Annotated in this window: 51 protein-coding genes, 1 tRNA gene and 1 pseudogene (2 of these 53 only partly in view); 23 read left to right on the forward strand and 30 right to left on the reverse strand. The window is 41.0% G+C overall.

Features of this window, described 5'->3' with window-relative positions; genetic code table 11:
* Positions 1-115, forward strand: partial view of a helicase HerA domain-containing protein gene (locus ACE1CI_RS06080; protein ID WP_413268218.1) — the 3' end only. Its footprint begins 1622 nt before the window's first position; only the last 115 of its 1737 coding nucleotides appear in the window; the start codon falls outside the window, past its left edge; it ends in the stop codon at positions 113-115.
* Positions 116-924: 809 nt separating this feature from the next.
* Positions 925-1908, forward strand: a complete 984-nt coding sequence (locus ACE1CI_RS06085) for an RNA polymerase sigma factor, RpoD/SigA family (protein ID WP_413268219.1) — start codon at positions 925-927, stop codon at positions 1906-1908.
* 435 nt (positions 1909-2343) lie between these two features.
* Here the strand turns inward: ACE1CI_RS06085 and ACE1CI_RS06090 are convergent, their stop codons facing one another.
* From ACE1CI_RS06090 to ACE1CI_RS06110, 5 genes are all read right to left on the reverse strand, one after another.
* On the reverse strand, positions 2344-6684 hold the full coding sequence (locus ACE1CI_RS06090; protein ID WP_496615268.1) for a zinc-ribbon domain-containing protein: 4341 nt from the start codon (positions 6682-6684) through the stop codon (positions 2344-2346).
* A gap of 24 nt (positions 6685-6708) precedes the next feature.
* On the reverse strand, positions 6709-7032 hold the full coding sequence (locus ACE1CI_RS06095; RefSeq protein WP_413268221.1) for a hypothetical protein: 324 nt from the start codon (positions 7030-7032) through the stop codon (positions 6709-6711).
* Between the two features lie 499 nt (positions 7033-7531).
* Complete coding sequence (locus ACE1CI_RS06100) at positions 7532-7738, reverse strand: hypothetical protein (protein WP_496615269.1); 207 nt, start codon at positions 7736-7738, stop codon at positions 7532-7534.
* A 198-nt stretch (positions 7739-7936) separates the two neighbouring features.
* The gene (vapC, locus tag ACE1CI_RS06105) at positions 7937-8344 is read right to left on the reverse strand and encodes a type II toxin-antitoxin system tRNA(fMet)-specific endonuclease VapC (protein WP_413262348.1); all 408 of its coding nucleotides are present in this window, start codon (positions 8342-8344) and stop codon (positions 7937-7939) included.
* Entirely contained in the window at positions 8341-8598 is a 258-nt protein-coding gene (locus tag ACE1CI_RS06110) for a hypothetical protein (RefSeq protein WP_413262347.1), read from the reverse strand. The genes vapC and ACE1CI_RS06110 overlap by 4 nt, the downstream gene beginning before the upstream one ends.
* Positions 8599-8625: 27 nt before the next feature.
* Between ACE1CI_RS06110 and ACE1CI_RS06115 the strand changes: the two genes are divergently transcribed.
* The gene (locus tag ACE1CI_RS06115; RefSeq protein ID WP_496615270.1) at positions 8626-8778 is read left to right on the forward strand and encodes a hypothetical protein; all 153 of its coding nucleotides are present in this window, start codon (positions 8626-8628) and stop codon (positions 8776-8778) included.
* 351 nt (positions 8779-9129) lie between these two features.
* Here the strand turns inward: ACE1CI_RS06115 and ACE1CI_RS06120 are convergent, their stop codons facing one another.
* Positions 9130-9474, reverse strand: coding sequence for a type II toxin-antitoxin system PemK/MazF family toxin (locus ACE1CI_RS06120; RefSeq protein ID WP_413262346.1), 345 nt, complete (start codon positions 9472-9474; stop codon positions 9130-9132).
* Positions 9464-9808 carry a hypothetical protein gene (locus ACE1CI_RS06125; RefSeq protein WP_496615271.1) on the reverse strand — a complete coding sequence of 115 codons (345 nt, stop codon included), beginning with the start codon at positions 9806-9808 and terminating at the stop codon, positions 9464-9466. Before ACE1CI_RS06125 ends, ACE1CI_RS06120 begins: the two co-directional genes overlap by 11 nt.
* A 355-nt stretch (positions 9809-10163) precedes the next feature.
* Between ACE1CI_RS06125 and ACE1CI_RS06130 the strand changes: the two genes are divergently transcribed.
* On the forward strand, positions 10164-10751 hold the full coding sequence (locus ACE1CI_RS06130; protein ID WP_413263729.1) for a hypothetical protein: 588 nt from the start codon (positions 10164-10166) through the stop codon (positions 10749-10751).
* Between the two features lie 21 nt (positions 10752-10772).
* Here the strand turns inward: ACE1CI_RS06130 and cobO are convergent, their stop codons facing one another.
* The gene (gene cobO, locus ACE1CI_RS06135) at positions 10773-11438 is read right to left on the reverse strand and encodes a cob(I)yrinic acid a,c-diamide adenosyltransferase (RefSeq protein WP_413263730.1); all 666 of its coding nucleotides are present in this window, start codon (positions 11436-11438) and stop codon (positions 10773-10775) included.
* A gap of 219 nt (positions 11439-11657) precedes the next feature.
* On the opposite strand from cobO, the gene ACE1CI_RS06140 reads away from it, so the two are divergent.
* From ACE1CI_RS06140 to ACE1CI_RS06150, 3 genes are all read left to right on the forward strand, one after another.
* Entirely contained in the window at positions 11658-12842 is a 1185-nt protein-coding gene (locus ACE1CI_RS06140) for a homospermidine biosynthesis protein (protein WP_496615272.1), read from the forward strand.
* 82 nt (positions 12843-12924) lie between these two features.
* Positions 12925-13131: a type II toxin-antitoxin system HicB family antitoxin gene (locus tag ACE1CI_RS06145; protein WP_413263732.1), complete on the forward strand. Its 207-nt coding sequence runs from the start codon at positions 12925-12927 to the stop codon at positions 13129-13131.
* Entirely contained in the window at positions 13128-13349 is a 222-nt protein-coding gene (locus ACE1CI_RS06150; RefSeq protein ID WP_413263733.1) for a type II toxin-antitoxin system HicA family toxin, read from the forward strand. Before ACE1CI_RS06145 ends, ACE1CI_RS06150 begins: the two co-directional genes overlap by 4 nt.
* 237 nt (positions 13350-13586) lie before the next feature.
* Here the strand turns inward: ACE1CI_RS06150 and ACE1CI_RS06155 are convergent, their stop codons facing one another.
* The 4 genes from ACE1CI_RS06155 to ACE1CI_RS06170 all read right to left on the reverse strand — a co-directional run bounded on the left by ACE1CI_RS06155 (position 13587) and on the right by ACE1CI_RS06170 (position 18799).
* Positions 13587-15254, reverse strand: coding sequence for a substrate-binding domain-containing protein (locus ACE1CI_RS06155; RefSeq protein ID WP_413263734.1), 1668 nt, complete (start codon positions 15252-15254; stop codon positions 13587-13589).
* 181 nt (positions 15255-15435) lie between these two features.
* The gene (locus tag ACE1CI_RS06160) at positions 15436-16746 is read right to left on the reverse strand and encodes a pentapeptide repeat-containing protein (protein WP_413263735.1); all 1311 of its coding nucleotides are present in this window, start codon (positions 16744-16746) and stop codon (positions 15436-15438) included.
* Between the two features lie 61 nt (positions 16747-16807).
* Positions 16808-17923, reverse strand: a complete 1116-nt coding sequence (locus tag ACE1CI_RS06165; protein WP_413263736.1) for an ABC transporter permease — start codon at positions 17921-17923, stop codon at positions 16808-16810.
* Between the two features lie 3 nt (positions 17924-17926).
* Positions 17927-18799 (reverse strand): Npun_R2479 family HD domain-containing metalloprotein, encoded by an 873-nt coding sequence (locus ACE1CI_RS06170; protein WP_413263737.1) that lies wholly within the window; start codon positions 18797-18799, stop codon positions 17927-17929.
* Between the two features lie 234 nt (positions 18800-19033).
* On the opposite strand from ACE1CI_RS06170, the gene ACE1CI_RS06175 reads away from it, so the two are divergent.
* The 3 genes and pseudogenes from ACE1CI_RS06175 (at position 19034) to ACE1CI_RS06185 (ending at position 19916) form a co-directional block, all read left to right on the forward strand.
* Positions 19034-19105: transfer RNA gene (locus tag ACE1CI_RS06175), tRNA-Gly, on the forward strand.
* A gap of 266 nt (positions 19106-19371) precedes the next feature.
* A pseudogene (locus tag ACE1CI_RS06180) lies at positions 19372-19518 on the forward strand (site-specific integrase); the annotation flags it as partial.
* A gap of 197 nt (positions 19519-19715) precedes the next feature.
* On the forward strand, positions 19716-19916 hold the full coding sequence (locus ACE1CI_RS06185) for a chlorophyll a/b-binding protein (protein WP_413263738.1): 201 nt from the start codon (positions 19716-19718) through the stop codon (positions 19914-19916).
* A gap of 325 nt (positions 19917-20241) precedes the next feature.
* Here the strand turns inward: ACE1CI_RS06185 and ACE1CI_RS06190 are convergent, their stop codons facing one another.
* Entirely contained in the window at positions 20242-20922 is a 681-nt protein-coding gene (locus ACE1CI_RS06190) for a uracil-DNA glycosylase family protein (protein WP_459564035.1), read from the reverse strand.
* Between the two features lie 70 nt (positions 20923-20992).
* Here ACE1CI_RS06190 and ACE1CI_RS06195 point away from each other — a divergent pair, with 70 nt between their 5' ends.
* The 3 genes from ACE1CI_RS06195 (at position 20993) to ACE1CI_RS06205 (ending at position 25089) form a co-directional block, all read left to right on the forward strand.
* Entirely contained in the window at positions 20993-22558 is a 1566-nt protein-coding gene (locus tag ACE1CI_RS06195) for a cation:proton antiporter (protein ID WP_413263740.1), read from the forward strand.
* 162 nt (positions 22559-22720) lie between these two features.
* The gene (locus tag ACE1CI_RS06200) at positions 22721-23503 is read left to right on the forward strand and encodes an ABC transporter ATP-binding protein (RefSeq protein WP_413263741.1); all 783 of its coding nucleotides are present in this window, start codon (positions 22721-22723) and stop codon (positions 23501-23503) included.
* 32 nt (positions 23504-23535) lie between these two features.
* Positions 23536-25089 carry an MlaD family protein gene (locus ACE1CI_RS06205; protein WP_413263742.1) on the forward strand — a complete coding sequence of 518 codons (1554 nt, stop codon included), beginning with the start codon at positions 23536-23538 and terminating at the stop codon, positions 25087-25089.
* A gap of 247 nt (positions 25090-25336) precedes the next feature.
* Here the strand turns inward: ACE1CI_RS06205 and ACE1CI_RS06210 are convergent, their stop codons facing one another.
* The 3 genes from ACE1CI_RS06210 to ACE1CI_RS06220 form a co-directional block, all read right to left on the reverse strand.
* Complete coding sequence (locus ACE1CI_RS06210; RefSeq protein ID WP_413263743.1) at positions 25337-30778, reverse strand: trifunctional serine/threonine-protein kinase/ATP-binding protein/sensor histidine kinase; 5442 nt, start codon at positions 30776-30778, stop codon at positions 25337-25339.
* Positions 30779-31060: 282 nt separating this feature from the next.
* Positions 31061-31393, reverse strand: coding sequence for a DUF3288 family protein (locus ACE1CI_RS06215; protein WP_496615275.1), 333 nt, complete (start codon positions 31391-31393; stop codon positions 31061-31063).
* Positions 31393-34011, reverse strand: coding sequence for a tetratricopeptide repeat protein (locus ACE1CI_RS06220; protein ID WP_413263745.1), 2619 nt, complete (start codon positions 34009-34011; stop codon positions 31393-31395). The genes ACE1CI_RS06215 and ACE1CI_RS06220 overlap by 1 nt, the downstream gene beginning before the upstream one ends.
* A gap of 196 nt (positions 34012-34207) precedes the next feature.
* Here ACE1CI_RS06220 and rpiA point away from each other — a divergent pair, with 196 nt between their 5' ends.
* Complete coding sequence (rpiA, locus tag ACE1CI_RS06225; protein WP_413263795.1) at positions 34208-34921, forward strand: ribose-5-phosphate isomerase RpiA; 714 nt, start codon at positions 34208-34210, stop codon at positions 34919-34921.
* A 169-nt stretch (positions 34922-35090) separates the two neighbouring features.
* On the opposite strand, the gene ACE1CI_RS06230 is transcribed toward rpiA, so the two are convergent.
* From ACE1CI_RS06230 to ACE1CI_RS06275, 10 genes are all read right to left on the reverse strand, one after another.
* A complete protein-coding gene (locus ACE1CI_RS06230) occupies positions 35091-36017 on the reverse strand; it encodes an alpha-1,2-fucosyltransferase (protein WP_413263746.1) in 927 nt (308 codons plus the stop codon).
* Between the two features lie 279 nt (positions 36018-36296).
* Positions 36297-37148 carry an MBL fold metallo-hydrolase gene (locus ACE1CI_RS06235; protein WP_413263747.1) on the reverse strand — a complete coding sequence of 284 codons (852 nt, stop codon included), beginning with the start codon at positions 37146-37148 and terminating at the stop codon, positions 36297-36299.
* A 267-nt stretch (positions 37149-37415) separates the two neighbouring features.
* Entirely contained in the window at positions 37416-38219 is an 804-nt protein-coding gene (locus ACE1CI_RS06240; protein ID WP_413263748.1) for an SDR family NAD(P)-dependent oxidoreductase, read from the reverse strand.
* A gap of 143 nt (positions 38220-38362) precedes the next feature.
* Complete coding sequence (locus ACE1CI_RS06245) at positions 38363-38698, reverse strand: DUF5615 family PIN-like protein (protein WP_413263749.1); 336 nt, start codon at positions 38696-38698, stop codon at positions 38363-38365.
* On the reverse strand, positions 38695-38928 hold the full coding sequence (locus ACE1CI_RS06250) for a DUF433 domain-containing protein (RefSeq protein ID WP_413263750.1): 234 nt from the start codon (positions 38926-38928) through the stop codon (positions 38695-38697). Before ACE1CI_RS06250 ends, ACE1CI_RS06245 begins: the two co-directional genes overlap by 4 nt.
* A gap of 129 nt (positions 38929-39057) precedes the next feature.
* Positions 39058-39264, reverse strand: a complete 207-nt coding sequence (locus ACE1CI_RS06255; RefSeq protein WP_413263751.1) for a hypothetical protein — start codon at positions 39262-39264, stop codon at positions 39058-39060.
* 151 nt (positions 39265-39415) lie between these two features.
* Complete coding sequence (locus ACE1CI_RS06260; protein WP_413263752.1) at positions 39416-39544, reverse strand: hypothetical protein; 129 nt, start codon at positions 39542-39544, stop codon at positions 39416-39418.
* Positions 39545-39549: 5 nt separating this feature from the next.
* Positions 39550-39981: a PIN domain-containing protein gene (locus ACE1CI_RS06265; RefSeq protein WP_413263753.1), complete on the reverse strand. Its 432-nt coding sequence runs from the start codon at positions 39979-39981 to the stop codon at positions 39550-39552.
* The gene (locus ACE1CI_RS06270) at positions 39978-40232 is read right to left on the reverse strand and encodes a DUF6364 family protein (RefSeq protein WP_413263754.1); all 255 of its coding nucleotides are present in this window, start codon (positions 40230-40232) and stop codon (positions 39978-39980) included. Before ACE1CI_RS06270 ends, ACE1CI_RS06265 begins: the two co-directional genes overlap by 4 nt.
* 65 nt (positions 40233-40297) lie before the next feature.
* Positions 40298-40501, reverse strand: coding sequence for a hypothetical protein (locus ACE1CI_RS06275; RefSeq protein WP_413263755.1), 204 nt, complete (start codon positions 40499-40501; stop codon positions 40298-40300).
* 119 nt (positions 40502-40620) lie between these two features.
* On the opposite strand from ACE1CI_RS06275, the gene ACE1CI_RS06280 reads away from it, so the two are divergent.
* Positions 40621-40809 (forward strand): hypothetical protein, encoded by a 189-nt coding sequence (locus ACE1CI_RS06280; RefSeq protein WP_413263756.1) that lies wholly within the window; start codon positions 40621-40623, stop codon positions 40807-40809.
* 33 nt (positions 40810-40842) lie between these two features.
* Here ACE1CI_RS06280 and ACE1CI_RS06285 read toward each other — a convergent pair whose 3' ends face one another.
* Positions 40843-41046 carry a type II toxin-antitoxin system prevent-host-death family antitoxin gene (locus ACE1CI_RS06285; RefSeq protein ID WP_459564036.1) on the reverse strand — a complete coding sequence of 68 codons (204 nt, stop codon included), beginning with the start codon at positions 41044-41046 and terminating at the stop codon, positions 40843-40845.
* A 16-nt stretch (positions 41047-41062) separates the two neighbouring features.
* Positions 41063-41311 carry a type II toxin-antitoxin system RelE family toxin gene (locus ACE1CI_RS06290; protein ID WP_413259166.1) on the reverse strand — a complete coding sequence of 83 codons (249 nt, stop codon included), beginning with the start codon at positions 41309-41311 and terminating at the stop codon, positions 41063-41065.
* Positions 41312-41447: 136 nt separating this feature from the next.
* Between ACE1CI_RS06290 and ACE1CI_RS06295 the strand changes: the two genes are divergently transcribed.
* From ACE1CI_RS06295 to ACE1CI_RS06310, 4 genes are all read left to right on the forward strand, one after another.
* Positions 41448-41606 carry a hypothetical protein gene (locus ACE1CI_RS06295; RefSeq protein WP_413263758.1) on the forward strand — a complete coding sequence of 53 codons (159 nt, stop codon included), beginning with the start codon at positions 41448-41450 and terminating at the stop codon, positions 41604-41606.
* A 211-nt stretch (positions 41607-41817) separates the two neighbouring features.
* Entirely contained in the window at positions 41818-42831 is a 1014-nt protein-coding gene (locus tag ACE1CI_RS06300; RefSeq protein ID WP_413263759.1) for a hypothetical protein, read from the forward strand.
* A 15-nt stretch (positions 42832-42846) separates the two neighbouring features.
* Positions 42847-45615, forward strand: a complete 2769-nt coding sequence (locus ACE1CI_RS06305; RefSeq protein ID WP_413263760.1) for a dynamin family protein — start codon at positions 42847-42849, stop codon at positions 45613-45615.
* Between the two features lie 551 nt (positions 45616-46166).
* The gene (locus ACE1CI_RS06310) at positions 46167-51926 is read left to right on the forward strand and encodes an Ig-like domain-containing protein (RefSeq protein WP_496615276.1); all 5760 of its coding nucleotides are present in this window, start codon (positions 46167-46169) and stop codon (positions 51924-51926) included.
* Positions 51927-52070: 144 nt separating this feature from the next.
* Here the strand turns inward: ACE1CI_RS06310 and ACE1CI_RS06315 are convergent, their stop codons facing one another.
* A complete protein-coding gene (locus ACE1CI_RS06315) occupies positions 52071-52805 on the reverse strand; it encodes a Uma2 family endonuclease (protein ID WP_413263762.1) in 735 nt (244 codons plus the stop codon).
* Positions 52806-52857: 52 nt separating this feature from the next.
* Entirely contained in the window at positions 52858-54711 is a 1854-nt protein-coding gene (locus ACE1CI_RS06320) for a serine/threonine-protein phosphatase (RefSeq protein WP_413263763.1), read from the reverse strand.
* 151 nt (positions 54712-54862) lie between these two features.
* Here ACE1CI_RS06320 and ACE1CI_RS06325 point away from each other — a divergent pair, with 151 nt between their 5' ends.
* The 4 genes from ACE1CI_RS06325 to ACE1CI_RS06340 all read left to right on the forward strand — a co-directional run.
* Complete coding sequence (locus ACE1CI_RS06325; RefSeq protein WP_413263764.1) at positions 54863-55429, forward strand: NfeD family protein; 567 nt, start codon at positions 54863-54865, stop codon at positions 55427-55429.
* 36 nt (positions 55430-55465) lie between these two features.
* Positions 55466-56440 (forward strand): SPFH domain-containing protein, encoded by a 975-nt coding sequence (locus ACE1CI_RS06330; RefSeq protein WP_413263765.1) that lies wholly within the window; start codon positions 55466-55468, stop codon positions 56438-56440.
* 139 nt (positions 56441-56579) lie between these two features.
* Positions 56580-57218 (forward strand): Uma2 family endonuclease, encoded by a 639-nt coding sequence (locus tag ACE1CI_RS06335; RefSeq protein WP_413263766.1) that lies wholly within the window; start codon positions 56580-56582, stop codon positions 57216-57218.
* 134 nt (positions 57219-57352) lie between these two features.
* Positions 57353-57671 carry the 5' portion of an McrB family protein gene (locus ACE1CI_RS06340; protein ID WP_413263767.1) on the forward strand. Its footprint extends 1271 nt past the window's final position, so only the first 319 of its 1590 coding nucleotides appear in the window; it begins with the start codon at positions 57353-57355; its stop codon lies beyond the right edge, outside the window.

Raw genomic sequence — 57671 nt, forward strand, 5'->3', positions numbered from 1 at the left:
TCGTCCCTACGACGAAAAATTCTATCAAGAAATTGGCGACACCATCTGGGAAGAAGAGTCAGACGAAGCAGTTTTCGCCGCCGCCGAAGCCGCTAAAGCAGACTTAGGCTTTTAAAGAAAGGCAGAAGGCTCCAAGGCAGAAGATAAAAATTCTCTTTGTCCCCTTGTCCCCTTGTCCCCTTGTCCCCTTGTCCCCTTGTCCCCTTGTCCCCAGTCCCCAGTCCCCAGTCCCCAGTCCCCAAAAACCTCTACACAAAACATTCCGAATTTGCTATGATCGTTTATCTCGCCTAAAAAAGTACGGTTATTCCACACGCCGAAAGCTTTTCTAGGCAAGAATAGTAAGGCATCCTTATATATAGAGCACTAAAGAGAATGCCTAAATTAATTGAAGAGGCATAAAGCAATGATTATCTTTACAACGAAACTTTTGAGGAAAATTGGGGAATATTAAACGTAAGGATGAACCAAAAGTCCCCGATCGCTGTCTAAACTTACATCAAAGCTAGGCTAGAGCGGTTCTATAACGAGTTCAAGTTGAAAAAATTTATAACCTAGAGTCTACAGGAGCAGGTTTCATGATGTATTTCTTGTTCCAACCAAATTACTATCCTTACCCGCTCCCCAAAATCCAGGAGTTGAGGCATCAAGTAAACCCCTAATAAACAGCTTACCTCTTTATTTGCCAAATGTATGGGAGAACATAGCTGGGTCAAAGCTAAAAATTAAAAAATTAGTTATCCCAGATAGCCTGATTCTAATTCTCTGGTATTGAGAGAAAAGATAATAACCCTTACATCTATGGCAAGATGCAGTTTTTTTAACCATCAGACTAAGCTTTTGTTAAGCAAGTTTCCTGGTTCCGCTTCCGCTCCATCCCCAGCCACCAGTTCATTGTTTGTCTAAGAGAGTTCATAAGCACCCATGCCCACTGTAAAGAACGAAAAAACCAATGCCAACCCCAAATTCACAGCCGATATGGTTCGTACCTATCTCCGTGAGATTGGGCGTGTACCTTTGCTCACCCGCGAACAAGAAATCGTCTATGGTAAGCAAGTACAACAAATGATGACCCTGCTGGAAGCGAAGGAAGCCTTGGCGACCAGTTTAAAACGGGAACCTTCTCGCAAGGAATGGGCAGATCATGTCCAAATGAGTGAAGCAGAGGTTTCTGATGCGATTCGGCGGGGACAGAGAGCCAAGCAAAAGATGATTGAAGCTAACTTGCGCTTGGTCGTTGCGATCGCGAAAAAATACCAAAAGCGGAACTTAGAGTTTTTGGATTTGATCCAAGAAGGTACTCTAGGTTTAGAAAGAGGTGTGGAAAAGTTTGACCCCATGCGCGGTTATAAGTTTTCTACTTATGCTTATTGGTGGATCAGACAAGCGATTACGAGAGCGATCGCCCAACAAGGACGCGCCATTCGTCTTCCCATCCACATCACCGAAAAACTGAATAAGATCAAGAAAGTGCAACGGGAACTTTCCCAACAACTTGGTCGCAGCGCCACTCCCGCAGAAATTGCCGCATCTCTGGAACTCGACACCAGCCAGATTCGTGAATATTTGACGATCGCACGTCAGCCAATTTCTTTAGATGTGCGCGTTGGCGATAACCAAGATACCGAACTTTCCGACCTTTTGGAAGATGATGGCCCATCTCCAGAAAACTTCATCACCCAAGAGTCTCTGCGTCAAGACCTCGAAGAACTCTTGGCAGAACTAACACCCCAACAACGGCAAGTTTTAAGCCTGCGTTTTGGATTAGCTGATGGAAATGCTCTATCTTTAGCGAAAGTTGGTGAACAACTCAACCTCAGCCGGGAAAGAGTAAGACAGCTAGAACGTCAAGCTTTAGATCACCTACGCCGTCACCGTGCTAACGTCCGCGAATATCTCGCCAGTTAAGGAAAAGAGTTAGTTACTTAGTTTCATAGGCAAAAATTGAGGGACAGGTAGTGTATTTGCTACCTGTTCCTTAATTTTTGCGGTTCTCTTGTTTTACGGAGATCTTGCACCTGTGCTTTTAGCCCGCCTGCGAATCAATTCGCAGGCTAATAGCTCAAGTCCATTAAAATGGACTGAAAGCATAACAATCCTATTCTTAATCCTCTAAAGAGAATTACCCCTTTGATAATCAACCACTCTAGATACAGAGGGCAAAGGAAAGAGAGAGAAGATATAGGGGGTAACTAACCTAGATTTGATATAAATATTTATAATTCATTTGCTTTCAGTCCACTTAAGTGGACTTGAGCTATTAGCCTGCGAATTGATTCGCAGGCGGGCTGTAAGGGTGTCGTACTAATTGGGCTTATGGGCGACTGGGCGATCGCATTTTCCCTAAAACTTCAATTCCACTCCAGCTTGCGGTTTTCGGTAAGTTTTCCTAGCCGTAATATGGGTAAATTTCCACATATCTTCAACCCTAATAATGGCAAATCCTAAAGCTTCTAAATCAGCGCAGAATTGATCCTTATTACCAAATCTGGAAGTTGCTTCGATAATATGCAACTGACCATCGAGTTTAAGTGTACGACGTGCTTCTCGTAGGTAGTCGGTGAAGTTTGAACCCATCAAAGAAAGGGAGAAAATCGCCACACCAAGTTCTTCATCATTGAGGGGAACGTGAGACATATCGCAGGCAATTACATTATTATTAATGGCGATATGATCGAAGCTGTAAACTGTATGTCTGTCAGAAATTGCTTCGGCAAGTTTGGCTTCTCCACAACCAAAATCACCGATAACGAAACCGCTTTCTTGTTGACACCAACGAATCATTTCTTCGTAGGGAACGATCGCCCAATCTTGGCGAGATTCTTGATATAATGTGTGATATTGTGCCCATTCTTCGGGATTTTCTTGCAGGCGTTGGTGAGTTTTGGCGCTGTGAGTTTGATTCCAGAGGCGGTTCATTTGGGAGAAGTCGCCGTAACGCCGCAATCTTCGCTGCACATCTGCTGGGTCGGTGTCTGGAATTGGGATAATGATTTTCGGGCGGGTGATGATTTGCAGTTCGCCAGATTCGAGGCGTTCTAGCCAAGTTATCACATCTTGGTAGGCTTGGGCGGGGGTGCGTAAATGTCCTTCGGGAACTACGCCGTCAACGGCTGCATCTGCGATCGATTTTTTGAAGCGAAGGCGCTGCATTTTAGATTCGCACCATGACCAATGTTCACCGTTAACTGTGGCGAAAGTCAAGGGAATGACTAATTTTACTCGATCGCTGACTTGTCCTTGGCGGTAGATGCGTCCTTTGAGTTGTTCAAATTCGGCATGAGTCCAGGGTAGGACGTTGATAATTAGCTGGTTGCAGACGTGCTGTAAACCATCTACTCCTGTACCAATGGCGCTGGAACCGATGAGTACGTCAATTTTGCCTTTGAGAAATCCTGGTAAACCGGATTTATCTTCGCCTGTGTAGAAACCGACTCGCCAACCATCTGCTTCTAGGGCGTTTTTGAGTAAGCTGTCGATTCCTTGGATGTAATGGGTGTAAATCAGGGTTTTTGGTTGGATTTGTTGGCGAATTACGGGTAAACGGGCGTGGGTGAGGATTTTTTCTAATTCTAGTGGAGTGCCGTTTTTACCAAGGGCGCGAATTCGATCGATGTAGTCGCCGCAGTCAACTGGGATTTCGATTTGTTCGTATTCCAGGTTATATTCTGGCATCCAGCGAATGCCAAGGGTGACGAGTTGCTGGTGCAGTTTCATGCAGTTGGGTATTGTGGGGCGGATGTCGAGTTCGTTGTGGGCGACTCCTGTCACCATTTCCACTAAACTTTTCCCTTCTTGTAGGTTGTTGATGACTGGGGTGGCGGACATTCCGATAACGTGCAAGTTGGGGTTTTGTTCGTTGGCGCTGGTGATGAGGGCACCGATCAGTTCTTTGCGTCGGGACATATCCTCAAGTTGACGCTGTTTGGTGTAGTGAATTTCGTCGATTACGATGAAGTCGATTTGTTCGCTGTTGATGAGGGTACGCACCCAGTCGGGGGATTCGGGTTGTTGGAATTTTTCGTAGTTGAGGATGAGGTAGCGGGGATGATCCCCCCCAACCCCCCTTACTAAGGGGGGAGTCGTTAGAGTTTTTTCTTGGTTGGGTTGAGTTGTATTAGGGGGAAGATCCCCCCCAACCCCCCTTACTAAGGGGGGAGTGGTTAGAGTTTTTTCCTGGTTGGGTTGAGTTGTATTAGGGGGATGATCCCCCCCAACCCCCCTTACTAAGGGGGGAGTCGTTAGAGTTTTTTCTTGGTTGGGTTGAGTTGTATTAGGGGGAGTGGTTGGAGTTCCCCCCTTGTTAAGGGGGGCTAGGGGGGATCTGTTTTGCCAGTTGGGTGTGAAGGTTTTGGTGGCGATTTGGCTTTCTGGGAATATGTCGAGGATGGCGTTTTTCCAACCTTCGACGACGCTGTTGGGGCAACAGATTAGGGTGAGTTGGGCGTTGATTACCCGACTGGCGAGGACTGCGGAGAGGGTTTTGCCTGCACCTGTTCCTGACCAATTTCCGACTCGTTTGTTGTCGCGGACTCGAACGGCTATGAGTCGTTGCATCAGGTTTGGTTCTGCTAGTTTGCCGTTTATTTGGAAGGTGTATTCTGTGGGAATTTGGAGGTTTTTGGCGCGGTGATATTCGTCTAGAAATTCGCTTTTGACTCGATCGGCGTAGCTGTCGCCTGTGTATGCTTGGGCTTGAGTTATGGCTGTGGTTTCTTCGTGAAAGGTGTGTTTCCAAATTTTGGCTTTTGCGGAGGCGATGAGAAATTCGACGGCTTCTGCATCGGCTGTGGATACGATGTGATGATCTAAGGATTTGAGGACTTCTTTTGTTTGGACGATGGGAAGGTTTAGGTCGTCTTGTTCGTCGGTTGGGTCTATTGTTTCGTCGATTTGGTCTTCTGTGGTTGGTTTTTGGGTTTCTGGGTTGTGGTTATTGTTGTTGGTTTCGAGTGCTTCGAGTGTTAGGTCTTGATCTTGCAGGAAGCGATCGACTATTGATGGTTCACCATTAACGAATTTGTCAATTTCTTCTATTGGAAACCGTCCCGTAGCCAGGGCTTTTACAAAACCTTTTCCTTTGGCTTTGCTTTGAAGTAGTCCACTTTGTTGAAAGAGTAGGTAGAGTTCTGCTGGGGTGAAAGTTGAAAGATGATTGAGTAATGAGCTAACAAATCCCTGGATTGCTTTCACTGTCCACCCTTTATTACAAACAGGGCATCCTCTACCTGCTACTCTACTTTTAATCACTGCTCTCCACTCATGACCATTAGAGCATTTCCACCAAACCTCAGTATGTGAACCCGGAGAAACTTGATCTGGGGTAAGTTCACCGTTTTTTGTTGAATGCCAATCTTTTGCTAAATTTGGGTGAAGACTTAGTAGAGATTTAGTAATCAATAACTTTTTCCCAGAACAAAAGGGACAGCCTTTTCCCTGTGTTCTATTAGCAATTTGAGTTTCCCACTCGTGATCGGGAAATTTGGAACATTGCCACCATACGCTCATATTTGAACATACGGAAACCTGATCGGGAGTTAAATAATTATTTCTAGTTGGATGCCATTGCTCGGCAAGATCAGGACGTAACTTTGATAATGAGTTTAGATCAGAAACCTGATGCCTAGAGCAATAAGAGCATCCACTTCCCTTTACTCTCTGAACAATAGAAGCGTTCCATACGTGATTGGGATCTTTAGAGCATTGCCACCAAGCTTTTTTGTGCGAACCTGCTGGAACTTGATCTGGAGTGAGTTTGCCGTTTTTTACTGGATGCCACTCTTGAGCAATTTCAGGATAAAGATTAGAAAGACAATTAGTGATGGAAGGCTTTTGACCAGCACAAAAAGGACAACCTGAACCGTCGTGAGTTCTATGGTCAATTCTGGCTTTCCATTCGTGATCGGAGCCTTTGGGACACTTCCACCAGGTTTGGTTATGCGATCCTGCTACTACTTTGTCTGGCGTAATATCGCCGTTATTTTTAGGATGCCACTGTGCTGCAAGTTCCGGGTAAAGACTTGCTAAACAGTTCGTAACTGAGGGTTTTCGCCCAGCACAATATGGGCATTCTGAGTCCTGTTTGGTTCTATTACAAATTAAAGTATTCCACTCATGGTCTGGGCCTTTAGTACACTTCCACCAAACTTTTTTTTCTGATCCTGCTGGAACTTGATCTGGAGTGAGTTTCCCATTCTTTGTTGGATGCCATTGTTTAGCAATCTCAGGATAAAGACTTTTTAAAGAGTTAGTTACAGAAGGCTTTTGCCCAGCACAATATGGACATCCCGATCCATTTTTGGTTCTATTAGAAAGTAAAGCATCCCACTCGTGATCTGAGCCCTTGGGACATTTCCACCAAACTTTTTTTTCTGATCCTGCTACTACTTGGTCTGGGGTAAGCGTACCATTTTTGATTGGATGCCATTGTTTAGCTATGTCAGGATAGAGGCTTGCTAAAGAGTTAGTTATAGAAGGTTTTCGACCAGCACAACAAGGGCATCCTTGTCCCTTGGTTCGCCTCACAATAGAAGCATCCCACTCATGATCAGAACCTTTAGGACATTGCCACCAAACTTTTCTACTCGAACCCACTGTTACTTGATCTGGGGTAAGCGTACCATTCTTGGTTGGATGCCATTCTGCTGCTAGATAGGGATAACTAATTGATAGCAAGTCTTTCATCAAATATATCAGCCAAGCTTTTTTCTAGTTACCTATTTTTTCACAAGCTATAATGACAATACCTTCTGGTGGGTAATTTTTCATATAGTCCCACTTTTTTGTTTTGAGGTTGTAAGCCCAAGTAATATCTGAAGTTTCCGTTTGTGCAGATAATAGTTCTAATTTAGGTACTCTCTTATCAATGGGTTTATATTTTTCCCATTCTTGTTGGGTGAAAGCCCAAAGATGACCGTCTATCTCTTCTTCGTCGATTAGCATGACATAATCATCAATAACCGATTCCGAATTATTCCCAGAAGCTTTTGCCCATCTTATAAGATCAGTTACTTTCCAATCTTTTTCAATCATGTTAAATTCTGAAGTTTTGAAAGGTTACATCTTTAAATTTAGCACAGCCAAAACTTGTAAATTAGAAAACCAGATATTTAATAGCTCATTTTCATTCCAACCCAAAAAGCGATCGCTCTCCCTGAAATTCAACTAATTAGAAAAGTGCGATCGCTCTAATCACTCGAAGGCAAAAAGCGATCGCTCCTTCTCAACTTTAGCTAATTTTGGGAGTGCGTTCACGAAGTGTGCTCGTAGCGCGTAGCGCTCTTTTTCACTCGAAGGTAAAAAGCGATCGCTCCTTCTCAACTTTGGCTAATTTTGGGAGTGCGATCGCTCTGTCTGGAATTTAACTAATTAGAAAAGTGTGATCGCTCTAATCACTCTCAGGTAAAAAGCGATCGCTCCTTCTCAACTTTAGCTAGTTTTTGGAGTGCGAGCTTGAATAACCAAAGCCGGACGCTTTTTAAAAGCCTTAAAATCCGAATTAGGAAAACGTACCAGGATAACATCACCACGCTTATAACTCATCGTAAGCTTCCATTCCTGGTGCTTCCCAATCTTCTTTGAAATTTAGCAATCGATAGTAAGTTTCTTTAGTCTCTTCTTCCGACCATCCCAAATTGTCGATTAGTAATTCTTTTTTAGTTGTCTCAACTGTTGGAGCAACTTTTTCTTGATTATTTGCTTGTGTCAAAGCTTTGTTTTCCATGTTCTTGCTTTGCATCGTTTTCGCTTTGTTAATAATATCAAGATAACAGAAAATTGAGTGTTTGAGAGAGGCAGGGTTAGAGTTGATACGCGCTACACCCAGGCTACGCCAACGCTCATTTTAATTCAAAGGCAAAAAGCGATCGCTCCTTCTCAACTTTAGCTAATTTTGGGAATGCGTTCACGAAGTGTGCGCGTAGCGCGTATCGCCTTTTCACTCCGTCAATTCCCAATCTTCAATTTGTAACCCTTCAACTCTACTAAATTCACTTGTATTGTGAGTCACCAAAATTAAATTATTGGCGAGTGCGATTGAGGCAATTTGAAGGTCGTAAGGACCGATCGGAGTTCCTAATGCTTCTAACTGCGATCGAATGCGTCCAAAAATTACTGCTGCATTCCCATCAAACGGTAGACTAACAAACTCACTGAAAAACTCTCTAAATAATGCCAAATTACTTTCTTGCCGAGAGCTTTTGTAAGCACCATAATAGAGTTCTGCTTTCACAACATCGCATAAAACCACATCTTCACGCGCTACTGTAGTTAATTTGTTAACAATAGAAGAATTACGACGAGTAATATATTGGATGCAGGTATTAGTATCCAAAAGGTAAATCATAGCAACTCCCACAAACGCTCTTCAAATTCCCCTTGCTCACCACGTTTGAGAGGTTCACCTTCCCAAGCACCTGCTGTCCTCTCAAAAAAACCTGGAGTCCAACCTAATTCTTCTGGTGTTTTCTTTTGTGGTGGAGTGGCAGATTGAATAGTTATCGTAACTTTTAAATCAGTATCTTTAAATTCTGTTGGGACTTGTAGTTGCAATATGCCGTCTGAGCCAACATGGGAATGTACTAAAATTTTATGTTCCATTATTTTTACCTCCTAAGTTAATTTTAGGTGTACGTTGACGTAGCCTGCGCGTATCGAACCTTCTCAACTTTAGCTAATTTTGGGAGTGCGATCGCTCTCTCTGGAATTCAACTAATTAGAAAAGTGCGATCGCTCATTTTCACTCTCAGGCAAAAAGCGATCGCTCCTTCTCAACTTTAGCTAATTTTGGGAGTGCGATCGCTCTGTCTGGAATTTAACTAATTAGAGAAGTGCGATCGCTCTAATCACTCTCAGGCAAAAAGCGATCGCTCCTTCTCAACTTTAGCTAATTTTGGGAGTGCGATCGCTCTTTCTGGAATTTAACTAATTAGAAAAGTGCGATCGCTCATTTTCACTCTCAGGTAAAAAGCGATCGCTCCTTCTCAACTTTAGCTAATTTTGGGAGTACGATCGCTCTCTCTGGAATTCAACTAATTAGAAAAGTGCGATCGCTCTAATCACTCTCAGGTAAAAAGCGATCGCTCCCTCTCAACTTTAGCTAATTTTGGGAGTGCGATCGCCGATCAATTTTCACAATCCCAAAGCTATCTTTAAAGCAGCATCTACTTGATCCATCACTGGACAAGTACCAATTACTCTATCTACTTCCCGATCCAAAACCGTAGCCAAATTATCAGCTACCACTACCGAATCTGACGCTAATCCCATTTGTTGACCTTCAGAACTATCTTTCAAAATTAAGACTCGCGTCGCTCCTGTTCTATTCAAATTAGAGGTAATAGATGCCACAAGTCTTTGGCGCAGTCCTGTTTCCAAATCATCAGCTTGAACTACCAAAACTGGACGCTTCTTGAAAGTCTTAAAATCCGAATTAGGAAAACGTACCAGGATAACATCACCACGCTTATAACTCATCGTAAGCTTCCATTCCTGGTGCTTCCCAATCTTCTTTGAAATTTAGCAATCGATAGTAAGTTTCTTTAGTCTCTTCTTCCGACCATCCCAAATTGTCGATTAGTAATTCTTTTTTAGTTGTCTCAACTGTTGGAGCAACTTTTTCTTGATTATTTGCTTGTGTCAAAGCTTTGTTTTCCATGTTCTTGCTTTGCATCGTTTTCGCTTTGTTAATAATATCAAGATAACAGAAAATTGAGTGTTTGAGAGAGGCAGAGTCAAAGTTGATACACGCTACACCCAGGCTACGCCAACGCTCATTTTCACTCCAAGGTAAAAAGCGATCGCTTTTCATCCCAATCCCTAGTCCCTAGTCCCCAGTCCCCAAAACCAAAGCCATTTTTACTTTCTGACTATTTTTGTAAAGTTTTGTAAAAAAATCAGAAATCTTTTTTCCTCTCGGTGAATCCCTATATTGGAGATGCCGTGCTGCTATTTCGTTAGATAACAAATAGTAGTAAAGTCAAGACCCTCCACTGGGATATGAGCAATCAACCAGTAGAGTGAAGTGTAAAGTCTGTACTTTCCCTTAAATTGGAATTATCAGGATTTACGCAGATTGAATTTCCAAAAGCTACCTGTAATAGGTGCTGTGTCAGTCCCATATTGGCGAATTCACAAGCAAAATAAGTTCATCAGGGGCAATAACCATGATTAAACATACTATTCATACTTCTTTACAATTAGGTAAAAAATTCAAAGGTCTAGAAGTTTCTTTGGCTGCCTTAATGCTGATGACGGGTTTTAGTACTGGTGAAGTTAACGCTATGCCAAAGAAGGATACACCAACGACAGCCAGAACGCAAGTAGCCCAAACGAGAACTAGCACTGCTGCGTCAACAAATCTAACTAATGGCGTATATCTCTATGGTCAGTCTGCAAAGCCTGAAGAAATTGGCAAAGAGTATGTAGTGTTCGAGGTACGTAATGGACGGGTGATTGGCGCAGTTTATATGCCACGTTCCGAGTTCAACTGTTTTCATGGCACGCTTCAGGCACAGCGCTTAAATGTGACGATGATCGATCCGATGATGGAAACTGCTGACTCGACTCCTCCAGAAAAACAGCCTAGTGCTAGGGTAGCCACTGTAGGTGATTATCGAGGTATTGACCAAGTTTCAGTTCCCTACTCAGTAAAATTGCAAGATTATCGCCAAATTGCTAACGTGAGCGATAATGACAAACGGATTTTAGGGATGTGTAAAGCTGATATTCAGGAACAAGTTTGGGGAAGATAAATCTGCTGAATCTCGGTAAATTTAAAATTCAATTCCTGGTTGCGCTTTGACTCCTTGTTCCCGAAATGGATGCTTAATTAGTGTCATTTCGGTAACTAAATCAGCTTTGTCGATTAATGCTTGGGGTGCGCCTCTACCAGTGAGAATAACGTGAGAATTTTCCGGTTTTTCTGTTAGTCCGGCGAGAATGTTTTCTACTTTTAAATAGCCTAATTTTAGAGCTACGTTTATTTCATCGAGTAAGATTAATTTAAATTCGGGGTTACGGATAAAAGTTAAGGCTTTTTCCCATGCTTGTTCGGCTTTTTGAATATCTCTTTGGCGGTCTTGAGTCTCCCAGGTGAAACCTTCGCCCATTGCATGAAATTGTAGCAGATCGGGCCAGTGACTCAAGACCGCTTTTTCTGCGGGTTCCCAAGCTCCTTTAATAAATTGTACGATCGCCACTCGATAACCATGACCAAGCGATCGCATTACCATGCCTAAAGCAGCAGTGGTTTTTCCTTTACCATTGCCAGTATGAACTATTATTAATCCTTTTTCTAGGTTGCGATCGGCGAGGCGTTGTTCTTGAACTTCTTTGCGCCTTTCCATTTTACGTTTGTATTGTTCTTCGCTTAAAGATGATGAGGTTGCTTCTTCGTTTAAGCGTTCAGCTGTTAAGTCTGGTGCGTTGTTTAGTTCCATTAGGTTTGTTTGTTGGAGAACCTTTCAAATTGTATAGCAGTATTATTTGTTTGGCGCGAGAGGTTTTTTTATTGAACCGCGAAGGACGCAAAGGACGCGAAGGAAAGAAAGAGAGAAAAAGAGAAGAGGTTGGTTATCTTAAGGTTATGAGGGAAGTTGAGCAAATATAGGTAGCATTAATATTGGCGAATTTAGTATTTATTGTTTAGGAGTGCCAAAATGTCGCAAAAGCGTGGTCGGAAAATTACACCTGCACCAATTCCAAAAGATATTAGTGTAGTCGATCTGATCGATAATTACTTTACTGCTTATAACTCTGCTCGGTTGCGGGAAATTTGTCAATTACTGAGTCGGGAGGTGTTGCAGGAGGGGGTAACTGTGGGGGTTAGTCTTTCTGGGGCGATGACTCCTGCGGGAATGGGGGTGGCGGCTTTGTCACCTTTAATTCGCAATGGTTTTATTGATTGGATGATTAGTACTGGTGCTAATCTTTATCACGATATTCACTTTGGTTTGGGTTTTGATTTGTACTCTAGTAGTCCGTTTTTAGATGATGTGAAGTTGCGCGAGGAAGGGACAATTCGCATCTATGATATTACTTTTGGCTACGATGTTTTGTTGGAAACTGATGCTTTTGTAAGGAAGGTTTTGCAAGCTGAACCTTTCCAAAAGCGGATGGGAACGGCTGAGTTTCACTATCTTTTGGGTAAGTATGTGCGGGAAGTGGAAAAGCAAGTTGGTGTGAAAGATTCTTGTTTGTTGGCTACTGCTTATGAGTGTGGTGTTCCGATCTATACTTCTTCGCCTGGGGATAGTTCAATTGGGATGAATGTGGCGGCGATGGTTTTGGAAGGTTCTCAACTGGTGATCGATCCGGCTATAGATGTGAATGAAACGGCGGCGATCGCCTATTGTGCCCGTGAATTTGGTAATTCTCAAACTGAAGGTAAAAGCGCTGCGGTAATTATTGGTGGCGGTAGTCCGAAGAATTTCCTATTACAAACTCAACCCCAATTACATGAGGTTTTAGGTTTAGAAGAACGGGGTCATGATTTCTTTGTGCAAATTACTGATGCACGTCCTGATACTGGTGGTTTGTCTGGTGCAACTCCGGCGGAAGCTGTTAGTTGGGGAAAGGTCGATCCTGAAGAATTACCCGACACAATTGTTTGTTATACCGATAGTACGATCGCAGTTCCCATCATCGCTGCTTACGCGATCAGTCAATGCGAACCTCGACCATTAAAACGATTGTACGATCGTCGAGGTGCAATGATGGAAAGACTAATTACTGATTACAAAAAAGTCAAAACTAATTCACCTGAAGAAGTACCAACAACTATGGCTACTGCGACTCCTGAACAAGAACCAGCAACTTATCCTACTGGTAGATTAATGCCTTAGTACATAATTAATAGTAGTTAGTTGGATTTTCTGCTCGGCAACTAACTACTGATTAATTCATCATAGATTTTCATTTGAAAATATGCGACAAGTACTTATTTACTCTGATGAAGATGGTTACTGGATAGCTGAATGTCCTAGCTTACCTGGTTGCAACAGTCAGGGAAAAACCAAACAAGAGGCAATTGCCAATATTAAAGAAGCGATCGAACTTTATATTGAAGTGTTGCAGGAAAAAGGTCAGCCCGTGCCAGACGATCGCTCTGATATGATCTTGGTGGCAGTATGAGTAGATTACCCCGCATTTCTGGTAGAGAATGTGTTAAAGCCTTAGAAAAAGTAGGATTCTACTTTTTGCGCCAAAAGGGTAGTCACATTTCTTTATATCGGGACGAACCTTTTGCTCAGATTGTTGTACCAGATCATCAAGAAATCGCTAAAGGAACACTTCGAGCAATTATTCGCGATGCTGGATTGAGCGTAGACGAATTTATTGGGCTATTGTAATTTTAGACTATTTATTGAGTAATTGAATCGTCAATCCGCTGAATTTAATCGCAAATTTGGATTAAGAAAACAGCTTGTCTTAGAAAATCTCCCTTCTAAGACAAGCTCTCTCTTTGCGACTCATCTCTTTGCGTTACTTGCGCTCTTAGGGGTTCCAAATTCCTCAAGTTGAAATAAAGCAATTACCTTAAGAAACCTGGAGGTGAGCGTAAATCCTAAAGTAGCAATTTGAGTTAATTAATTGTTGTTTACCACCGACCACTTAACATTGATTTTACCATTATTATCCTTGTAGAAACCTGGTTGATCGTTAATAACAAATGAGAGGGTTTCATGGGGTTGAAGGGTAACTTCATAAGGCCCTTTGCCAGTAGTAACCACTTCACCATTTTTCAGCGCTACTAAGGCTGCTGGTTTTAAGTTTGGGAACCGCAGATCGTTCTCTTGCCATTCTTTCTCTGCCATCTGCTCATTACCATCACCATCTACTTGCAAATCAAACTTATGGTTTGGATCGGGTGCTCCATAATTCCAAGTACCCTTAGTTTCTATTTTTAAGGTAATTGCTTTGTCAGATTTATTACTGTAGCTGGGTAGATTCTGCATTTCATTTGCGTCATTACCCCAAGTTGCATCAACTATTAGTTCGCCACTTTCTGGAAGTACTGGAATTACTGGAATTACTGGAATTACCGGAGGAACTGGTGGAACTGGAACTGGTGGTGGAGCTGGTGGAACTGGAGTTACTGGATCTAATGAAGTTACTGGAGGAGTTGGAGGAGTTGGAGGAGTTGGTGGAACTGGTGGAACTGGTGGAACTGGTGGAACTGGAGTTACTGGATCTAATGAAGTTACTGGAGGAGTTGGAGGAGTTGGAGGAGTTGGTGGAACTGGTGGAACTGGTGGAACTGGAGTTGCTGGCTTATTTTTAGAACCTTTGAGGAGCAACCACAGCAACCCGCCCACAATAGGAATGAGCAACAATAGGAGTAACCACCAAGGGAAACCTTCTTCTGTGGTTGGATCGGTTGGTGTCACAGGTGCTACGGGGTCGATCGCAGGTTGAGCAGGTGGTACGAGAACGAAAGGCGCTCTTTCTTTGTAAACATAACCACGAACTTGAGAGTAGGGATAACGGGGGTCAGTAGGCAGGACTTTGTGCATGGGCACTATCCGAACACTTTTCAAGTTAATCACTTGATCGGCGATCGCATAACTAATCCCATCCTTACCCAGATTTCTTACCACTGTGGCTGTATTATCGCTAGATACCTGAGTTGCAGTTCTCCCGGTTTTAAAGGCAGCTTTCTTGAAGATATCGTATTTGCTCAATGCTAATCTTGTATCGCTATAGGCTGGGCGATCGACAAAGCGAATTTTCCCTTTCGGCCCTCCCACCTGCGACCAATCAGTAATTTGTCCGCGAAATATCTTCGCAAATTGCTCAAAGGTGAGATTTTTTATGAAGCGATTGTTAGCCCCCACAATAATGGCTATTTTCTCTCGTTTTACGGGTACAAAAACTAAATCCTGGCCTTTTTCTTTCTCACTTAAGGGTCGTCCCACAGCTGCTAGGTCGATTTTATCTGCTCGCAATGCCCGCAATGCGTCAGTTGTGGTCGTTGTTGCCAGTTCCACCTGTGAGTCAGGGTACTTTGCTTGCAAGCGTTTTTTGAGAGCTTGATTAGGAACTGCCATGCTGCTAGAACCATAGATTGTCACTTTTTTGTCTTCGGGTAGTGACTTAGGTAAAGCTGAATCAGGTAGTGGAAAATCCTTTGTGTTATTGGAAGATTGGGCAAAAGCTGGAGCGATCGCACCTGAAACTGTCGGAACTGCGGCAGCAACTGTTAAAGTAAACAATAGTCCAGAAATCTGAATTGGGATATTTTTGTAGTTAAACATACTAAATCCCTCTCTTTTTTCCAGAGAACCGAATTTATCTGTGTTAATTAGGATTTTTGACCACATTACCACTTCTTTAACCTTTGAGAACTTTTAAGTTTGCCGCAATAATATCATTCTTCTTGAGCAAATGTAATTCATGGATGACTATGCGATCGCCCGTAATCATTAAGCTCTGAGTCTAACGCCCTAATAAATTGGGAATATTTTCACATCCACCGGGAATAGTAGCTCTAGTTTTTTCTCCTCCCCAAGCGCAGCAATAGTAACGTTGTTCTTCTGATAATCTTTGCACATTGGTAAAGTCTGCATTTTCTACTACCGCCCCAGTATACTCGCCTGTTATAAAGTTAGGAATTAAACTGCGACTGCGAGGAGAAGCTGTTTCTAATTTCCCATAAAAAAACTTAGTTCCTTTCAAATCTGCACCGGAAAGATTAGCTTCAAATAAAATTGTCCGGCTGAAATTTGCATGAACTAAATCGCAACTAATAAGATTAGCTCTAACTAAATTAGCATCACTTAAGTCTGTCCAACGCAGGTCTGTACCGGAAAGGTCTGCTCCTGCTAAGATTACTCCTAAGTCGATTACCCGCAGTCCATTTTCGCGGTCTTCTTCATAACCACCCATCCCATCTAAAATAGGACGACCTAAATGTTGATCTCGGCGGAGTGGGGTAAGTAACCTCGACCTAGATAAAAACCGGAGGACTTTGGCTTTACCTGCACCATCTATACTACTAAGTAGAGCAGCAGTGCGACCTTCGGCGAAGATTCTTTCTTGAGGCCAATCTTCTAATAAGCCTTCTTCTCCTAATGCTAAATCAGAAACTCCTTGAAAGTAAGCGTCTATTGTTTGTTGTTGGGTGATTAAGTTTTGTTGGTTGGTGAGACGGTTTTGTTCTAATGTTAAGTCGCGGGAGATGACGTATTGTTGCCATGCGACGTAAACGGCGAGAACGGCGATCGAAATTTGTCCTAATGCACCACTCCATTCTGCTAATGCACCGGAAGCTTCCCAGTTAATTGTCTTAAACCAAGCGCCAATGTAGCGATAAACTCCCAGGTAATTTAGTAATCCGGCGATCGCTAGTATGCAACAGACTCCCACAAATAATACAATTCTTTCTTGCTGGGGTAGGAATTGATTCAACCAGTTGTTTAAAGGCTTCCACAATACCCGAATTGATAATAGCAAAGCGACTATTGACCCGGAGATTCCCAGCCAGAAGTTGTTAATAATTAATCCGGCGAGCATTAGTGCGATCGCCATCATAATCACTACTAATACTGAGGTTGGTGGAGGAGTCCAACTTGGTTTTTTTTCTGATGTCAAACGTCTTAGATCTGTGTAAGGTCTATACAACAATGAATCTGCTTGCGTATGCGTCTTATCAACTTGAGTAACTTGACTGTGAGTATTACCATTAGGGCTATCTACTGGTGAATTAGAAACTGATTTGTTGTCAAAAGAATCAGGCTGTTTACTCATGCGATTTTAGATTTTATCTTTTCGATTTTCTCTTGACGATCGTCAGTAATCATCAACATTTTTATCGTTGTTGCGTTCGAGGATCTAAAGCATCGCGCAACCCATCTCCTAACAAGTTAAAAGCCAAAACTGTTAACACAATTAGTAACGCTGGCGGCCAAATTAGCCAAGGTTGCAGCACTAGAATAGAAGCATTTGTTGCCAAGGTTAACATATTTCCCCAAGAAGGATCTGGTTGCTGAATTCCTAAACCAATCAAACTCAAAATAGATTCAGCCACAATAAAACCTGGAACTGCTAAAGTAGCTGAAATTATTACGTAAGTTGCGGTTTGGGGCAAGACATGACGAATGATAATATAAATAGGATTACCGCCCATTGTTTTAGCAGCTTGGACAAATTCTCGTTCTTTAAGTGATAACACTTGTCCGCGAATTACTCTAGCTAAACCAGACCAACTAACGAATGAGGTAATCACAACAATTAGTAAAAATCGTTGGGAACTAGTTAAACCTGGTGGTAATACTGCGGCGAGGGCAACTAACAAATAAAGACTAGGAATAGTCATTAAAACTTCTACTACACGCATCAAAATGCTATCTACCCAACCGCCAAAGTAACCGGAAATACCGCCAACTAACATTCCCAAAGGAAAGGAAATCGCAATTCCGATTAAACCGATACTGAGGCTAATTCTGCCACCATAAAGCAAGCGGCTAAATTGATCGCGTCCTTGTTCATCGGTGCCCAAAAGGTTAAATTTGCCTTCTCCAGTTGTGCCAAATAAATGCCAATTTAAAGGAATTCCCGGAAAGATTACGATTTCATCTCTTGGTGGTGGTAAAGGCAGAGTTAGGCGAAATAAGTTATAGGTGGAACCGCGCACAAATAGACGTAATGGCGAGGGTTTTTTCCAGTCTACTGTGAGTTTGCGATCGCCTGTTGCCAATTCCACTGGCCCTTGAGTTGTCGGATAAACGTGGGGCCCAATAAACTCTCCTTGAGGAGTTCTTAAATAAATTTCTGTCGGTGGTAGTAGCGATCCATTAGGCTGAGAAGCATAAGGATCGTAAGGCGCAACAAAATCTGCTGCTATTACTGACAAATAGAATAATAACAGCAACAGTGCGCCACACTTTGCCAGAAAGTTACTTTGTAATTTTTGCCACCAATTCATAGTCTAATTCATCTCTTCTACTAATTGTCTTCTATCTTCTTCTGCCTTTTCATGTTCGACTACAAACACATTGGAGTATAAATTAGCAATTATTTGCTTACCTTGCTGTGTTAATTGTAGATAACGGAGAGCATCTTTGATGAAAGGAAAAACTCCATTCCAGTAAAACTTAGAATAGTTGCGCCGCAAGTCTCCCGGATGACGATAATTGAGGGCTTTATTCACTCCTGTTTCTTCAAATTCATAGTAGAGAGAAGTAATTTTTTTCAGATAGCGAGGATCGCTAAGTTGCCCAATTAAATCAGCTGCTCTGACTAAACCTGCATAATTGACTGTATCCTGATGATCTTCTACTGAAGGTACAGGAAAACGAGTCAGTTCAATGCTACGTTTAATTATTTCTGCGTCTATTAATTTATGTCCGCCAAAGCGCTCGGAGATAAACAATTTTCCTCGATCGACATGATAAGGTGTGAGGCTGGCATCGGAAGCACCTGGAGGTAATTTTACCATTTTGCCATCTTTACCAGTGGCATAAAGTCCTTCTTCTTCTTTGTCTTGACGGCAAACTCCTTTAACATAACCAATATCGTGGCATAGCAAAGAAATGATGTAGTGCAACCAATCTTCACTGGAAACTCCACCTTCCCGGATATGTTTACCACGTAAAATTTCTTGACCGACCAAAGTAACTAAAATTGTATGTTCTACGTTATGATAAAGGGCATCGCTGTTGGCAATATTTTCTAGTGCCATGCTACCAGCCCAGCCGATAATATCTTCGTAGTCATGCTTCAAACCTCCGTAGGTGCGGTGGTATCCTTCTCGCAGTTGTTCTACGAAGGTGTCAATTAGAATTTGTGTGGCATTGAACATTATAGTTTCCCGCTTGTTCTAAGTATTGATGTACAAGTATTTGTTGTTAATTCCGGTTGAGTTGCTAAATAGTTTCATTTGAAATCTAGCCCGTAAGACAGGGATATTTATGGGTTGAATAATATAGTAACGCAACCTAGCTTAGATCAAAGTTAGCTCTTTTACTGCTCTGTGGGTAGATGGCTGAGACTCCCTCGATCGCCAAAGAAAATGCTATTCTATAAAAATCACTCTGCGGGTGTAGTTCAGTGGTAGAACGCTAGCTTCCCAAGCTCGATGTCGTGGGTTCGAGTCCCATCACCCGCTTAGAAGCTAAAACAGTTGAAAATTAAGCAATACAAGGGTTTTAAGCTATTTGTCGTTTCCTATTTAATAGTACCTTTGTTCTAAATATTGGCTAAAGATGGGGTGATATTAGGAGATTGTGGGTGTACAGTTGGTGTACAGAAATTTCTCATAAGGAAGCAAAACACCATGCGCTCAGAATCCAATCATGCAAAGGCTTTTAAGAGTACTGTCCAGGTTATAAATTCACATGGATCGTTACAGTTAAGGTTTTCATTTGGAGGCAAGAGGCCCGTCATACCTTTATTACTCATGCTCTGGAAACAGGCAAACTAGATGCCAAAGATGTAGCTCGGTTGGTAGGTATTTCCCCAGAAATTATCTATCGCCACTATGCAGGTAACAAACGAGAGTTATTCGTTCCCGAATTTTAATCCAAGTTGAAGGGATATGCCAATGGAAAATATGAGTTCTAATGGCAACCAGCTACTTTAATTGCAACTGATAACCTGTCTGTAGGGGGAAATTTGATTTATAGTTGGCAATTCTTTTTACCCTCTCTAGACAGAGGGAACTTGATGGAACCTTGCTTTACATTACTTAACATAACGTAAAGCAGGAACTTTAAATCATGACTAACACACCAAAAACCGCTGAAAACTACGAAGGACAATTCGATCGCAAATACGGCGAGTTCGCTACTAAATTTGAATTTGGTTCTAATCCCAGTGCTGAAATTTGGAATGGTCGTTTGGCAATGGTTGGTTTTCTGATTGCATTGCTGATTGAATTAACAACTGGTGAAAAGTTTATTCACTATTTTGGTCTGTAATTTGTCAAGATGGGGAAATGCTTAACGGGTTTCCCTGGTTTTGTTTAATAGAAAAATTTGTTAGCGATCGCATTTTCATTTCCCTTTGTTTGTTGAAATAATGGGGGATAAGAGTGCGATCGTACTTGTAATACTAACTTAAGTTGCTAGTTATAAGTCTGGCTCTTTCTTAGCCCCCCTTATTAAGGGGGGTTGGGGGGATCTAAACACATATCACAGCCTTTAGATCCCCCCTAACCCCCCTTAATAAGGGGGGAACCGGCCCAAGAAGAGCTATTAACATCAAGGGGGGAACTCCGAAAGAATCAATAACTAGCAACTTGCGCTACCAGCTAAATATTCCTGCCAATCTTTCTTGAAGCAATTGGGGAAACTGGGAATAATATTTTTGATTCAATGGCGAAGGATGGGGTAAGGGCATTAAGTTTATTAATTTTTTGTGCAAATTTCCGGCGTTATCTTTCGCTACCATTTGAATTTCAATAGTTGCAGAATAGCGATCGCTTCTAGCAAAAAACTCTGCTAAAACTCCTTTTTCAGTGTATGGCGTAAACCAATCAAAAGCTTCATTACCTAAAGTAATAATTTTATTTCCTTGCCAATGCAACACTAACAACCGTTCAATAAAAGGGCGAAATCTTTTCTTTACTGCTTGACTATAGGCTTTATTTCCTGGTGGTTTGTAAGGTACAGTATTGGTGAGCAAAACATGATCTAAAACTGCTTGCAAATCAGTAGTTTTTGTTGGTGCTTCCTGTGTCATAGCACGGTATAAACCACTACGCACAAGCTTGCCAGCAGCACCAATCAGTGGTTGATTGGCATGAACTTCATCTTTGCCCAAATCTCTAGCAAAAAAGCATAATTGACTATTGAGATTACCTGCATAGAGAATAGGTTGGGTTGGTTTTAATCCCGCAGCGAGATAAACTGGTTCATCGATGGGAAAGGTAGCACTTTCGGCTTCTTGTTGAATCTCTGATAATAGCTGAGTAATATTGGGCATAGAAGCAGCTTTCTTCTCTTGAATCTGGGTACAACCTTTCAATAGTACACTTTCTATAGGACATTGTTTCATGGCAATAGAAAACGTTGGACAATCAGCTATTGAACAAAATCTGGAACAGTTTCTTTTAGTACTTTCAGTTTCTTTAAGCGTCGCTACATTATCGCGAGTTTTTAGCTGGTTTCGGAAAATTCCCTACACTTTATTGCTAGTGATTGTCGGGTTGGGTTTAGCTTTTGTAAATGTCAGATTAGTCAATCTATCTCCCGGCTTAATTTTAGAAATCTTCTTGCCACCTTTATTATTTGAAGCTGCTTGGAATTTGAAGTGGCGAGACTTGCTGGAAAATTGGGTGCCTGTGGTGCTTTACGCAATTTTTGGCGTAATGATTTCGGTTGTTGGCATTGGTTTGGCACTGAATCAATTTGCCGCAATTCCTTTAGCAACTGCTTTATTGGCAGGGGCAACTTTAGCCGCAACCGATCCGGTTTCTGTAATTGCTTTGTTTAAGGAATTAGGTGCGGGGAAAAAGTTAAGAACTATCATGGAGGGAGAGAGTTTATTTAATGATGGTGTGGCAGTTGTTGCCTTTAGTTTGTTAGTAGGAATTCCTTTGGGAATTGAAGAATTTGATTTACCTGTGAGTGTGGCGCGATTCTTTGTTTTTGTCGGTGTTGGGGTGGGAGTTGGCAGTTTAATTGGGTTTGGAATTTCCTATTTGACTCAAAGGTTTGATTTGCCATTAGTGGAACAATCCCTGACTTTAGTTGCTGCTTATGGAACTTATTTAATTACTGAAGAATTGGGCGGTTCTGGGGTAATTGGAGTTGTGACAACTGCCTTAATTTTGGGAAATTTCGGTTCGCGAATTGGCATGAATCCCCGCACTAGATTGCTAGTAACTGAATTTTGGGATTTTTTGGCTTTTTTTGTCAATTCAATTGTCTTTTTATTGATTGGCGATCAAGTCCGTTATGATAATTTGGCAAAGGATTTTGGGTTGATAATGTTGGCGATCGCAGCAGTATTATTAACTCGAATTGTGGCGATTTTTTTCCTGGGATTTATCAGCAATTTGTTCACTAAAGTCGATCTCAGTTGGCAAGAAATGTTGGTGCTTTGGTGGGGAGGTTTAAGGGGTTCGGTTTCGATTGCTTTGGCTTTGAGTTTACCAGTTGCTTTAGCTGGGAGGCAAGAGATCGCTGATATTGTGTTTGGTGTGGTTTTATTTACTTTATTAGTGCAAGGTTTAACTACTCAGTTTCTTTTGGAAAATTTGGGTTTAATTGGCGATCGCAAATTGCAGCAGGAATATTCTGAAATGGTGGCACGTCGCATTGCTTTAACCAGAGTGATGAAGTTTCTTTGTGAGGAAAAAGATTTCCGCCAAGTCGATCCAGAATTTTATGATTTACAAATGTCATTAGTGGAAGGCGAATTAGAATCTTTGTCAGAAGAGACTTACCAAATGATAGTTAAACACCCGCAATTAAGAGAGCAAGTTAATGAACAAATGCGCGATAAACTGTTAGATATTGAGGCGGATACTTATGCGGAATTGATTCGCACTGGTTGGTTAGATGAACGACTTTCCCCGATGTTACAAGAAGTTTTGGGTAGAGAAGAGGATGTGTAATATCGCTCGCTAAAATGTTTGCTGATGCAAAATTGTAGAGACGTTTCATGGAACGTCTCTACAGTAAATAAATACATGAAACGTCTCTACATTTGGATCGCCAATAAATCCTACTGGTATAACTAGGTATAATATTTACCAGTGGATTAAGTCGGGACTTCTATGACTGAACCGATTATTCAATTAAAAAAAGTTTCTAAAACTTTTGGTGACAATAAAGTTTTAGACGAAGTTGATCTGACGATTTATCAAGGAGAAGCTTTAGGTATTATTGGCCCTTCTGGTACAGGAAAATCAACGATTTTGCGAGTAATTGCTGGATTACTTGCACCTGATGCTGGGGAAATTTATATTCGGGGAAAACGGCGCAAAGGGTTAATTGAAGATGGAGAAAATCCGCTAGGAATTGGTTTAGTTTTTCAGCAAGCTGCTTTATTTGATTCGTTGACAGTAGAAGAAAATGTAGGTTTTTTATTGTATCAACATTCTAAGTTATCACGGCGAAGAATTCGGGAACTTGTGGAGGAGAAATTGGAGATGGTAGGATTGCCTGGAATAGGCGATCGCTATCCCGCAGAATTATCCGGGGGAATGCGAAAACGGGTGAGTTTTGCGCGGGCGATTATGTCTAATCCAGACAATCCAAAAGATAATCCCGAAGTTTTGTTGTACGATGAACCTACAGCAGGTTTAGATCCGATCGCTTCTACTGTGATTGAAGATTTGATTCGAGATTTAAAAGCAAAAACAGGAGGTTGTAACACTTACGCGATCGTCACTCACCAAGATAGTACTATTCGCCGCACTAGTGAACGGATTGTGTTTCTTTATCAAGGTAAAGTTAAATGGGAGGGTGCAGTTGATGATATTGACACTACCGAAGATCCTTTAATGCGGCAATTTTTTAGCGGTAGTGTAGAAGGGCCAATTCAAGTAGTTGGTTGAGAAAAACTTTGCAAGAAAGTGGAAGAGGAAATATGCGATCGCGTACTATGAGAGAAGGTTCGGTTGGCTTATTATTATTATTAGGAATAGGACTATTCGCTGGATTAATTTTGTGGTTGCAAGGTATCTATTTTGGCAGACGTGACTATCAATTTACTGTCAACTTTAAGGATGCTGGAGGAATGCAAATAGGAACACCTGTGCGCTATCGTGGTGTCACCGTTGGTAGAGTTCTCAGAGTCGATCCACAAGTTAATGGTGTCGATGTATTAGTGGAAATTACCGAACCAGATTTAGTCATACCTCGTGATGTTACAATTGAGTCGCAACAGTCAGGTTTAATCGGAGAAAATAGCATTAATATTACTCCTAATAGAGAAGTAGCTACTGATGTAAAAAACCTAGCACCATTCGACCCAAACTGTAATCAAAGACAGCTAATTATTTGTCAAAATGCACGTTTAGAAGGAAAAACAGGCGCTAGTATTGACCAATTAATTAATGCTGCTGTTAGCTTCGCTAATCTTTATACCGATCGGCAATTTTACAACAATATTAATTCAGCTATTACCAATACATCAAGAGCAGCCGAAGGTATAGTTAGTTTAACTCGTGATTTATCGGGGTTATCCCAAGCAGTGAGACAGGATTTAGGAAATATTTCCCAAGCAACTAGTGCTATTGGTCGCACTGTAGATAGATTTGGCGTAACTGCTGATAAACTGAGTGTAACTGCTGATAAATTTAACGTAACTGCTGATAGAATTGGTCGGACTGCTGACCAATTTAACGTAACTGCTGATAGAATTGGTCGGACTGCTGAGCAAGTTTCTAATCAATTTGGCGTGACTGCAAATAGAATTGGTAGAACTGCCGATCAAATTACTGTTACTACTAATCAATTGGGTTCTTCCTTTAACCAAACTGCGGGACGGGTGAATAGAACTTTAGATGAATTTCGATCGACAACTAATCAAGTAAATGGGTTAGTCGGTAATTTAAATAATTTAATTACTAATAATCAAGGGGCGCTAGTTGCCACTTTGAATAATTTGAAAGAAACGAGTGATGATTTGCGGGTTGCTGTGCGGAAATTGAGTCCTTCGATCGATCGCATTTCCCAAGGACAATTAATTCAAAACTTAGAAACCCTTTCTGCTAATGCAGTAGAAGCATCAGCTAATTTACGCAAAGTTTCTAGTTCTTTAAATGACCCCACAGTTATTTTATCATTACAACAAACATTAGATTCCGCCAGAGTAACATTTCAAAATGCCCAAAAAATTACCTCTGATTTAGATGAATTAATCGGCGATCCCAAATTACGCCAAAATCTCCGTATTTTGATTAATGGATTAAGCGGTTTAGTTTCTTCTACCGAACAATTACAACAACAGGTAGAAGTAGCCCAATTTTTACAACCAATGAAAGCAGCAACAAATTTACCAATACCTAATACTATTGGTCACTCTCCCACTGATAATTTACCCACACAAAACAAACCAATTGTTCCCATACCAGAAACAACAGCTAACAGAAAAGATAGAAAACCTTTCGTCCAAAAATCATCTCATGGTGATAATTAACTTTTTTTAATGACGACTAGTAAGTAGGTAGATATAAATAAACTGAAAACTTTGGCGGGCTCTCCTGCCTACCCCACAAGAAAGCTCTAACTCTGGTGGGGCGGGCTCTCCTGCCTACCCCACAAGAAAGCTCTAACTCTGGTGGGGCAGGCTCTCCTGCCCACCCCACAAGAAAGCTCTAACTCTGGTGGGGTGGGCAGGAGAGCCCGCCCTGGTTTTCACTTTATTTACATCTACCTACTTAGTACTAAAATGCTGCTATCGCTATCGGAATCTTAATCACAAATTCTGTTTTGCCGCCGATGGCAGAATTACAGATTAATTGACCCCCATGTTTTTTGACAATAGCATAGCTAACAGATAAACCTAAACCTGTACCACTCCCTACAGGTTTAGTTGTGAAAAATGGCTCAAATAGACGTTTTTGAATATCGGCGGGAATCCCGTTGCCATTATCAGTAATTGTAATTCTTACCCACTCTTTTTCTTCCACTTCTGTCTGAATCTTTATGAAGGGATTTCTATTAGTTTTACTAACTTCTTTGAGAGCATCAAGGGCATTACTAATAATACTCAAAAATACTTGGTTCATTTCACTTGCATAACAAGTAACTAAAGGCAAATCTCCATACTCTTTAATAAGTTGTATCTTTGGTTGATTGTTATTACCCTGGAAACGATTTTGTAAAATTAATAAAGTGCTGTCAATCCCGCTGTGTAAATCTACAGATTTCATTTTCGCTTCATCCAAGCGAGAAAAATTCCGCAAACTCACAATAATTTGCTGGATGCGTTCGCTCCCTGTTTTCATTGAGCGGAATATTTTATTCAAATCTTTTTTAATAAATTCTAGCTCTATCTCCTCAATTTTTGCTTGAATTACTGAGTTTTCTTCCAGATATTCTTGCTGATAAAGTTCTAGCAAACTGAGCAAATTGTTGACATAATTTTCTGTATGCTGAAGATTACCATGAATAAAGTTCACTGGATTATTAATTTCGTGTGCTATACCTGCGACCAATTGACCAAGTGCTGACATTTTCTCGCTTTGAATTAATTGGGTTTGGGTTTGTTGCAAATTTTTCAATGCTTGCTCTAAATCATCAGCTTTTTGCCTTAAATCCTCAGTTTTTCGCTCTACTTCTGCTGCTAAAGTTTGAGAATATTTTTCTAATTTTTGATACAAACGTGCATTTTCAATGGATATAGCAGCTTGAGAAGTAAGAATTTTCAGAGTTTCGATGCGATCGCTAGTGAATGCACCGACTGTGAGGTTATTCTCCAAATATAATATGGCAATTAATTTACCCTGCTTGCTAATTGGAGTACATAAAGCTGATTTAGGTTGGTGCGTAATGATATAGCGATCGCCTGCAAATTGAGCCTCAGCACTTAAGTTATCAAAAACTGCCGTTGTTTGACTTCTAGCTACAGAATAAATCAAATTTTGCGGTAATTCTGAACATTCAGTTAGAGGAATTTGCCAATTTTCTGTATGCTTCTGATTCGCTTTCGCTACCACTAATAATTCTGCTTCTTGATTAATTACTAAAATTCCAGTTTGCGCTCCTGCATTATTAATGGCAATTTGCATTAGAGTAGCTAAAAGTTTCTCTAATTCAATTTCCTCGGAAATAGCTTGTGCTGCTTTCATCACTGCGGGGAAATCTAACCATAAATTCTCATTACTACTGGCGATAGTTACATTTCTAATCGGGGTGGGAGCGATCGTTCCTCCAGTTGAGATCGCAAAGTTAATTGGTTGAAGAATAGCTCCTAATAATTGGGGAAAGTGTTGTTCTAAATAGGCGACTTTTGCTTTAGCACCCCAACGAGCATAACAATAGTATGCTTCTTGCATATACCCAGCAGCAACTTTTTCTTTACCCCAATCAAGATAGAATTTAGCAGCAAGTTCGTTAGCAATTGCTTCTTCTTGGATATATTCGTTTTCTTTAGCTATGGAAATGGCGCGATCGTAAAATTCTATGGCTTCCGTCCGTTGATTAAATACTCGACACCGTTCGGCTTCTACTAAATAGAATTTGTGTAAACAATTAGCAGGAGCATGATTAGCATATATCCTCATTTTTTCTTGGTTTGAAGTAATGCGATCGATAATGTCAGTTTGCTGGGAATTCTCACTTTTAGAGTAAATCGCTAGATGGACTAAAGAAGCATAAAAATAAAAAGTAGGAATAAAAACTGAACCCGCTCCAGCCTGAGCGTATTGCTCAAAAAGATGTACATATTCGATCGCTTGCTCGTATTGAGAGAATAAATAGCACAGAATAAGCTTGTTAATAGATAGAAAAATTAATCCCAGTTGATCGTTCTGGTTTTGATGGAAGGGCAACATTTGTGCTTCATTGTACGCCTCACCCATTAATAATTCTGGCTGATTTGAGTTTCCCAAAAGATTGATGATACTTTGTCTAAAAATATTAGAATAATTCAAAGCAGCCTCTTGATTTATTTGGGAAATTGCCTCAGCAGCAAAGAATATTCTTGAGGATAAACTTGTTAATTCATATCCAGCGAAATAGGCGAAATAAGAGTAACAGTGAATCGACCAAGCTGCATACTCTAAATCTCCTGTTTCTAAACCAATGTAATAGGTATTTAAAAAAGAATCCAAAGTTTCTCTTACCGGAATTTTCCAGTGTTTAATAAAGTAATACACTATAAAAGTGGTGCGAGCATAGATTGCTTTGGCATTAAATTTATCTAACAGCTTTAAGGAAAGTTCCCCCAAATTATATCCTGTGCTAATATCCCCGATCGCAGAACAAATAATCAATCCATACCAAGCATATATAAATCCAGATAGGGGATTATTACCTTGTTCCAGAAAAAGATTAACTCCTTCACTCAGCAGAATAGGCAATAACTCTGGTTTGCCAATGTAGGTTGCTGATAATACTTTTACTAGCAAGCGTGTAGCGATCGAACCTTCAATCGAAGTCATCTCTGGCAAATCATACAGAGATTCAATTGAACATTGATTGAGCTTGAAGGTAGTGTTTTCTAATGCTTGTTGAACTTCTAATTGAGTAGGAGAATTAGGAAAATCAAACCCTAATTTATGCAATATTTCTAATGTGGTTTCTACAGCGTCTATAAAACGATTCTGTACAATGTCTGCCTGAATTTTTGTTTCATAAACATTCACTCTATCTAGCAAGCTATTCGTATTAGATAAAACTTCATTAATAACCTGATTCATCTTGGCAAAATCACCTTGCAAATAGGCAACTTCCGCCAAAGTCTCGCTCAGATTGAGTGCTAAGATATACTGTGTTTGCCACTTATTAGGAGCAAGTAATTGTAAGCCTGTCGAAAAATATTTGATAGCTGCTGTATATGCAGCTGAATTTTTAGCTTTTTGCCCTGCTAGCCAATTGAGATGAGCAAGTTGTTCTTGTCGATCGAGTCGATCGATTAGTTCTAATCCTAAATTTAAATGGTTGACAATTTCAAAAATTTTAGCATCCTGTTCTTCAATAGGAGTATGGTTCAATAATAGTAATCCAATTGTTAAATGAGTATTTTGTTTTTGGTCTGTTGGAATTAGAGAATAAGCTGCTTGTTGGACGCGATCGTGCAAAAATCGATAAGTCGGATTAACAGAAGCTTGCAAAATTTCTTCACTATCAGACTGGGTAAAGAATTTGTAGATTTTAGTAGTAGGAATCACCAAAGTTTCCTGCAATCCTTTCCATAAACTTGTTGCCGTACTTTCCGGTGATTTCTGGTTAACAATTGCTAAAGTATTCAAATCAAACTGTGTTCCAATACAAGCCGCTAATTTTAATACATCCTGAGTTTCTTTCGGCAATTTCTGCAATTGTGATGCCATGAATTCAACAACATCATCAGTAATTGCTAAGGCTTTGACTTGGGCAATATCACACTGCCAATGCTGAATATTCCAATTAAAACTTATTAAATTATCATTATGTAATGCTTTGAGAAACTGCGTAGCAAAAAAAGGATTACCTTCGGTTTTTTGATAGACTAATTGTGTCAAAGGATCGGCTAAGGATAACTCACAATTGAGTGTGTCTGCAACTAGCCGATTCATGTCTGATTGGGTTAAGGGTGGTAAAGTAATAGTATTAACTGTTGCTCCCATTTTGACAATTTCATCCACTGTTAAAACGAAAGGATGAACAGGAGAAACTTCATTATCTCGATAAGCACCTAATATCAATAAATATCTCGTATCTTGCATCAATAATTTCAGCAAATTCAGTGAAGCGGAATCTGCCCATTGTAAGTCATCCAAAAACATCACTAAGGGATGTGCAGCACTAGTGAAAACTTTGACAAATTTTTGTAAAAGCAAATTAAAGCGATTTTGAGCGGCTGTTCCTGATAATTCTATAGCAGGTGGTTGTTTACCAATGATGCTTTCTAACTCAGGAATTACGTCAATTAAGACTTGTCCATTCTCTCCTACTGCGGTGAGAATATTCGTTTTCCAAGTTTGTATTTGAGCCTCAGATTCTGATAGCAATTGCCCCATTAACTCACGGAATGCTTGCACAAATGCGCTAAAAGGAATGTTGCGTTGAAATTGATCGTATTTGCCTTTGATAAAATAACCCCGTTGCTTCACAATGGGTTTATGTACTTCGTTTACTACTGCGGTTTTTCCAATGCCTGAAAATCCCGCAACTAGCATCATTTCTGTTGTACCATTGGCAACGCAAGCGAAGGAATTTAATAGTTGATTGACTTCAGCTTCTCTTCCATAGAGTTTTTCGGGGATAGTAAAGCGATCGCTAAGATCCCGCTTTCTGATTTCAAAATACTCAATCTGCCCCTTTTCTTGTAATTGAGTTAAACATTTTTCTAAATCATGCTTGATTCCTAATGCAGTCTGATAACGTTCTTCAGCATTTTTTGCCATCAATTTACCGACAATTTCTGACAATACTAAAGGAATTTCTGCATTAATTTCATGGATAGGTATTGGCTGTTCAGCCAGATGACCATGTACCAATTCCATCGGATCATCAGATATAAATGGTAACTGTCCTGTTAACAATTCATAAAAGGTGACACCAAGGGCATAGAAATCGGTACGATAATCAATGCCTCGATTCATTCGACCAGTTTGTTCTGGTGATAGATAGGCTAATGTTCCTTCTAAAACATTGGGGTTCTGAATTTCTTGAGTTTCTCTAGGTAGGAGAGAGGCAATACTAAAGTCAATTAATTTGACTTGTTTGCTGTGAGGATGAATCAGAATATTAGCAGGTTTAATATCTTTATGAATAACTCGATTTTGATAGAGATAGTGCAGAGCTTCTGTCAGTTGAATAGCTATTTTAACAAATTCTAATAAAGGTAAATAGTTAGATTTTGGACTGTTATCGTTGGCTAATAAGAGATAATCAGATAAAGAAATTCCGCCAAAATCTTCCATAACTAAGGCATAGCCATTGCGATATACTTCCAGAGTTAAGGCTTTGATAATACGAGGAAAGTCAAGATTTTTGGCAATAGTATATTGGTTGCGTAATTGAACAAGTTCGCTAAAGTTTGGATATTCGTTTCGTAATATTTTAATAGCAACGGGGTGTCGATCGCTGGTACGGATACCTCGATAGACGAGGGTGCGCGTACCTGCGTATAGTTGCTCTGTAATTTGATAACCAGACAAGTTGGCGATCGCACTCATAAGCCTTTAAACTAGTCCTAAATTATTTTGTACTGCTATCCTATCAGCAGCATTTGCTGCATTGAGACATCTATGTAGTGCCAAACAGAAACACTGACTTATTTAGAATTCCCAACTAACCAGCCATAACACCACAGTTTTTATAAATTCTTGCCATATATCTGAGCAAGTTATCTTATCAAACGCTTATAGGTGGCATAGCGACGGTTACATACATAGTATAAGTTTATACCAAATTATGCGATCGTGCTTACAGAAAAGGTATGTTGTTGCGCTTGGGCGCTAAAGAAAGGCGAGTCGAGCGCAACAACGTACCTTTTTATTAACTAAAGCCCAATCTTCACTATCATTATCACGAGTTTTATAAACCATTCCTTGAGCATGAATTTGACGAGTGATTTCAAAAAGTTTTTCTTCATCCATTTGCCATTGTTGCAAAACTTTTTCTAAGTCGTCTTGAATATCTTTCGCACCGGGAAAACCGCGATAGCGAATTTTTAGACGGGCTAATTCTGCCATATCGTAAGCCGTTGGCTCATTTTGTATTTGTAATAGTTTATCTACTATTTCGCGATCGCCCTTATACAAAGGATGTTGTTGTTCTTGGTTTTTCATCACTCATTACCCAATTTTTGGGCCAAAAGTTGCTCAAAAACTTGATACATATCTTGGGCAAACTTTTGTGGATTCCACAAAGGAGAGAGAGTTTCTGGTTGTTTAGATTGTACCAACTTTTCTTTAATCGATCGCCGAAATTCTTGGTCTTTCCCTAACTTAATTCCCGTTTCAATATACTCCTCCCAACTATTAGTAATACATTCGTCCAGAGAGAGAGTTTTTAAGAAAGAGTAACCCATTCTCGAAAGATAAGTTTCGCCGCTTTTGGTAACTACTGGTAGATTAAACCACAAAGCTTCTAAGTTGTGAGTTCCGCCATTGTAAGGATAAGAATCAAGCATAATATCTGCTACTTGATACACTTGGCGATGTTGTTCTTCGCTGGCGCTACGGGAAATAAATTTAATGCGTTGAGCACCTACTCCCTGTGCTTGACATTCTGCTTTATAAGCGGCTTCAATGATTTTGAGATCGCCCGTGTGACCTTTGTAGAATAAAACGCTATCAGGTACTCCTTTGAGAATTTTTACTTGTGCTTGAATCTGTTCTTCGTTCAATTTGTAACCAGGTGCAACGCACAAATAAACGATTTGATCTTCAGCGATTCTTTGGGCTCTTCTTGCAGCTTTCTTATCAACTGGCGCGGATTTAAAACCACCAACAGCAACGAAAGAATCTGGCATCCTTACTAACTGTTCGCGGTTATATTTTTCTCTACCTTCCGGGTGAGTATTCCAGTCACAAAGGAAGTAATTACTTTCCTTGGTAAATGGCGCTTCAAAACCTAACCAAGACAGACAAACTGATGCAGGTTGATGATAGATAACTTCCACTTGGGTGGGAATTGTGGAAGAATCTAATTCAATCAAGATATCTAATTCATCTTGGGCGATATCTTGGACAATTTGGTTAATATCAAATTCGCCGTTTTCGGTAGCTTTGGGGCGATAAAACTTCGCGGCGGCGCTTTCAAAAATTTTGGTGCGATCGTCCGGTTGGCGATCGCCCATAAAATACAAATATAAATTAGGCGTTAATTTCCCTAACTCCGTGATAATATCCGCACTACACCAACCAACAGAATGTCTAGCAAAATAGGAAGACATTACCCCAATTTTTAAATTGCTTGTTGGTAGTTGTTTCTTCTCAGGTTGGCTGATTTTAATTTTTTTGGTGGCAATAATTTGCTCGGCATATTTTTTCCCAACTTCCTGATAAAGTTGAGTGTTTGCTGCTAAATCATCCCGTAAATAGTGGAGATTGAACAGTACATGAGAGTAAACGATGCTTAACTCTGTGTTATTAATTTTTTCCAGTTGATTGTAAATTTCTGGTTCAATTTCCAGAAACTTTTCTTTAGCTAATTGGGCTAATCCTGATTTGATATGAGTACCAATATAGGTAGATGCAGCAATTAAGCGATTTTTATCTTTACTTCTCTCTAAATATATCGCTGATGCTTGTCTTAAAGCGCCAAAATCCGAAGCCCTGACTGGCGAGGTAATTAATTGTGCTAAATAAAGATGGGCAAGTTCCAGATCTGGATTGACTTCTAATGCCTTTAAAAGGCTGTTAATTGCTATGTTAAATAATTCCCCACTAATTTCACCATCCTTTCTAGTTTTGCGATATACGATCGCTCCCAGATTGCTGTAAGCTTCACCTAAATCCGGGTCTAATTCAACCGCCTTTTGTAATTCCTTAATTGCTTCATTACACTTATCTTTCTGCCCTAAAGCTGTCCCTAAATTAAAATGATATTCAGCCGAATCAGGTTTTAGTTTTACTGCTTTCTCGTAATTAGATATTCCTGCATCTATCTGTTTTTCGTCTATTAAAACACTGCCTAAATTGTTATATGCTTCTGGATCGTCTGGTTTTAAAGCAATAGCTTTTTGTAACTCCTCTTTTGCCGCATCTAATTTCCCCAGTTTTCGCAAAGAGACTCCTAAATTGAGATGCGCCAAATGGTAATTTGGTTGTAATTCAATAGCTTTATGATAATAATTAATCGCTGACTCAAAATCACCTAATTTGCCGATCGCAGTTCCCAAATCATTTAAAGTTTCCGCATTTACCAATTTAGGTTCTATTAAAAACGCTTGCTTCCGATACTCAACCACCTTTTCCAAATTGTCTAATTGCAAATAAACATTAGCCAAATTCCAATAAGCTGCCCCGATATTTGGGTTAATGGCAATTGCCTTTTCTAAACTGACAACTGCTTCCTCATTGCGCCCAAGTTTAGAAAGTATACTACCTTGATTAATATAAGCTTCCGCATATTCAGGATTTAATTCTAACGCTTTAGCGTAAGCATCCAACGCCGCTTCTAGGTTGCCCTGAGTTTGGAAAACATTACCTAAAATCTTGTGATTTGGGGCGAAATCTGGTTGCAGTTGGATTGCTTTGTTGCCAGATGCGATCGCCTCTCGTAACTTCCTTTGCCAAAAATAAATTTCAGCCAGCTGGTGATGTACCTCTGCATAGTCTGGTTGCAGTTGCAAAGCTTTTTGATAGCTGGCAATAGCTTCATCGAATCTTTTTTCTGTCTTCAGTTGATTGCCAGTATTGCAGAAATGTTCAGCTATTCGGGAGTTTAATTGCGATTGCATCTGGTGGAAATAGTGAGTAATGACTGAGGATGAGCGACTGGGAATTTAACTTTGTGGGATGAAACACTTAGAGAAATTCCCATTCCCTAGTAAAGTTAACACTAAACAGTCAATAGTCATTTGTCAATTGTCATGAGGATGTTTTTCCAGATGACTAATGACCGATGACCAAGGACTAATTACAGGAGTTTACCGCATGAGTGAGATGGACGCTACTAAAGTGATGAAACAAATGGTCGGCAAAGCAGCAGCCGATCGCGTAAAATCAGGTTCGATTGTCGGTTTGGGAACTGGCTCAACAGCCGCTTTCATGATTGAATATTTGGGAGAACGCCTGAAATCCGGCGAACTCACAGATATTGTTGGCATTACTACCTCGTTTCAGGGAGATGTGTTAGCCAGACAATACGGCATTCCCTTGACAACGCTGGATGCAGTTGACCATATTGATATTGCGATCGATGGTGCTGACGAAGTTGACCCGAATTTAAACTTAATTAAAGGCGGTGGTGCAGCCCATACCCGTGAGAAAATTGTTGATGCTTTAGCAGATCAATTTATCGTAGTTGTGGACAGTTCCAAGTTAGTAGATAAACTTGGTTCCACATTTTTGTTACCAGTAGAAGTGATTCCGATGGCATACTCGCCTGTGATGCGTGCGATCGAAAAACTAGGCGGTAAACCACAATTAAGAATGGGTGTAAAAAAAGCAGGTCCAGTAGTTACCGATCAAGGAAATTTTGTAGTTGATGTCAAATTTGACTCAATAGATAATCCGGCAGAATTAGAAAAAACCTTGAACAATATTCCTGGTGTTTTAGAAAATGGTTTGTTCGTTGGTGTCACTGATTTAGTATTAGTTGGTGAAGTAAAAGACGGACAACCATCAGTTCGAGAAATTAGCAAATAACATTCTCCCGTTAAGCTACGCTGTTTAGGCAAGCTGAGATCTTGCACCTGCGATTGCAAGCCTGCCCGGAAATCAATTTCCGGGCAAATATTAAAAACCCACCTATTCGGTATCATCAAGCGGATTGAGCTTTCAACTAACTAATTATTTGTAATTAATTTAGAGTACTTTACTTTAACCTGACTGCCACCTTGTCCAGAAACTCTTTTGATAAATTACCAGCCTCGTCAGTTTCAACTTCCAGAGAACTATCTTCATAGTAAAGGCGTTGTCGGCACTGATTCTTATGCCAAATCACAGGCATTCTACCCAGATAGGAAGCCCACATAGAGAAAGTAGATCCCGATGTAATCAATACATTTGAATTGGCTAATCCTAGCAGATCTCCAATACTGGAACCAAAATCGATTTTTGTGGTATTAGGTAATGCTAATAGCTCTGCCAGTTCATTAGGCTTGCCATCGGAGAAGACATAGACTGGAACCTCACGTTCCACAAACGATCGGATTTGATTTACTTGTTGAATGTACCAAGTGAGCGGAATCCGGCAATGCCAAGCACCGTTTAAAGCATTGTCATCGCTGGTGGGTTGAGTAAAGTCACCCAATCTCACATGAATAGAAATTGATCCTTTAAAGTTGTGAGTTAGACCTTTTTTATGTTGTTCCAGAGTCATGTCTAATAATTCTTTAAAAACTAATTTATGGTCTGTCAAAATTTCTGAAAAAAAGGCTTCTTCATAGGCACCTGTAAACACAACTAGATAATCATTTTTATCATTGGTATGGGTCTTATCGTAAAATTCTTGCGATGTAATTCTTTTCAATGTGTTCAATAAGTACAATTTTTTGATGCCGGAGATCTGGTCTTGGGGAGTGCAAAACAGGTTGCTGTAAAATCGCTTATCTACTTCCCCACGCAAAAGAGGCCCTAATTTGAGTTGAATCCACGTAGGAGAAATAGGTATTAAGTCATACTTTCGAGTGGCGACAATAAATCTAGCCCAATCAAACAACAAATTACAAAGACCAAATCCTCCAAATAACCGAAAATATCCTAAATCTTTGCCCAGAAATTTGGCGTAAGAGTAGTACATATAAGCTATCTAGTAATGTTGAAGCAAGAATCTCCCGCCACAGCGTAGCGCAGTGCGGTGAGAGTGTCAAATAGAAAACGAAGATTTGACGGTGGGTAGCCCAAGATATCGGCTAAACCCGTCCGTTCAATTTGTATCAACCTTGGGGTTAGATGGTATAAGATGGCACTGCACCTGACCCAGCCGCAATATCAGTTTCCTAGATTAGCGGAATGGTGCGTTACGTTATCACGCTTCGCACCCGAAGGATAGGGGAATGGTGCGTTACGTTATCACGCTTTACACCCGAAGGTTAGAGGCTTTTGGTGAGTCCTGGTCAGCAAACGCTTTGAGCTCAACCGCGTCGTGACTACAAAAAACGCGCACGCCATTGGTCCGATCGCATGATAACCCCCGTAGCCGCTGTTGATTGAACAACCGAGCCTTACGATCTACCTCCATCATCCATTGATAAGCACGCAAACCAGGTGTACAATCTGGTTCAGAATCCATTTCTTGTCGATAAAAGTAGGCATCCCCTGCGTGTAGAAGCCACCCATCCTTTGTGTCGATCGCAATCCCAGCATGACCTCTAGTATGTCCAGCAAGAGGGATGAGCAGAATCTCCGGCGGTAGTCCCTCAAGGTCACGGACTGCCTCAAAGCCAAACCAAGGTTCACCCCCCGGCGAATAAAACTTCCAGCGCTTCACTTCATCCCATTGTTGCGGACGATAACGCCCTTTGGTAATAAAGCCATGTCGGTCTTTAGCCGCTTCCATCTCACTGTGCATTATATGTACAGTTGCCTCTGGGAAATCCTCCAGACCTCCAGCATGATCGAAATCGAGGTGAGTCAGCACGATATGACGCACATCTCGCGGTGAAAAACCCAGCTGCTCAATTTGCGCGATCGCCGTATACTTATGCTCAAACTGGATATTATTGAAATGAATGAAAAATGGGCTGAGTCGGGAATAAGGCGACTTGACATCTTGCAGTCCAAAACCCGTATCAATCAGAACTAATCCCCGGTCTGTCTCAATGAGCAAACAGTGACAGACCAAATGTGCGTTTAGACCGCGACTGAACCCATCAAACAGCGATCCGCCAATCGGACACATACAGCCGCAATTAAGATGATGAATGTGCATAAATCCTCGGTTATTAAGAGAAGGCAGAAGGCTCCAAGGCAGAAGGCTCCAAGGCAGAGGGCAGAAGGTAATAACCCAAGTTGCAGTTACAAATACTAAGGCTTTTGATCCCCCCTAACCCCCCTTAATAAGGGGGGAACCGGATTCAAAGTCCCCCTTATTAAGGGGGATTTAGGGGGATCTCAAAAGGTTAAGCTTATAACTAGCAACTTGCGTTAATAGAACAATTTGTTCCCTGTTCTCTTCCCTCGCCGCAAGAATTTCATATTATTTGTGAGCAGAACCCGGTTCAGTCAGTTGGCGGTGCTGTTCAGCATTGGCGGTATCAGGTAACACCTTGCTGACATTGCCCTGAATTTTTGTTTTCAGCGAACCTGCAATCACCGCATCCTTACCTGCCATCAATGCCTCAAAACCTTGTTTAGCGACCTGTGCTGGGTCATCTTTTTCGTTTGCACCTACCCTGGTGTCATCCATCCCCGCACGGTGGAAAAAGTTGGTATCAGTTGGCCCTGGCATCAGTGAAGTAACGGTTACACCTGTATCTTTTAACTCGTTACGTAGTGCCTCAGAAAAGGAGTGGATGAAAGCTTTGGAAGCTGCGTAGACTGCTTCAAAAGGCCCAGGCATGAGGGCGGCAATGGAGGAGGTGAAGAGAATGCGACCTCGATCGCGATCGACCATATCTTTAACTACCCGTTTGGCAAGATGCACAGCGGACACGACGTTCAGGTTAATTAAATTCAACTCGTCTTTGAGGTCTGTTTCACGGGCAAAGTCGCCGCCTACGCCAACACCTGCATTAATAGCGATCGCATCGACTGGTCTACCTGTAGCTTGAATCTGCTTGTAGAGTTTCTCAACTCCATCATAAGTAGCTAAATCGGCTTCTACTGTTTCAACTTTAGTACCCAATTCTGCCAAAGCGTGCGCTGCTTTATTGATACTATCTCCGGTAGATGTGATCAGCAAATCAAAGCCATTTCGGGCAAACTGTTTAGCAAGTTCGTAGCCGATACCGTTAGAAGCACCTGTAACCACAGCCAGAGGGCGAGTGAACGAATTGTTCATAATTAATCTTGGGGAGTTTCGACTCTTACAATGTTAGGGAGGGGTTTGTGCGATCGCGTCATTCCGCAGATGTATCGCTGTGGTGTGTTTTGTGGTTTACCTGTTGCTTGCATCATGGTTGAATTGCAATTTGATCTAGCAAATTAACTGCTAATCTCGACAATACTCTCGCCTTCTTGCAATAATCTTAAAGCATTAGGAAAAGTTGGGATTAAAATTTGGCGAAGATTTCTATTTGTGACGTTACCACAAGTTACCCAGAGAATTTGCGGTGGAATTCCCAGGCGAGTTACGAGATCAACAAAATCGCTATCTTTAGTCATAATCACAGCATTAGCAGTACGGGCAGCTGCAAAGATTTCTGTATCTTGGGAATCTCGTAAGCCTAAATCTTTGATAGCAATAGCATTTACTCCAAAGGTAGCAGATAACCAAGCTGCTATACTCGGTGGAAGTTGGGCATCAATCCAAATATTCATGCTGTGATTCTAGGAAATTCGGTACGGCGTGCTGCAAACAACAAACAAGCTTGAATATCTTCAGCTTCTAAATCAGGAAAATCTGCTAAAATTTCCTCTTTGCTGACATTATCAGCCAACATTTCTAAAATATCACTAACGCGAATTCGCATTCCTCGAATACAAGGTCTACCCCCACATTGCCCAGGATTTTGCGTGATGCGATTAAGTAAAGGAGAAAGTTGATTCATAGTTAAATTGCAATTTGCTACTACTTCTGAAAAATTTAACTTAATTGAAACGCCTGATTCATAACTGCATTTAATTGCTGCATTTGCTGATTTCCCAACTTACCTAAACGTCTAAGAAGTAATCGAATCTTAGATTGGTTCTCCATCTTCTAAAGTGTAAATATCCGGTTCATCGTTGAGAAAATCAAAGCAACCGCCGCTTTTGGCAAGTTGGATTAATTCAGAATTGGCAGGGTAAGGAATATTTGCAAATAGTTTTTCTTCTAGCAAAGTTCGCTCTTCTTGAGAGAGAGACATGATAACTTGAAATACGGATTCAACTAATTGGGTGTTCATTGCTTATTGTCTTATAACTAATTTTTGATTTCTTCTTTATTATACGAAGTTAATGGCAATCCTTCTAGCCCGCCTGCGATTCAAATCGCTTTTCTTATAGCTAAAGTCCGTTAAAACGTACTGAAATTTTTGTTGTGGTTTTTAGTCGGTTTTAACCGAGTTTCGCTATTAACCCGGAAATTGATTTCCGGGCGGGTATGGGCAATTCCTCGTAAGGGAGAACAACAAATTCTTTCTTGCCGTTTTTAGTTAAATATTCTGGGTGTAATTCGATCGTCATTCTATTCATCCTCCATCCTCTGAAACTGATATAATATTAGAAAATACTTCTGGTAGCATGGCGGGGATACTTCCTAATCGGAAATCTTTAATATTGCGAGTAACGATATACTCTACTCCTACACCCGCCGCCGCCCCATAAGTGACCCCATCTTCAAAATCCTTAAAGCCACTGGAAAAAGCCGATCGAATTACTGCGTCTGTTACACTAGCAGTTACTATTTTGGACATCAAATTCATCAGCACTTCTCGACTTTTCTCGTTTCCCAAATGTCTTCTCAGTAAATAGAAGATATTCGTAATACTATGTCCGGCAATATATCCTTCTACTTTACCTTGTCCAACGGCATCAAGTGCTAAAGCGGAAGCTGCGAAAAAAGGCTGTCTTTCTAATAAAACATCAAGCACGACATCGCTATCAAATAACACTCGTTTCACTGATATTTTTCCTCTAGATAGTCGATATACTCTTCGCGTAAAGCTTCATCATTTGGGATTTCTCCAGTTGATTTAATCACTCCCACTAAGCTTTGAGTCCATGTAGTCAATTGCAAAGGTCGATCTGGTTCTGGTAGATGTTCAAAAAATTCTGCTACCGCTTCAGAAAGGGAAACATTACGCGATTTTGCCCAGTTTTTTGCTTTAGCAATTAAGGTTTCATCTAGGCGTAAGGTGAGTTTTGTTTGCATAGAATAATATTTGACGTATAGCATTTATATTATAGTACGTCATAAGTAGATTGTTGTCTAGGTTCTTAGTCGTTGTAACCTGTTTCTTGGAGAATTTCATCTAAAGTGCCTATATCGGCGGCAGTTACTAAAAAAAGGTGGACTGCTTCATCTAAAGCAATTCTAGCTGCTTCTGGTGTTGGGCCTGAACTCATTACATCTAGCGGCATCGCGTGGGCAACAAATTGCGATCCTTCTTTCCAAATTTGAACGGTGTAATCGATGTGCATTATTGTTAACTTCTATATGAAATATTTTTATATACGTGCTTATCTATATTGACAATAATAGCCCATTAATCTTACTTGTGTTAGAATGTGCAAGTAAAATTCCTAGTAGATTTATACTTATGGAAACTATAAACATTAAAGAAGAAGCCCGCCGTTTGATTGACAAATTACCAGAAAATTGCACTTGGGATGACTTGATTTATGCAATTTATATTAGGCAAGGTGTAGAAACTGGACTTGCTGATGTTAAAGCTGGTAGAATAAGAACGGTGGAGGAAGTGCGAAAAAGACTTGGATTATCAACGTGAATATTTATTGGACAGATAACGCAATAAAAGACCTTAACTCTCAAATCCTAATTGCTTCTTTACCTCGGCTAACGATATTGAAGGTTGATCTGCTTCTTCCTGCTTGGCATTTCGCAAATCAATCAAATCTTCTAAATCTTCTAATAGTTCTTGCAATGCTTGAAATTCCTCGTAAGGGAGGACAACAAATTCTTTCTTGCCGTTTTTGGTTAAATACTCAGGGTGTAATTCAATCATCATTATCTTCCTCTGGTTATGAATAAGCGTCGCTGCGATGTTTAATGCGGTAAACTAAAATTATGTTGTCTTCTATTTCAAATAATACTCGGTAATCTCCCACTCGCAAACGATATTCAGGAGTAAAATTGGTTAATCGCTTTACATCGCCTGCTAGGTCGTTTTTTAATGCTTCGATTTTAGCTAAAATTCGGCTGCTATTCTCAGCACTAAGAGATTTTAAATCTTTGATGGCGCGTGGTTTGAAATCTACTTGGTATTCCACTTGTGCTCACTGATAATGTAACTAAAGTAGCAGATATATCATAAGCAAAATTCTAGAGGAAAAAGAGATATTTCAACCACCAGCGATTCAAATCGCTTTTCTTATAGCTAAAGTCCGTTAAAACGGATTGAAATTTTTGTTGTGGTTTTTAGTCGGTTTTAACCGAGTTTCGCTATTAGCCCGGAAATTGATTTCCGGGCGGGATGCTAAACAGATGTTTGCTCAACGTCTTCAAATACATCGCCTAGCCACCAGTTTTTTACACATAGATATGACGGGCGGGCGGCTACCTTAAAACATCGATTTACCATCGGACATTGTGGTATTTCTGCAATATAGAAGTTGAAGCATGATTAAAAGCGGGTGGGCGGTATATAGCAAAAAAATTTTAAATTTTTCTTCAGGTTGTGTTAGAAACGGAAAGCAAATGGGAATTCTAAGAAATAGATAAATGCCCTGACTTTATTTAAGTCAATGGCACACAAACCTATAACTTTTACTAATTCATGTCAGAAGATACTCAACGTAACTCCGCTGTCAATGCCGCATCTACAACCAATATTCACCACGCCCAATTAAATGATTTATCTTTAAGTGGGTTAAACCGACTAAAAAACGGTGGAGTTCGTTCCGGTGAAGTTCCCAGAACTATGGTTCAAGCTGAAGAAATGTTGGGAAAAATTCCCCCTTCTCAACGCGCAGGAGTTGACGGCAAATCTGCTGGTGCTAATGCCGAAAACTACTTATCTGACAAGCACGCCAGCCATATTAAACCACATAGTAAAGGCGGTTCAAACGACCCAAAAAATATCAAATGGGAGAACGGGAAAGATAACATTGCTCGTGGCAATAAACCCATGACAAAGCAAGAGCAAATAAAGCTCAATGCTCAGTGGCAAATTGATAATCTCACGGGTGCAGTTAAAGCAGGTATCAAAGCGGCACCTTTGGGCGCTGCTATTGGTGCGGCAACAGCAGCACCTTTTTCGATGTTAACTAATGCTTTGCGGGTAGTCAGGGGAGAAATTTCTGCATCTCAAGCAGCTGTAGAAACAGTCAAAGATACAGTGGTTGGTGGTGCAGTGGGAGGGGTAACGGCATTTACTGCTACTACATTAGCAGCTGCTTGTCCACCAATTGCGATCGCCCTAACAGCCGCCTCCCCAGTATTACTAACTGTTGGTGCTGTGGGTATGGTTTACGAATTCTTCCAAATTCTCGATAATCACAAGCAAGAAGTTAGAGCTTTTTACAAATCTTTGACTGAGCAACAGTTAGAACGTTTGCAAGAAATTGAGAACGAACTGATTTATGAACACAATAAAAACTTAGAGTTTTTAGCAGAGGCGAAAGCAGTCAACGACGAAATTAAAAATCGACCTGTTGAGCGGGGAATAGAAGGAGCAATTAACCGCTACATGGAATCTGTCGCTATTGCTAAATCATTGGGGTTAACTTCAGAGGATAGCAAGTTAATTCCTGATGCTAAAAACCGCTCTTTCCTCCCAAATAATCAGTGATTAACCTACAAATTTATGGTTTTTATACTTCCGTTTGTTTTTAGTGCTATTGGTTTAGCAGTCGGTGCAGTTGCAGGTGCTTTTACTGCTCATGCTGTAGGTGAAAAAGATAGACAAGCTGCCAAACATCACAGAACAGTTGCCAACAAATTAGTTGTGGACTATGCAGCTTTAGAAAAGCAATACAACGAACTTGCTGATAGAAGTAAACAGCAAATTCTTGAATTAACTCGTCAGCACGCCTTGGATGAAGTCGAGAAAGATTGTTTACGTTTAGCAGTGAGATTGCAGCAAAATCTCATGTCTCTAATGTTGGATATTGATAGAGAGCCAACAGAAGATGTTTTAAAGAAATTTATGCAAGCAGTTGAGCTAACTAACAATGTTCTCCTTCCACTCAAGGAAGAGTTAATTTTTGTTCCCGGTGATTATTACGCCAGAAATCTCATAACAGCTGAACGCATAAAGATTCTGAATCAAGAAAATCTGGAGGCTGACTGGAATTGGTCTAACTTACCAGATGAAGAAATAGCTTTTGCAGCAACAAACTTAAGTCAAACTACAAACTTTGAGGAAATTTCAATGAATTACCACTATCAACGTATGTCTTCTGAAGAATTCCAAGAAATCCATCACAAAATTCACAATACTGGAAATCTTCTGTTAAAGTACTTGCAAGAACTTCGTACTGGAAGACTCAAAGAAGGAGATGATACTAAGGGATTACAGAGTGTTGAGGATGATATTAATAAAGCTCTTGAAGCGCTGAAAGCACAAAAATATCAGGTAGCTGTAATTGCTGCCATGAAAGCTGGTAAGAGTACATTTCTTAACTCTCTAATTGGCGCAGATGTTTTAGCAAGTGAATCAGAAGCTTGCACAGTTTGCCGTACAGATATTCGACCAATTGATGCTGGACAAACACCCAGACTTTTAGAATTTCGAGAAGGGGAACGGCAGCCTGTAGTTATAGCAGAAGGTGAAGCTGGGGAAATTCGGCATAAATTCTTAGAGCGTACCCATGAGATTCGGGCTACCAACAATCAAGATAATACTACACGCTTTGAGTTAGAACATCCCATTGAAGCCATTAGTGAACTAACTTCTTTAGCTGGCTTTACATTAGTAGATACTCCAGGGCCTAACGAATGGGAAACAGCCAATTTCAATACGGTTACTTTAAAGCAAACTGCCTTAGAAGTAATCCGAACTTGTGATGCAATTCTGTTTATTTTGGATTACACTTCATTCAAAGACAACACTAATGCAGAGTTGCTTAAAGAGTTAATTGAACAGCGCAGTGAATTTTTAGCGAATAGTAAAGCAAAAATCTATTTTATCCTTAACAAGGTAGATAGAAAGTCAGAGAAAGATCGTCCCATTGTAGATGTAATTGAAGATTTGCGACAAGCTTTGATTGGGTTTGGCATTCCAGAACCAATTATTTATCCTGTGAGTGCATGGCAAGGATTGTTAGCCAAACTTATACAAAATAAAGTCGCTACTAAAGAGAATAAAGCCGACTTTAAAAATTTCTTCCTTGCTCGATACATCGAAGAAGATGAAGACGGAGAAGTTTTCGTCCCTAAATTAGCTGACATTACACCAAAAGCTTTCTTAGATAGCGGCATAAAAACAGTAGAAACATCTGTCATTCAAAAAGTTGTTCAAAATTCTGGATGGAACTTATTAAGTGATGTTTTAGCTGAACTAAGTAAAGCGGCTCAAGCCATTGAAGAAACCTTGGTTACAGAAATCAAAGGATGGAAAATGGGACTTGGGGAACTTCAAGAGAAAGTAGATGAGTATAAACGACGTTCTGATTCAGCCAGAAGGAGTGTCGAAATTGTAAAAAAGTCTGTTGAAGCACAAAAGCAAATATTAATTGGCGAGTTTAGTCAAGGATTTAAAAATTTTGCAGAAAAGGCTAAAACTCGCGTTGCGTCAGAAATAGAGAGAGTAGCACAAGACCAATCAAAAAAGGCTTCATCTAGCGATAAAGACCAAAATCTTCTCTCTTATCTTTGGAAGAAATTTGGCTCTTTCTCTAGCTCAGATCCTTATAAAATCAGGTGTAAAGATAAAAATGATGCCTTACGTCTTGGCAAGCTAATCAATGAGTACTGCACACCCGTAATTCATAGTTTTTGGTTAGACACTGAAGATAAATTGGTGAGGGAAGGAACAAAAATTCGTGAAGAATTAGTTGAAAAAATCAAAAAGGAAATTCAAGCGATTTCTGATGAGCTTTCTGAGTTTCTTGGTGAAGCTTTGGAAGTAGAAATAAATAGTAATCCTATTCATTTTCCAAAGTTTGAGTTTTCCGGTATTGACGCTCAAGTTCAACATCAACAACAAGTATTTGCTCGAACTCGCAAGGAAACCCGAACAAAATCTCGCAAATGTAAGTCTGATAAAGTTTATGAGGTAGAAGTTCCTTATCAGGAAACCATTTCCTACTATGAAGTTGATTTGCGGCTAACTTTAAAGGAAATGCACCGAAAGATAGACGAACAAGTGAAGGGAAATTTAGTGTTGTTGCAACGAGTAATTGAAAAACAAGTTTCGGAGGATTTTCTGAAAGGCAAAAAGAAAATCGACGACTACATTAACAGGTTTCAATATGAGTTCGATCAGTTATTGAAACAACGGGCTACCAGGGAAGTTGAAGCGCCTGAAATTGTTGCTAAATTGGAAATTCAAAAAGCCGAAACTATTGAATATCTAATTGAGTTAACTTCTATTCGGGAGTTATTGGATAGTAGAAAACCAATGACAAGATAATTCACATCTTGATATTAGTTAGTTACCCAACTCTGAGCCAGCTTTTTCTGTGAAATGAAAGGGGACAGAGTTGGGTTTTTTCTATCCTTAAAAGGAGGGGGAGAAGTGCGATCGCAACCTCTCCACTTCCCCACTAAAATCTACATCTATATCTGCGTTTATCTGCGTTTATCTGCTTTCATCTGCGTTCTAAAAAAGCTAAAAATTGACATTAGCGCTGAAGCGCAACAACGTACATTTTTAGGTGTTATATTTTCGCTAACCGATTCAAGGTAATCAAACTATGAAATTAGAGTTAGCAAAAAATACTGAGGTTGGGTTACTATCAGTGTTTTTTTCTAGGTAAAATTCCGTAATTTGATAAATTTAATTCTAAATAAAATAGATCGATCGCACTCTTACCAAACACAACAAAAAGAATAATTCTTAACATTTTGAAAATCCGAAATTGCTGCTGCCACTGTGAAGTAATAAGAGTCAGGTGTGTCTACCTGTAATAAATTAAGCAACTTATTTTTCTATTACTACAGGTAAACGCAAGGAGTACAAAAATGGCAGTTTTTAACGGAACATTTGGTAATGATTTTCTAATTGGTTCACTGGACGCAGACAGCATTTTAGGATTCTCAGGTTATGACCAAATCTTTGGTTGGGAAGGTGACGATCTCGTTTTTGGTAACGAAGATTCAGACACCCTTCACGGTAATCAAGGACAAGACACCATATATGGAGGTAAAGGAGATGACCTAATACAGGGAGGTCGAGACAATGACCAACTTTTTGGCGAAATAGGAAATGACACTATTTTTGGCGATAGAGGCAATGACACAGTTTTTGGCGGTGATGGCGACGACCTCTTGTTTGGCGATCGATCGGAATTTGATTTAACCGGAAATGGCGACAATTTATTGTTTGGTGGATCGGGTAACGATACAATTTTTGGTCAAGGTGGCAACGATCGACTTTTCGGTAATCAAGATAACGATATTATTAACGGTAATCAAGGCGAAGATACACTTTATGCTGGTCAAGGCGAAGATACACTTTATGGTGGTCAAGACAACGATCGACTATTTGGCGATCTTGGTAACGATCTCCTTTTTGGTGACTTGGGTGCTGATACCATTACAGGCGGCGATGGCAATGATATCTTTGTGATTGGTAGACGGGATGATGTTCCCGGTTTTCTCACCACTGGCGGGTTAAATATTTCTGATGCTGACTATTTTACAGACTTTAAAAAAGGTGAAGATTTAATTCAATTAATCGGAAATCTCAGCTTTGCAGAATTAAATATTTTTGCAGGCAGCGATATTTATGCAGATCATACAATTATTCAAGACAAAGGTACAGGCGAGTATTTAGCAATCCTCAAAGGTGTTGACAGCAATACCCTAACTAGTCAAGATTTCCTGTTTACTTCATCACCAACACCAGTCAACAAAGCACCCACTGACATAGGTTTGTCTAATAATGGAGTGGCGGAAAACAGCGCTAACAGCGCATTTATCGGCACTTTTTCTGTTACCGATCCAGATGCGGGAGATACCCACACATATTCGCTATTAGATAATGCTGGAGGTCGTTTTGCGATCGATGGCGATCGCTTAATTGTGGCAAATGGATCTTTACTAGATTTTGAGGCAAGTTCTAACCATCAAATCTCTGTGCGCGTTACTGATGCCGGAGGTTTATCATTTGAGAAAGTTTTGGCGATCGCACTTAGCAACGTTAACGAAGTTCCAACTATTAGTGCAATACCCAACCAAACAACCAACGAAAATACAGCAACAAATGCCATAAGTTTCACTATTGGCGACGCAGAAACCGCAGCAGATTCCTTAACAATTACTGCTAGTTCCTCTAATCCCAGTTTAATTCCTGATGGGAATATTGTTTTTGCAGGTAGTGGTGCTAATCGTACCGTAACGATTACTCCAGCAAACAATCAATTTGGTACGGCACAAATTACTCTTAATGTTAGCGACGGAACTAATATCACCAAACAAACATTTGATTTAACGGTAAATTCGGTAAATGCTCCGCCAACTATTAGTGCAATTTCCCCGCAAACAACCAACGAAAATACAGCCACAAATGCCATAAGTTTCACCATTGGTGACGCAGAAACCGCAGCAGATTCCTTAACAATTACTGCTAGTTCCTCAAATCCCAGCTTGATTCCTGATGGCAATATTGTTTTTGCAGGTAGTGGTGCAAATCGTACTGTAACGATTACTCCGGCAAACAATCAATTTGGTACGGCACAAATTACTCTTAATGTTAGCGATGGAACTAATATCACCAAACAAACATTTGATTTAACGGTAAATTCGGTAAATGATGCACCAACTATTAGTGCCATATCCAACCAAACAACCAACGAAAATACAGCAACAAATGCCATAAGTTTCACTATTGGCGACGCAGAAACCGCAGCAGATTCATTAACTCTTACTGCTAATTCTTCTAATCCCAGCTTGATTCCTGACGGTAATATTGTTTTTGCAGGTACTGGTGCTAATCGAACGGTAACAATTACTCCGGCAAACAATCAATTTGGTACGGCACAAATTACTCTTAATGTTAGCGACGGAACTAATATTACCAAACAAACATTTGATTTAACGGTAAATTCGGTAAATGATCCGCCGACAATCAGCGAAATCGCCAATCAAATTACCAAAGGTAGTCAATCGACAGATGCGATCGCCTTTACAATTAGTGACACAGAAACTCCAGCTGGATCTCTCACGCTAACAGGTAGTTCCTCAAATCCCAACTTAGTACCTGATGGAAATATTGTTTTTGGTGGTGCTAATGGCGATCGCACAGTCACCATTACTCCAGCTAAAGGTCAATTTGGCACTACCACAATTACCGTCAACGTCAGCGATGGTACAGCCACCACCAGCGAAACCTTTGATGTGATCGTACCAGGTGCCGACCTGGAACTGACCACAACTGGCAGCAAAACCCCGACTCCCGACGGCAACCAAATTACCTACACCGTCACCTTAGCCAACAATGGCCCTGACGCTGCCAATAACATCCAGGTAAAAGACATCTTTCCCGCAGGTTTCACCCAGGTCAGCATCAATCCTAGTGTAGGCAGCTACGATTCTGGATCGGGAATTTGGAGTTTGCCAAATTTGGGAAGCGGGTCTAACGCCACCCTCACTTTTTCTGGGAAAATCGGTAATCTTCCGCCTGATGCGGTATTAACTAACGCAGCAGAAGTAATTGCCGTCGATGAAGCTGACCCCGATTCTACACCAGGTAATAACGTCCTAACTGAAGACGACCAAGACGAGGTACAACTCACTGTAGAAGCTGACTTAATGCTGAAAACGGAAGTCAGCAAAAATCCCACTCCCGACGGTAACGAGATTACTTACACCGTCACCCTGACCAATGATGGTGCCGATACAGCAACCAACATTGTCATTGGCAATCAGTTGCCACCGGATTTTAATCCTACTGGGAATGCCAGTGTAGGCAACTACGACGCTAACTCTAAATTCTGGAGTTTACCGAGTTTAGCTAAAGGCAATTCTGCCGTTTTAACTCTCACTGGGTTAGTGGGTCAAGTGCCGCCGAATTTCCCCTTAACTTTGCGATCGCAAGTTCAGGAAGCTAGCCAATTCGACCCCGACTCGACTCCCGGCAACGGCAACACCACCGAGGACGACTATAGCGAAGCTACCACTACATTATCTGCTGACTTGGAGTTGGATACTCAAGTCACGAAAACTCCCACACCCTTCAGTAACGACTTAACTTATACCGTCACCCTGACCAATAAAGGTACCGACACCGCTACCAATGTGGTGGTCAAGAACGAATTGCTCTACAATTTCACGGTCAAAACCAATACTACCAGTGTGGGCAGTTTCGATCCCGGTCTAAAACTCTGGGGTTTGCCGAGTTTGGCTCCGGGTAGTTCTGCAACTCTGACTTTTGGCGGCACGGTGGGTGCATTTTTTCCGCCCGGACAACCTTTGCGTCAGATTTCCGAAGTGCGGGAGGTGTGGCAACAAGACCCTGACTCGACACCGAATAACGGTGCCCCTGCTGAGGATGATATCAAGGAAACCATTGTTAACTTGCAAGCTGACTTGGAGTTGGATACTCAAGTCACGAAAACTCCCACACCCTTCAGTAACGACTTAACTTATACCGTCACCCTGACCAATAAAGGTACCGACACCGCTACCAATGTGGTGGTCAAGAACGAATTGCTCTACAATTTCACGGTCAAAACCAATACTACCAGTGTGGGCAGTTTCGATCCCGGTCTAAAACTCTGGGGTTTGCCGAGTTTGGCTCCGGGTAGTTCTGCAACTCTGACTTTTGGCGGCACGGTGGGTGCCTTTGTTCCGCCTGGACAACCTTTGCGTCAGATTTCCGAAGTGCGGGAAGTGTGGCAACAAGACCCTGACTCGACACCGAATAACGGTGCCCCTGCTGAGGATGATATCAAGGAAACCATTGTTAACTTGCAAGCTGACTTGGAGTTGGATACTCAAGTCACGAAAACTCCCACACCCTTCAGTAACGACTTAACTTATACCGTCACCCTGACCAATAAAGGTACCGACACCGCTACCAATGTGGTGGTCAAGAACGAATTGCTCTACAATTTCACGGTCAAAACCAATACTACCAGTGTGGGCAGTTTCGATCCCGGTCTAAAACTCTGGGGTTTGCCGAGTTTGGCTCCGGGTAGTTCTGCAACTCTGACTTTTGGCGGCACGGTGGGTGCCTTTGTTCCGCCTGGACAACCTTTGCGTCAGATTTCCGAAGTGCGGGAAGTGTGGCAACAAGACCCTGACTCGACACCGAATAACGGTGCCCCTGCTGAGGATGATATCAAGGAAACGATCGTTAACTTGCAAGCTGATTTGGCGGTAGATACGATCGCCAATACTACCACTGCTAACGTCGGCGACACCGTAAGTTTTACCGTTACCTTGACTAACAACGGTACTGACACCGCTACTAACATAGCAGTTAATAATGTCATCCCCAGTAACTTAACAGGTGTGACAGTTAATCCCAGTACAGGTACTTACGATAGTGGTTCTAGTGCCTGGAACGTTTCCGCATTAGCTCCAGGGAATAGCGTTACATTAACCTTACAGGGTACGATCGCATCTGCTGCATCAGGTACCACTCTTTCCCACTCGGTAAATGTGACTGCTAGCTCCCAAGCTGACCCACAAACCACTAACAACAGCGATAATGCCACAATTAATGTCACGGCTTTACCCACAGATGCAACTGTTACCCTGTCCGTTAACCCAGCAAAAGCGGTTGAAGGTGGTAGTGACACGCTGGTGTACACCTTTACCCGCGACACTAGCATCAATGCACCTTTGTCCAATGCCTTAACAGTCAATTTTAATGTCGGGGGGGCGGCTGTTGTGAGTGATGATTACACTCAAACTGGTGCATCTTCGTTTTCTGCTACTGCGGGTCAGGTGACGTTCGCCGCAGGTTCTAATACTGCTACGGTAACGCTAACTCCGATTCTTGATGCGATCGCTATAGAAGAAGATGAAACTGTAGATTTGACTGTAGTTGCAGGAACGGGTTATGTTTCCGGTACCCCCGGCGCAATCAGTTCTACCATTGTCAATTCCGGTGATACCTTCACTCAAAATTCGATCGCTTTCCGCGCCGGACTTGAGGTGGACACCGCAACAGTAGCGGGTGGTGCGCCCGGAGATGGGGGATTTGCCATAAACGGTTCTACATTTGGTAATAATGGCACTAACCGGAATAATGCGATTCGCAATCTCCTCTCAAGTGCGGGTTCTGATGCTAGCAGCAGCCTTAATGCTGATGGTTTGACTCGTGGTGGTGTGAAGCTGTCATGGAATGGATTTTACCTTACCGATCGACCCGGTAACGATTTTGTGCTGGCTGAAAATGGTAATTTGGGTAGACCGGAATACTTTGTTGTCCGAGTCAAGCCAGTTGGTGATGTACTGACAAACTTTTTCTACAAACCAGCTACAGAAGCTGTGCAAAACAGTTCGTTTGCTGATTTCTTAACTGCTTTTGACTTATCTGGCGATTTTGGCTTAACTGCGGGTACAAAAGTTGAGTACATTGAAGTTTGGAATCTCATGGAGAGTGATAGATTTGGCTCTAGTGGTACTGGTTTTGTTGGTAGTGGTTCTACTCCAGCAACCCCTGGTTCACTTGACTTCGACGGTACGATCGAGAGTGGGCAAAATGGGCAATACGATGCTGATCTTTCCTATGTTTGGGCTGTTAATCCTAGTAATTTAACGGCAATGTAACTGCTGTTTCAATACTGCTCGGTTAAGTATTTTTGCCTTGTAGGGGCGTTCGCGTAGCGTGCCCCTACCCAAAACCCAAGCAGTATTGACCTCTGTTTTAGTTTCGGCTAGCTACAAAACTTTGATATTTTGTATCTAGATTCTTCAAAACTCTATATTTTCCCCCAACTCTCGCAACCTTTGGGCTAATCTTTCCGCCCGTTGGCGTTCTTGTTGGGCCCGTTGGCGTTCTTGTTGGGCCTGTTCTTGGGACCACAATAGTAACTCACCTTGGGCATTCCACCACCTTAACCAATAACCTGTTCTCCCTTCGTGAGTTCCTTCCCAAACTCCCAAAAATAAGTCTAATCCTGGAATCAAATAACGCCCTGTTTCATCAGGTGTTTGCAAGCGATAAGATTCCGACTCTAACTGATAAACTTCTAACCTTCCTGTATCAGGGCGAAAAATCACGTAGCGGGGAACTTTAATCACCTTTTCATAAAAAAACCATTTTCCCACACCCTCGGTAAACTCCACCGAGTATTCTTCGCCATAAGTTGCGGAAAGAAACTCCATCACTACTTGGGGAACTACGCCTTCTGTGTGCGGAGTGTAGCTGCGGCGAGGTTGAGTTGATTGCCAAGATTGTACCGGACGCACATACATCCAGTCAGGTGCTTTGCAAATTGTTCGTCCTTGAATCGCTGCACATAAGGCAAAATTAGAAACAATTAGTGCGTCTTGCAACAGTTCGGGAACAGCTGTCAAAGGTTGACGTAAAGCAGCAGCTAAAAGAGGTTGGTCTGTATTTTCCACTGGATCGTCGGGTAGAGGAAAATCTTCTGGTAGTTTGGGCCAAGTAATTGATAATTGAGAGGCGGGTATTTGAGTAATCATAATCTAAAGTGAGGATGGGATTCGCACGCTTTCAAATTAACAAACCTCCTATTTATTCGTTAGTATTTGCGGGTGTTTCTTGGGTTGGTGGGGTGTCTTGGGGAGTTAGCGATCGCCAAACTCCAAGCCCAATGAAACCGAACACTACTATAATTCCTAAAGTTGTCAACACTGTTAACCAACTACTCTGTCTCACGGGTTGCACATCAACTATTTCCCCTGCTTCTGGTTGAGTAGCTTGTGAATACAATAATGCTTTAGAAGCTTCGGTTAGTTCCGATTCTACTGGATATGGAGTAGTTGGTGTTTCCGCTTCTAATTTTCTCGGTTCAAATAACACAGGTGGTTCGGGAGAAAGTAAACAACGGGTGAGTACTACTGAAGTGTTATCATGCCCATTTTTTTCATTAGCTAGGTCGATCCAAGATTGCACCGCTGCTTCTAAAGTCATCTTATTTTTTAAGACAGGTTTAGCAAATTCCTGCCAAGATTGTTCTACTGTATTGCGATCGCTCAACCCATCAGAACATAACAATAAAATCCCATCTTCTTCTAAAATAAATCGCCCAATCGACGGGCGCAAAATTTGTGCTTCTCGTGTTCCTAATGCTTGAGTTAAAGCACCGCCATCAACTCGCCGCAATGCTTCCCGGTAAAGACTGCGCCCTAAACGTACTTCCCTAGTTGCGACATCATCATCTATGGTTAATTGCTGACAATAATCAGCAGTAATCCAGTAAACTCGGCTATCTCCAACACTGGCAATATAAAGTTCGTGAGCATTTTCTAAAACAGTGCCATCTGATTGAGTAATCTTTTGCGGTATTTGCAATCCCATGACTAAAGTTGTTCCCATTCTTTGGCGCATTTCTCGCCCTTGGGAATCATTTTGTTTAGCAATTAGGTCATTTACTACGCGAATAATTGCGGTAATTTGTTCGCTGATAATATTCGGGGGAACGATTTCTGTTTGTTGGGCAATTTCAATTAATAATGCTCTAACTTGTAATTTTAGGGTTTGCAATGCCATTAAACTGGCAACTTCGCCACCTTCATGCCCACCAATTCCATCACAAACTAAGGTAAAATTAGGAATTAATAAGTCGTTAGGTGATTCAGTCATTGATTGCAAATCTGCTTGTGTCGGATAACAAGAATCTTCGTTGCTAGAACGCATTGGCCCTTGGTCTGTACCACCAGCTACTTGTAATCTTAGGGGAAGTTCGGCGGCTTTTTCTAACAATAACTGATTTAATTCTAAAGAAATTTCATCTAAAGATTTCTGCCCTTCGCCAAGTTGTTGCCAAATTTGTTGCAGGCGGTCTAAAACTGAAGGATGAGCGCCAGCAATCCATTCTAACCAACAATCAGAAAAAGCTGCTAAACTTGGTTGTGCATTGCTGGGATCTGTGCGATCGCTAAACAGTTGCAACAGTCTAACTCGCCAGCCTTGGACTCGGATATTTTCAGGAATTAATAAACTTGATGCTACTCCCAATTCTGCTAGTGGTGCCCACAGTTGGAGAATTTGCCACAGCCAATAGACTTGTCTGACTGCCTTTGTCTGATGCCATTGATCTACAATAGCAGGGTAGAGATTGCCTTCAGGATCGATCGGCACATTTTCTAACAAGATCGCTTCTGCGGAGTTTGGTTCCTCGCTTAAAACAGCTACACCATAAACTTCTGGAATATGGAGACGCTGGGGAAATAAGCGCAGATAAGGAATGATTTCTTCTGGTAATTCTTGAGGAACGTAGGGCGGTGCTTCTGGTTGCGTATCCAGCCAAATTTGCGGTGCAATTACTTGATACCTATCCTGTATTAGCACTTCTGGGGGAATTTGCGCTGATGCTGGGTCAGATGCCCAAAGATAGCGATTCATCGACGGCTCGGAACTATTCATAGAACTTCATTAATAAAATAGATTTAGATATTAAATCAGAGTGTATCTCAAAAAGTTACATTTTCTTACGAAAAGGCAATAAATAAAGCGTTGTAGTCAACAAATCTTTGGAATTTTTTCCATTCTATCTGCCCCTGAGAAGAAATAGTTCATGTTAACTATAGAAGTACAGCCAATGAATATCAATATGCTTTTGGATGATTTATTAGTGAGTTTAGTTCCCAGCAGCAACTACTCACTACCAACTACCGAGTATCATTCGCTGATGGGATTAATGGCAACGGTAGCATTATCCTTCACCATCAGTCCGACTTTACTGTGGTTATTGTTTGGCGCAGCGCTGTGTTTGGTGGAATTCGTTTTACCCACAGCTTATACTGCGGTGATTATGGGAATAGCGGCGATGATAGTAGCTGCTATTACGCCCTTGATGCGGGAGCCTTTATTACAGGTTATACTCTGGTTACTGCTTTCGGTGGCTTTATTTTTGCTTTTCCGTCGCTTGGCACCAAAACGGAAAACCTCAGCAATTAGGGATGCGGTAGAAGCGCAAACAATCAGTGAAATTTTGCCCGGAAAAACAGGAAGAGTTTTATACGAAGGGAATTCGTGGCGGGCGCGTTGTAGTGATGAAACAAGAGCGATCGCACCTAATGAAAAAGTTTACGTGATCGGCAGGGAAGGCACAACTTTAATTGTCTTACCCGATAAATTGTAAAACAACAAATTAAGAGACAACAAAGAGGATAAAAATATGGAATCTTTTTTTGCTTTCATCATATTTCTAGTTTTAGGTGGTTCGGCGGTTTCGAGTACCGTTAAGGTGATTAATCAAGGGAATGAAGCTTTAGTAGAATCTTGGGGTAGATATAATGGGAAGAAATTACAACCCGGTTTAAATTTTGTGGTTCCGGTGGTCGATCGCATTGTTTATAAAGCTACCATTCGGGAAAGAGTTTTAGACATTCCCCCCCAACAATGTATTACCCGCGATAACGTTTCAATCACTGCGGATGCTGTAGTTTATTGGCGGATTTTGGATTTGGAGAAAGCTTACTACAAAGTAGAAAATCTCCAATCAGCTATGGTGAATTTAGTGCTGACGCAGATTCGATCGGAAATGGGCAAATTAGAATTAGATGAAACCTTTACTGCCCGTTCCCAAATTAATGAAATCCTCTTACGAGATTTAGATGAAGCTACCGATCCTTGGGGAGTTAAAGTAACGAGGGTAGAATTGCGAGATATTGTTCCTTCCAGAGCAGTCCAAGAATCAATGGAATTGCAAATGTCTGCGGAACGGAAAAAACGGGCAGCAATTCTGACTTCTGAAGGGGAAAGAGAAGCTGCAATTAATTCTGCCAGAGGTAGAGCCGAAGCGCAAGTTTTAGATGCAGAAGCTCGACAAAAAGCTGCTATTTTAGATGCAGAAGCCCAACAAAAAACCATTGTTTTGAAAGCTCAAGCGGAACGTCAACAACAAGTTTTAAAAGCCCAAGCTACGGCAGAAGCTTTGCAAATTATCAGCAAGATTTTGCAAACTGATCCTAATGCGAAAGAAGCTTTGCAATATTTGATTGCCCAAAATTATCTAGAAATGGGAACAAAAATTGGCAGCAGCGATAGCAGCAAGGTAATGTTTATGGACCCCCGCAGTATTCCCGCTTCTTTAGAAGGAATGAAAGCAATTGTGGGAGATGTGAAAAATGGGGAAGTAACGCGAGGTTAATAATCTAAAACCAGGATTTATGGATTTACATGATAATCAGGATTATTTAAAAAATTTGTGGTAAATCTGTAAATCCTAGTCAAACTCTCCCAGTCCCCAGTCCCTAGTCCCTAGTCCCCAAGAAGGAGGTGAAATTTAAATGTTTGCTGTTGTGACACCAGAGAAAATTCATTTGCCTCCAGGGGCAATTTTACGATTACCTGGGAGTTGGGAAGATTATCAGAAATTGGTTGAGCAGTTGGGCGATCGATCCATCCCCCGCATCAAATATCGACCCGGAGAAATTCTGCTAATGTCACCTTTACCTATTCATGGACGTGAAGCGAATATAATCGCAGATGTAGTTAAAGTTTTGCTAGATCATTTAGAAAGAGACTACGAAGCATTTACTCCAATTACAATGGATTTGCCGGAAATAAGAGGGATAGAGCCAGATTACTGTTTTTATATTGATAATTGGGCGGCTGTTGCAGGTAAACCTCGGATTAATTGGGGTGTCGATCCCTCTCCTGATTTAGTAATAGAAATAGATGTCACTACTTACACCGATGTAAATGATTATTTGCCTTACAAAGTACCAGAAGTTTGGATATATAAAAGAAAAGGTTTGGTAATTTATAACTATCGGGAAGAAGGCTATGAAGTGGTGAATAACAGCCGCTATTTTCCCACGATGAATATATCAGAAATTTTGGTAGAGTGTTTTCGGGTGGCTGGCGATCGCAATACCAGCACAGCCATCCGCGAGTTGCGGCAAAAATTAGTGAGTGCAAAATAAGCTACTACCAACTAATATAGTAAAGGAATTTATGATGATTTTTATGTCAATCTTCTTAAATGCTGCTACAATCAATCTCCGCGCCCCCTCTTCCCCCTGTTAATCATCTGTAGCAAATTTAAGGATAAACAACGATGGAAACCGAGGATCAATACCCTGAATATTTATTTTCAGCTAAGACTTTTGAAATTTTAGAAGAATGTGCAACTCTACGAGAACCAAGTTTAAGCAGATATTTATCTCAGATTGACGTAGAGCAATATTTACTATCTAAATACAAGGTCATTTTATCAAAAATTCATGTGGAATTAAAAGACTATTTCATAAAATTTCATGGAAAGGGAACTGTGTCTTGGTCACGCAATTTTCTGGAGTCAAAATTCCGACTTGACAATCCGAGAAATGATGAAATCTTTATTCAGGTGTCTCATTCCTTAGAGTTACCAAGAAAGT

The organism is Floridaenema flaviceps BLCC-F50 (assembly GCF_041929275.2).
Taxonomy (GTDB): domain Bacteria; phylum Cyanobacteriota; class Cyanobacteriia; order Cyanobacteriales; family Aerosakkonemataceae; genus Floridanema; species Floridanema flaviceps.

Coding starts and splice junctions, on each gene's coding strand:
- ACE1CI_RS06280 (WP_413263756.1), top strand. CDS start 40,621: ATGGAAACTATAAACATTAAAGAAGAAGCCCGCCGTTTGATTGACAAA.
- ACE1CI_RS06250 (WP_413263750.1), bottom strand. CDS start 38,928: ATGAATCAACTTTCTCCTTTACTTAATCGCATCACGCAAAATCCTGGG.
- ACE1CI_RS06335 (WP_413263766.1), top strand. CDS start 56,580: ATGTTTGCTGTTGTGACACCAGAGAAAATTCATTTGCCTCCAGGGGCA.
- ACE1CI_RS06330 (WP_413263765.1), top strand. CDS start 55,466: ATGGAATCTTTTTTTGCTTTCATCATATTTCTAGTTTTAGGTGGTTCG.
- ACE1CI_RS06235 (WP_413263747.1), bottom strand. CDS start 37,148: ATGCACATTCATCATCTTAATTGCGGCTGTATGTGTCCGATTGGCGGA.
- rpiA (WP_413263795.1), top strand. CDS start 34,208: ATGAGTGAGATGGACGCTACTAAAGTGATGAAACAAATGGTCGGCAAA.
- ACE1CI_RS06255 (WP_413263751.1), bottom strand. CDS start 39,264: ATGAACACCCAATTAGTTGAATCCGTATTTCAAGTTATCATGTCTCTC.
- ACE1CI_RS06210 (WP_413263743.1), bottom strand. CDS start 30,778: ATGAGTGCGATCGCCAACTTGTCTGGTTATCAAATTACAGAGCAACTA.
- ACE1CI_RS06195 (WP_413263740.1), top strand. CDS start 20,993: ATGGCAATAGAAAACGTTGGACAATCAGCTATTGAACAAAATCTGGAA.
- ACE1CI_RS06130 (WP_413263729.1), top strand. CDS start 10,164: ATGATTAAACATACTATTCATACTTCTTTACAATTAGGTAAAAAATTC.
- ACE1CI_RS06200 (WP_413263741.1), top strand. CDS start 22,721: ATGACTGAACCGATTATTCAATTAAAAAAAGTTTCTAAAACTTTTGGT.
- ACE1CI_RS06140 (WP_496615272.1), top strand. CDS start 11,658: ATGTCGCAAAAGCGTGGTCGGAAAATTACACCTGCACCAATTCCAAAA.
- ACE1CI_RS06160 (WP_413263735.1), bottom strand. CDS start 16,746: ATGAGTAAACAGCCTGATTCTTTTGACAACAAATCAGTTTCTAATTCA.
- ACE1CI_RS06090 (WP_496615268.1), bottom strand. CDS start 6,684: ATGAAAGACTTGCTATCAATTAGTTATCCCTATCTAGCAGCAGAATGG.
- ACE1CI_RS06125 (WP_496615271.1), bottom strand. CDS start 9,808: ATGAAAAGCGATCGCTTTTTACCTTGGAGTGAAAATGAGCGTTGGCGT.
- ACE1CI_RS06260 (WP_413263752.1), bottom strand. CDS start 39,544: ATGACGATCGAATTACACCCAGAATATTTAACTAAAAACGGCAAGAAA.
- ACE1CI_RS06215 (WP_496615275.1), bottom strand. CDS start 31,393: ATGAAAAACCAAGAACAACAACATCCTTTGTATAAGGGCGATCGCGAA.
- ACE1CI_RS06110 (WP_413262347.1), bottom strand. CDS start 8,598: ATGGAACATAAAATTTTAGTACATTCCCATGTTGGCTCAGACGGCATA.
- ACE1CI_RS06190 (WP_459564035.1), bottom strand. CDS start 20,922: ATGCCCAATATTACTCAGCTATTATCAGAGATTCAACAAGAAGCCGAA.
- ACE1CI_RS06100 (WP_496615269.1), bottom strand. CDS start 7,738: ATGCAAAGCAAGAACATGGAAAACAAAGCTTTGACACAAGCAAATAAT.
- ACE1CI_RS06150 (WP_413263733.1), top strand. CDS start 13,128: ATGAGTAGATTACCCCGCATTTCTGGTAGAGAATGTGTTAAAGCCTTA.
- ACE1CI_RS06240 (WP_413263748.1), bottom strand. CDS start 38,219: ATGAACAATTCGTTCACTCGCCCTCTGGCTGTGGTTACAGGTGCTTCT.
- ACE1CI_RS06145 (WP_413263732.1), top strand. CDS start 12,925: ATGCGACAAGTACTTATTTACTCTGATGAAGATGGTTACTGGATAGCT.
- ACE1CI_RS06185 (WP_413263738.1), top strand. CDS start 19,716: ATGACTAACACACCAAAAACCGCTGAAAACTACGAAGGACAATTCGAT.
- ACE1CI_RS06170 (WP_413263737.1), bottom strand. CDS start 18,799: ATGTTCAATGCCACACAAATTCTAATTGACACCTTCGTAGAACAACTG.
- ACE1CI_RS06155 (WP_413263734.1), bottom strand. CDS start 15,254: ATGTTTAACTACAAAAATATCCCAATTCAGATTTCTGGACTATTGTTT.
- ACE1CI_RS06230 (WP_413263746.1), bottom strand. CDS start 36,017: ATGTACTACTCTTACGCCAAATTTCTGGGCAAAGATTTAGGATATTTT.
- ACE1CI_RS06325 (WP_413263764.1), top strand. CDS start 54,863: ATGTTAACTATAGAAGTACAGCCAATGAATATCAATATGCTTTTGGAT.
- ACE1CI_RS06120 (WP_413262346.1), bottom strand. CDS start 9,474: ATGAGTTATAAGCGTGGTGATGTTATCCTGGTACGTTTTCCTAATTCG.
- ACE1CI_RS06205 (WP_413263742.1), top strand. CDS start 23,536: ATGCGATCGCGTACTATGAGAGAAGGTTCGGTTGGCTTATTATTATTA.
- ACE1CI_RS06245 (WP_413263749.1), bottom strand. CDS start 38,698: ATGAATATTTGGATTGATGCCCAACTTCCACCGAGTATAGCAGCTTGG.
- vapC (WP_413262348.1), bottom strand. CDS start 8,344: ATGATTTACCTTTTGGATACTAATACCTGCATCCAATATATTACTCGT.
- ACE1CI_RS06320 (WP_413263763.1), bottom strand. CDS start 54,711: ATGAATAGTTCCGAGCCGTCGATGAATCGCTATCTTTGGGCATCTGAC.
- ACE1CI_RS06285 (WP_459564036.1), bottom strand. CDS start 41,046: ATGATTGAATTACACCCTGAGTATTTAACCAAAAACGGCAAGAAAGAA.
- ACE1CI_RS06300 (WP_413263759.1), top strand. CDS start 41,818: ATGTCAGAAGATACTCAACGTAACTCCGCTGTCAATGCCGCATCTACA.
- ACE1CI_RS06095 (WP_413268221.1), bottom strand. CDS start 7,032: ATGATTGAAAAAGATTGGAAAGTAACTGATCTTATAAGATGGGCAAAA.
- ACE1CI_RS06275 (WP_413263755.1), bottom strand. CDS start 40,501: ATGCACATCGATTACACCGTTCAAATTTGGAAAGAAGGATCGCAATTT.
- ACE1CI_RS06315 (WP_413263762.1), bottom strand. CDS start 52,805: ATGATTACTCAAATACCCGCCTCTCAATTATCAATTACTTGGCCCAAA.
- ACE1CI_RS06310 (WP_496615276.1), top strand. CDS start 46,167: ATGGCAGTTTTTAACGGAACATTTGGTAATGATTTTCTAATTGGTTCA.
- ACE1CI_RS06165 (WP_413263736.1), bottom strand. CDS start 17,923: ATGAATTGGTGGCAAAAATTACAAAGTAACTTTCTGGCAAAGTGTGGC.
- ACE1CI_RS06270 (WP_413263754.1), bottom strand. CDS start 40,232: ATGCAAACAAAACTCACCTTACGCCTAGATGAAACCTTAATTGCTAAA.
- ACE1CI_RS06305 (WP_413263760.1), top strand. CDS start 42,847: ATGGTTTTTATACTTCCGTTTGTTTTTAGTGCTATTGGTTTAGCAGTC.
- ACE1CI_RS06220 (WP_413263745.1), bottom strand. CDS start 34,011: ATGCAATCGCAATTAAACTCCCGAATAGCTGAACATTTCTGCAATACT.
- cobO (WP_413263730.1), bottom strand. CDS start 11,438: ATGGAACTAAACAACGCACCAGACTTAACAGCTGAACGCTTAAACGAA.
- ACE1CI_RS06085 (WP_413268219.1), top strand. CDS start 925: ATGCCCACTGTAAAGAACGAAAAAACCAATGCCAACCCCAAATTCACA.